This window comes from Devosia lucknowensis (genome assembly GCF_900177655.1).
GTDB classification, from domain to species: domain Bacteria; phylum Pseudomonadota; class Alphaproteobacteria; order Rhizobiales; family Devosiaceae; genus Devosia; species Devosia lucknowensis.
This window is the reverse complement of record NZ_FXWK01000001.1, coordinates 794923-851488: the sequence shown is the minus strand read 5'-3', so window position 1 is coordinate 851488 and position 56566 is coordinate 794923. Positions and strand designations below refer to the sequence as shown.

54 protein-coding genes and 3 tRNA genes (2 of these 57 running past the window's edge) are annotated in these 56566 nt (G+C 62.1%); 13 read left to right on the top strand and 44 right to left on the bottom strand.

Annotated features, from left to right (window positions below; genetic code table 11):
• The 4 genes from CCK88_RS03985 to CCK88_RS03970 form a co-directional block, all read left to right on the top strand.
• Positions 1-103, top strand: the end of a protein-coding gene (locus CCK88_RS03985) for a VOC family protein (RefSeq protein WP_086469226.1). It extends 320 nt beyond the left edge of the window; the window shows 103 of its 423 coding nt (coding positions 321-423); the start codon falls outside the window, past its left edge; its stop codon occupies positions 101-103.
• Positions 104-235: 132 nt separating this feature from the next.
• Positions 236-712, top strand: coding sequence for a YcbK family protein (locus tag CCK88_RS03980; RefSeq protein ID WP_086469225.1), 477 nt, complete (start codon positions 236-238; stop codon positions 710-712).
• Positions 713-805: 93 nt separating this feature from the next.
• Positions 806-880: transfer RNA gene (locus tag CCK88_RS03975), tRNA-Glu, on the top strand.
• 49 nt (positions 881-929) lie between these two features.
• Positions 930-1004: transfer RNA gene (locus CCK88_RS03970), tRNA-Glu, on the top strand.
• Positions 1005-1088: 84 nt separating this feature from the next.
• Here the strand turns inward: CCK88_RS03970 and CCK88_RS03965 are convergent.
• The 3 genes from CCK88_RS03965 to CCK88_RS03955 all read right to left on the bottom strand — a co-directional run bounded on the left by CCK88_RS03965 (position 1089) and on the right by CCK88_RS03955 (position 3903).
• On the bottom strand, positions 1089-2222 hold the full coding sequence (locus CCK88_RS03965; RefSeq protein ID WP_086469224.1) for an MFS transporter: 1134 nt from the start codon (positions 2220-2222) through the stop codon (positions 1089-1091).
• A gap of 101 nt (positions 2223-2323) precedes the next feature.
• Positions 2324-3568 carry a DNA polymerase IV gene (gene dinB / locus CCK88_RS03960; RefSeq protein WP_086469223.1) on the bottom strand — a complete coding sequence of 415 codons (1245 nt, stop codon included), beginning with the start codon at positions 3566-3568 and terminating at the stop codon, positions 2324-2326.
• 140 nt (positions 3569-3708) lie between these two features.
• Positions 3709-3903, bottom strand: a complete 195-nt coding sequence (locus tag CCK88_RS03955) for a hypothetical protein (protein WP_140048878.1) — start codon at positions 3901-3903, stop codon at positions 3709-3711.
• Between the two features lie 96 nt (positions 3904-3999).
• On the opposite strand from CCK88_RS03955, the gene CCK88_RS03950 reads away from it, so the two are divergent.
• Positions 4000-4647, top strand: coding sequence for an alpha/beta hydrolase family protein (locus tag CCK88_RS03950; protein WP_086469221.1), 648 nt, complete (start codon positions 4000-4002; stop codon positions 4645-4647).
• Here CCK88_RS03950 and CCK88_RS18200 read toward each other — a convergent pair.
• From CCK88_RS18200 to CCK88_RS03870, 18 genes are all read right to left on the bottom strand, one after another.
• Complete coding sequence (locus tag CCK88_RS18200) at positions 4644-4868, bottom strand: hypothetical protein (protein WP_140048877.1); 225 nt, start codon at positions 4866-4868, stop codon at positions 4644-4646. The two genes, CCK88_RS03950 and CCK88_RS18200, sit on opposite strands and share 4 nt — an antisense overlap.
• Before the next feature lie 80 nt (positions 4869-4948).
• Entirely contained in the window at positions 4949-5647 is a 699-nt protein-coding gene (locus CCK88_RS03945; RefSeq protein WP_170926343.1) for a Crp/Fnr family transcriptional regulator, read from the bottom strand.
• 52 nt (positions 5648-5699) lie between these two features.
• A complete protein-coding gene (locus CCK88_RS18345) occupies positions 5700-6095 on the bottom strand; it encodes a response regulator (protein ID WP_170926342.1) in 396 nt (131 codons plus the stop codon).
• Positions 6096-6188: 93 nt separating this feature from the next.
• Entirely contained in the window at positions 6189-6911 is a 723-nt protein-coding gene (locus tag CCK88_RS03940; RefSeq protein WP_086469219.1) for a Crp/Fnr family transcriptional regulator, read from the bottom strand.
• 24 nt (positions 6912-6935) lie between these two features.
• Positions 6936-7172 (bottom strand): DUF6894 family protein, encoded by a 237-nt coding sequence (locus tag CCK88_RS03935; RefSeq protein ID WP_140048876.1) that lies wholly within the window; start codon positions 7170-7172, stop codon positions 6936-6938.
• Positions 7173-7259: 87 nt separating this feature from the next.
• On the bottom strand, positions 7260-8087 hold the full coding sequence (locus tag CCK88_RS03930) for an ABC transporter ATP-binding protein (protein ID WP_086469217.1): 828 nt from the start codon (positions 8085-8087) through the stop codon (positions 7260-7262).
• Positions 8088-8103: 16 nt separating this feature from the next.
• The gene (locus tag CCK88_RS03925; RefSeq protein ID WP_086469216.1) at positions 8104-9153 is read right to left on the bottom strand and encodes a FecCD family ABC transporter permease; all 1050 of its coding nucleotides are present in this window, start codon (positions 9151-9153) and stop codon (positions 8104-8106) included.
• On the bottom strand, positions 9150-10133 hold the full coding sequence (locus CCK88_RS03920) for a FecCD family ABC transporter permease (protein ID WP_210189900.1): 984 nt from the start codon (positions 10131-10133) through the stop codon (positions 9150-9152). Before CCK88_RS03920 ends, CCK88_RS03925 begins: the two co-directional genes overlap by 4 nt.
• Before the next feature lie 51 nt (positions 10134-10184).
• Positions 10185-11123: an ABC transporter substrate-binding protein gene (locus CCK88_RS03915; protein WP_086469214.1), complete on the bottom strand. Its 939-nt coding sequence runs from the start codon at positions 11121-11123 to the stop codon at positions 10185-10187.
• A gap of 119 nt (positions 11124-11242) precedes the next feature.
• Positions 11243-12478 carry an SAM-dependent methyltransferase gene (locus tag CCK88_RS03910; RefSeq protein ID WP_086469213.1) on the bottom strand — a complete coding sequence of 412 codons (1236 nt, stop codon included), beginning with the start codon at positions 12476-12478 and terminating at the stop codon, positions 11243-11245.
• A 220-nt stretch (positions 12479-12698) separates the two neighbouring features.
• On the bottom strand, positions 12699-14489 hold the full coding sequence (recJ, locus tag CCK88_RS03905) for a single-stranded-DNA-specific exonuclease RecJ (protein WP_086469212.1): 1791 nt from the start codon (positions 14487-14489) through the stop codon (positions 12699-12701).
• A 95-nt stretch (positions 14490-14584) separates the two neighbouring features.
• A complete protein-coding gene (locus tag CCK88_RS03900; RefSeq protein ID WP_086469211.1) occupies positions 14585-14965 on the bottom strand; it encodes a VOC family protein in 381 nt (126 codons plus the stop codon).
• 45 nt (positions 14966-15010) lie between these two features.
• Positions 15011-15997, bottom strand: coding sequence for a class II fructose-bisphosphatase (gene glpX / locus CCK88_RS03895; protein WP_086469210.1), 987 nt, complete (start codon positions 15995-15997; stop codon positions 15011-15013).
• A gap of 34 nt (positions 15998-16031) precedes the next feature.
• Positions 16032-17372: a homoserine dehydrogenase gene (locus CCK88_RS03890; RefSeq protein WP_244557495.1), complete on the bottom strand. Its 1341-nt coding sequence runs from the start codon at positions 17370-17372 to the stop codon at positions 16032-16034.
• Between the two features lie 255 nt (positions 17373-17627).
• Complete coding sequence (locus CCK88_RS03885) at positions 17628-18605, bottom strand: ABC transporter substrate-binding protein (protein WP_170926341.1); 978 nt, start codon at positions 18603-18605, stop codon at positions 17628-17630.
• Between the two features lie 7 nt (positions 18606-18612).
• Positions 18613-19590 carry an iron-siderophore ABC transporter substrate-binding protein gene (locus tag CCK88_RS03880; RefSeq protein WP_086469207.1) on the bottom strand — a complete coding sequence of 326 codons (978 nt, stop codon included), beginning with the start codon at positions 19588-19590 and terminating at the stop codon, positions 18613-18615.
• A 136-nt stretch (positions 19591-19726) separates the two neighbouring features.
• Positions 19727-20866: a methyltransferase domain-containing protein gene (locus CCK88_RS03875; protein WP_210189899.1), complete on the bottom strand. Its 1140-nt coding sequence runs from the start codon at positions 20864-20866 to the stop codon at positions 19727-19729.
• 52 nt (positions 20867-20918) lie between these two features.
• Positions 20919-22142, bottom strand: coding sequence for an LL-diaminopimelate aminotransferase (locus CCK88_RS03870; protein ID WP_086469206.1), 1224 nt, complete (start codon positions 22140-22142; stop codon positions 20919-20921).
• Positions 22143-22558: 416 nt separating this feature from the next.
• Between CCK88_RS03870 and CCK88_RS03865 the strand changes: the two genes are divergently transcribed.
• Positions 22559-23848, top strand: coding sequence for a glycosyltransferase (locus CCK88_RS03865; protein ID WP_086469205.1), 1290 nt, complete (start codon positions 22559-22561; stop codon positions 23846-23848).
• Here the strand turns inward: CCK88_RS03865 and CCK88_RS03860 are convergent.
• The 3 genes from CCK88_RS03860 to lon all read right to left on the bottom strand — a co-directional run bounded on the left by CCK88_RS03860 (position 23845) and on the right by lon (position 27326).
• Complete coding sequence (locus tag CCK88_RS03860; RefSeq protein ID WP_086469204.1) at positions 23845-24501, bottom strand: SdpI family protein; 657 nt, start codon at positions 24499-24501, stop codon at positions 23845-23847. The two genes, CCK88_RS03865 and CCK88_RS03860, sit on opposite strands and share 4 nt — an antisense overlap.
• Complete coding sequence (locus CCK88_RS03855) at positions 24498-24767, bottom strand: metalloregulator ArsR/SmtB family transcription factor (protein ID WP_210189898.1); 270 nt, start codon at positions 24765-24767, stop codon at positions 24498-24500. The genes CCK88_RS03860 and CCK88_RS03855 overlap by 4 nt, the downstream gene beginning before the upstream one ends.
• A gap of 132 nt (positions 24768-24899) precedes the next feature.
• Complete coding sequence (gene lon / locus CCK88_RS03850) at positions 24900-27326, bottom strand: endopeptidase La (RefSeq protein WP_086469202.1); 2427 nt, start codon at positions 27324-27326, stop codon at positions 24900-24902.
• A gap of 281 nt (positions 27327-27607) precedes the next feature.
• Between lon and rocF the strand changes: the two genes are divergently transcribed.
• Positions 27608-28591, top strand: coding sequence for an arginase (gene rocF, locus CCK88_RS03845; protein WP_086469201.1), 984 nt, complete (start codon positions 27608-27610; stop codon positions 28589-28591).
• Here rocF and CCK88_RS03840 read toward each other — a convergent pair.
• From CCK88_RS03840 to CCK88_RS03820, 5 genes are all read right to left on the bottom strand, one after another.
• Entirely contained in the window at positions 28588-29730 is a 1143-nt protein-coding gene (locus CCK88_RS03840) for a GGDEF domain-containing protein (protein WP_086469200.1), read from the bottom strand. The genes rocF and CCK88_RS03840 overlap by 4 nt on opposite strands.
• 106 nt (positions 29731-29836) lie before the next feature.
• Positions 29837-31114: an ATP-dependent Clp protease ATP-binding subunit ClpX gene (gene clpX / locus CCK88_RS03835; RefSeq protein ID WP_086469199.1), complete on the bottom strand. Its 1278-nt coding sequence runs from the start codon at positions 31112-31114 to the stop codon at positions 29837-29839.
• A 175-nt stretch (positions 31115-31289) separates the two neighbouring features.
• The gene (locus CCK88_RS03830) at positions 31290-31919 is read right to left on the bottom strand and encodes an ATP-dependent Clp protease proteolytic subunit (protein WP_086469198.1); all 630 of its coding nucleotides are present in this window, start codon (positions 31917-31919) and stop codon (positions 31290-31292) included.
• Between the two features lie 237 nt (positions 31920-32156).
• Complete coding sequence (locus CCK88_RS03825; RefSeq protein ID WP_086469197.1) at positions 32157-32483, bottom strand: hypothetical protein; 327 nt, start codon at positions 32481-32483, stop codon at positions 32157-32159.
• A 3-nt stretch (positions 32484-32486) separates the two neighbouring features.
• Positions 32487-32717, bottom strand: a complete 231-nt coding sequence (locus tag CCK88_RS03820) for a hypothetical protein (RefSeq protein WP_086469196.1) — start codon at positions 32715-32717, stop codon at positions 32487-32489.
• 135 nt (positions 32718-32852) lie between these two features.
• Here CCK88_RS03820 and CCK88_RS03815 point away from each other — a divergent pair, with 135 nt between their 5' ends.
• Positions 32853-34109, top strand: coding sequence for a cytochrome P450 (locus CCK88_RS03815; protein ID WP_086469195.1), 1257 nt, complete (start codon positions 32853-32855; stop codon positions 34107-34109).
• Positions 34110-34185: 76 nt separating this feature from the next.
• Here the strand turns inward: CCK88_RS03815 and CCK88_RS03810 are convergent, their stop codons facing one another.
• From CCK88_RS03810 to CCK88_RS03790, 5 genes are all read right to left on the bottom strand, one after another.
• Positions 34186-35553, bottom strand: coding sequence for a dicarboxylate/amino acid:cation symporter (locus CCK88_RS03810; RefSeq protein ID WP_086469194.1), 1368 nt, complete (start codon positions 35551-35553; stop codon positions 34186-34188).
• Between the two features lie 169 nt (positions 35554-35722).
• Positions 35723-36388 carry a hypothetical protein gene (locus CCK88_RS03805; RefSeq protein WP_086469193.1) on the bottom strand — a complete coding sequence of 222 codons (666 nt, stop codon included), beginning with the start codon at positions 36386-36388 and terminating at the stop codon, positions 35723-35725.
• A gap of 171 nt (positions 36389-36559) precedes the next feature.
• On the bottom strand, positions 36560-37042 hold the full coding sequence (gene rpsI / locus CCK88_RS03800; protein ID WP_086469192.1) for a 30S ribosomal protein S9: 483 nt from the start codon (positions 37040-37042) through the stop codon (positions 36560-36562).
• 1 nt (position 37043) lies between these two features.
• Positions 37044-37508 carry a 50S ribosomal protein L13 gene (gene rplM, locus CCK88_RS03795; protein WP_086469191.1) on the bottom strand — a complete coding sequence of 155 codons (465 nt, stop codon included), beginning with the start codon at positions 37506-37508 and terminating at the stop codon, positions 37044-37046.
• A gap of 139 nt (positions 37509-37647) precedes the next feature.
• On the bottom strand, positions 37648-38700 hold the full coding sequence (locus tag CCK88_RS03790; protein ID WP_086469190.1) for a COX15/CtaA family protein: 1053 nt from the start codon (positions 38698-38700) through the stop codon (positions 37648-37650).
• A gap of 87 nt (positions 38701-38787) precedes the next feature.
• Between CCK88_RS03790 and CCK88_RS03785 the strand changes: the two genes are divergently transcribed.
• Positions 38788-39009: a DUF2842 domain-containing protein gene (locus CCK88_RS03785; protein WP_086470797.1), complete on the top strand. Its 222-nt coding sequence runs from the start codon at positions 38788-38790 to the stop codon at positions 39007-39009.
• A gap of 4 nt (positions 39010-39013) precedes the next feature.
• Here CCK88_RS03785 and CCK88_RS03780 read toward each other — a convergent pair whose 3' ends face one another.
• Positions 39014-40054: a polysaccharide deacetylase family protein gene (locus CCK88_RS03780; protein WP_170926340.1), complete on the bottom strand. Its 1041-nt coding sequence runs from the start codon at positions 40052-40054 to the stop codon at positions 39014-39016.
• A gap of 11 nt (positions 40055-40065) precedes the next feature.
• Positions 40066-42459 carry a GumC family protein gene (locus tag CCK88_RS03775; protein ID WP_086469189.1) on the bottom strand — a complete coding sequence of 798 codons (2394 nt, stop codon included), beginning with the start codon at positions 42457-42459 and terminating at the stop codon, positions 40066-40068.
• A 151-nt stretch (positions 42460-42610) separates the two neighbouring features.
• Between CCK88_RS03775 and CCK88_RS03770 the strand changes: the two genes are divergently transcribed.
• From CCK88_RS03770 to CCK88_RS03755, 4 genes are all read left to right on the top strand, one after another.
• Positions 42611-43162: a polysaccharide biosynthesis/export family protein gene (locus tag CCK88_RS03770; RefSeq protein ID WP_170926339.1), complete on the top strand. Its 552-nt coding sequence runs from the start codon at positions 42611-42613 to the stop codon at positions 43160-43162.
• Between the two features lies 1 nt (position 43163).
• Positions 43164-44285 (top strand): glycosyltransferase family 4 protein, encoded by a 1122-nt coding sequence (locus CCK88_RS03765; protein ID WP_170926338.1) that lies wholly within the window; start codon positions 43164-43166, stop codon positions 44283-44285.
• An 89-nt stretch (positions 44286-44374) separates the two neighbouring features.
• Positions 44375-45892 (top strand): undecaprenyl-phosphate glucose phosphotransferase, encoded by a 1518-nt coding sequence (locus tag CCK88_RS03760; protein ID WP_086469186.1) that lies wholly within the window; start codon positions 44375-44377, stop codon positions 45890-45892.
• Positions 45889-47178: an O-antigen ligase family protein gene (locus CCK88_RS03755; RefSeq protein WP_086469185.1), complete on the top strand. Its 1290-nt coding sequence runs from the start codon at positions 45889-45891 to the stop codon at positions 47176-47178. Before CCK88_RS03760 ends, CCK88_RS03755 begins: the two co-directional genes overlap by 4 nt.
• On the opposite strand, the gene CCK88_RS03750 is transcribed toward CCK88_RS03755, so the two are convergent.
• The 8 genes from CCK88_RS03750 to CCK88_RS03715 all read right to left on the bottom strand — a co-directional run.
• Positions 47175-48149, bottom strand: a complete 975-nt coding sequence (locus CCK88_RS03750) for a phosphotransferase enzyme family protein (RefSeq protein WP_086469184.1) — start codon at positions 48147-48149, stop codon at positions 47175-47177. The genes CCK88_RS03755 and CCK88_RS03750 overlap by 4 nt on opposite strands.
• A gap of 44 nt (positions 48150-48193) precedes the next feature.
• A tRNA-Pro gene (locus CCK88_RS03745) sits at positions 48194-48270 on the bottom strand.
• Between the two features lie 183 nt (positions 48271-48453).
• Positions 48454-50055: an alpha-L-fucosidase gene (locus CCK88_RS03740; protein WP_086469183.1), complete on the bottom strand. Its 1602-nt coding sequence runs from the start codon at positions 50053-50055 to the stop codon at positions 48454-48456.
• The gene (locus CCK88_RS03735; protein ID WP_140048875.1) at positions 50052-52463 is read right to left on the bottom strand and encodes a hypothetical protein; all 2412 of its coding nucleotides are present in this window, start codon (positions 52461-52463) and stop codon (positions 50052-50054) included. Before CCK88_RS03735 ends, CCK88_RS03740 begins: the two co-directional genes overlap by 4 nt.
• A gap of 64 nt (positions 52464-52527) precedes the next feature.
• On the bottom strand, positions 52528-53799 hold the full coding sequence (locus tag CCK88_RS18545) for an HAD family hydrolase (RefSeq protein WP_210189897.1): 1272 nt from the start codon (positions 53797-53799) through the stop codon (positions 52528-52530).
• A complete protein-coding gene (locus CCK88_RS03725; protein ID WP_086469181.1) occupies positions 53796-54848 on the bottom strand; it encodes an ABC transporter ATP-binding protein in 1053 nt (350 codons plus the stop codon). The genes CCK88_RS18545 and CCK88_RS03725 overlap by 4 nt, the downstream gene beginning before the upstream one ends.
• Entirely contained in the window at positions 54841-55863 is a 1023-nt protein-coding gene (locus tag CCK88_RS03720; RefSeq protein WP_086470794.1) for an ABC transporter ATP-binding protein, read from the bottom strand. Before CCK88_RS03720 ends, CCK88_RS03725 begins: the two co-directional genes overlap by 8 nt.
• A 19-nt stretch (positions 55864-55882) precedes the next feature.
• On the bottom strand, positions 55883-56566 hold the 3' portion of the coding sequence (locus CCK88_RS03715) for an ABC transporter permease (protein ID WP_086469180.1). The gene runs 447 nt beyond the window's last position; the window shows 684 of its 1131 coding nt (coding positions 448-1131); its start codon lies off the right edge, out of view; it ends in the stop codon at positions 55883-55885.

The following is a 56566-nucleotide window of genomic DNA, read 5'->3' as shown; positions in this document are numbered from 1 at the left end:
CTTCGTACGCTCGCCCGATGGAATTTCGGTGGAGTTGATCCAGGACGGCCACTTGCCGCCGCAGGAGCCCTGGGCCTCGATGCCCAATACCGGCAGCTGGTAAATCCCTGACAGACTTTACGTTTCGCTAACCCTGTTGCTTAGCATGGGGTTAGCGAAACCGATCTAATTTTAGCGACCGAACCCCACAGCCCATTGCCTGTTGCCAAAGCGACACGCCCCGGGAAGGTCGCCAATGCCCCGTCTCCTCCGCACCCTCGCCATTGCCATCGCTTCCGCACTTGTCCTAGCCGGCTGTCTGCCCATGGCCATGTTCGCCAGCGGGGGCGGCGCGGGCTATTCCGGGCTCAAGCAGGACTGGGGGACCTATGTCAGTTCCAACACGGTCAATGCCTTCTGCATCTCGCCCAAACTCAGATTCGTGATCTGGGAATTCGAGGGCAAGTTCGGCAAGAAGGTGGTGATGAACTCGGGCTACCGGAACGCCTTCCACAATTCTTCGGTCGGCGGTGCGGACAATTCGTACCACACCAAGTGCATGGCCGCAGACTTCTACATTCCCGGCGTGCCGAAGCAGGAGCTGATTGCCTTTGCCAAGACCGTCGACGGCGTTGGCGGCCTCGGATGCTATCCTGGCCGCAGCTTCATCCATGTCGATGTGCGCGACCGCCCACGCGGCTATCGCCGCCCGGTGACGTTCGAGGGCTGTTGAAAACTCAGGGGTCAGAAAAAAACCTCATGAGTTCAATGCAAACGGGGTTGCACAATCAAAACTGCCCCTTTATACGACGGCCATCGCGCTGATGCGCCCTTCGTCTATCGGTTAGGACGGCACCCTTTCACGGTGCAGAGAGGGGTTCGATTCCCCTAGGGCGTACCACCTTCCCCCCGCATTTGCGGCGACTTCGGGAAGGAGCAGCGATGACCGTGCGCCCATCGTCTAGCGGTCAGGACGACGCCCTCTCACGGCGTAAACAGGGGTTCGATTCCCCTTGGGCGTACCAATCCACTTTCCCGATAGATTAGAGACATATCCGCTCTTGCAGATGTAGCGCCGTTTCGGTGCGCCATCCCAAGGGCAGGAAGTGTCATGCGGTGCGCCTGAGTCGGCGCGTGGCCAGGAGTGCCGCGAGCAGTACCGGGATGATCGCAAGGTAGGAAAAACGGATCCCGAAATGTTCGGCGATGTATCCGAGAAGTGGCGGCCCGGCAAAGAACACAAAGAACGTCATCTGGCTCAGGGCCGCTACATTGACTGCCGCCGGCCGGTCGGTGCGGCGCGCTGCGGCTGAAATCGCCAGCGGATAGACCGACGAACAGCCGATACCCGCAATGGCAAATCCGGCGAGCGCCATCACCGGCGTCATGGCGGCGACCACGAGCACGAGGCCGATGGCAGCCAGCGACAGCAGCGTCGTCGCGACCGCGCGTGGCCCGAACCGTTCGACAACCGGATCCATTCCCAACCGACCGAGCGCGATCGCCAGCGAGAACAGGGTGACACTGAGGCCCCCGACAAAGGGTTCGACCGCAAAGACGTCGCGCATATAGATGGCTGACCAGTCGACACCTGCTCCTTCCACCCAGAGCGGCGCGGCTCCCAGGAGGCAAAGCGGCAGCATGCCCCAAGTCGGAAAGGCGAAGGGCGGGTGTTCAGCGCCATGCATGTCTGGACGCTTGGGGGCCGTCTGCATGTTCCAGAACACAGCCGTGCCCGACACCACTACGACGAGGAGCGCGAGGGCCATGTGGATCTCAACCGACACTCCGGCCTGGCGCAAGGCGGCGGCGGCCAGCGCCGTGACGAAGAAGCCCAGGCTCCACATGCCGTGAACGCGGCTCATGATGCGCCGACCCATGGCCGCCTCATAGCGGTCGGCCTCAACATTGGCATTGATCTCGAGCGCTCCCGCAAGGATGCCGGCGGCAAACAGCAGCGGCGCGGCCACGATGGCCGAGGGCATCCACGGGACAATGGCGTAAAATGTCGACGCCCCGAAGATGGTGATGATGGTGGTGGCGCGGGCACCGAAGCGTTCCACGGTCCGTCCGAGAAACGTCAGGCCGCACAGGACGCCGCAGGACATGGTGATGAGCAGCAGGCCCACCTGTCCTTCGGTCAGCGCGAACTGGACCTGCAGATCGGGCAGACGCGCGAGTAGCGCACCCATGGAGAGCGCGAAGACGAATTGCAGGAAATAGATGCGCTGATGTTGCTTCATGAGATCCGGCTGGGCACTGATGGCCGATGCATAGCAGGAATTTCGACAGAGCGAGTCAGGAGGGTGGATCGCCGGCAGCCGAGAGGCAGGTGTCGCCCTGTTCAGAATTTTTCCGCCAACTCGCGGAAAGCGTCGGGGACAGATGAGCGCGGCTGGAGCTGGGCGATGGCGTAACCGATCGCTTCCCGGCCGAAGCGGGTTCGGGCCTTGTCCATGGCGCGATCGGCCGACCACCGGGCGATGCCCTGGCGCGTCCCCGGGCGATGCTTTTCGTCGATGAGACCGAGGGGCAGCTCGAGCTGGATATGGGGCTGCGCGCCGATGTGCGAAACCGAAACACCGAGGAGACTGATGACTGTTTCTCGCGGATGCTCCTTCAAGGCCGTCCGGACCAGATCCTCGGCTATTTCCGCCACCATGACCGTCGCAGAAATCGGTGCATCGAGCGTTACCGAACGGGTGATCGAACGCATGTCGGCAAAGCGAATGCGCACGGTGATCGTTCGACCCGCAAGCGACTTGGCGCGCAATCGAGCCGTAACCCGGTCAGCCAGATGCCGCAATGTCGGCTTGAACACCGCTTCGGTGGCGGGCTGGCGACCGAGTGCCGACTGCGCCCCGGCCGATCGGGCGCTATGGCGTGTCTGGACCGAGCGCGTGTCGCGATCCCTGGCGAGATCGGAGAGTTTGTCGCCGACGGCATCGCCCAGAAGGCCGCGCAGAGATTTTCCGGGCGTGGCAGCGAGCTGGCCGATGGTGAGGATGCCCTCGTCCTTGAGCTTACCCTCGGTGACTGGTCCGACACCCCACATGAGACCAACCGGCAGGTCGTGCAGGAATTCCATCTCGGTTCCCGCGGGTACAACGACGAGGCCATCGGGCTTGGCAACCTGCGAGGCGACCTTGGCCAGATGCTTGGTGCGCGCCACACCGACCGAAATGGGAAGCCCAAGCTCGTCGCGGACCCGGCGCCGGATAATCCGCGCGACCTCCTCCGGTGTTCCGAACAGGTGGGTGCAGCCGGCAACGTCGGCGAATGCCTCGTCTATCGAGATGCGCTCCACGACGGGCGTGAAATCACGCATGACGTCGATCGCGGCGTCTCCAAGGCGCTGATACTGGTCGAAATGTCCCCGCACGAAGATCAGATGCGGACAAAGCTCCCGTGCCTTGCGCCCGGACATGCCACCGCGAACACCGAAGGCCTTAGCTTCGTATGATGCCGCCAGCACCACGCCTCCTCCCACGGCCATAGCTTTACCGCGCAGCGACGGATCGAGCAGCTGCTCCACTGAAGCGTAAAAGGAATCGAGGTCCGCATGCAGGATCGTGGCCTGGTCAGGCATCGACGTGCCCTCCGTTATGTTGCCATTTTGTTCTTATCGATCCGATGAGTCAATCTGGGCTGGCAACGTCGCGGGCGAAAACGAAAACGCCCCTCTTCCGGTTCTCCGGGAGCGGGGCGGTGGTGGACAGCTGGATCGTATCAGTGAAGGGTCGTCGGCGGCACGGTCGCGCCGAGGGCACTCACGCAGAAGACTTGACCGTGGGCCCGCTCGACAAGCCCGAGATTGACCAGTTGCTCGCCAAGTTCGGCAGGCAATGCGCATGGACCTTCCTCGCAGAGGAACGCGAGAGCGCTTTTCTGGGCTTGTGTCAGGGTCATCCAGTGCAGATTCATAGCGGCCTCCATCAATGGTTGGGCAAACGCCATTCGTTAACGACTGGTTCCTCACAGAAAAACGGTATTGATTGGACGCACAGACGGAGTGCCGACATGACTAGCCACTTTCTGATCGATGGCCCTGAGGACGCCGATGTGACGCTTTTGTTCGCCCATGGCGCCGGTGCGCCGATGGACTCGGCTGCAATGAATGCGGCTGCCAAAGCGCTCGTCCTCGCGGGTATCAGGATTGCGCGGTTCGAGTTCGGCTACATGGCCGCGCGGCGGAGCGGCCAGCGCAAGCCACCGCCGAAAGCGGAGACGCTGACGCCAGAATACCTTGCCGCCATCGACGACCTGGGAGCGGCGGGCGATCGGCTGTTCATCGGCGGCAAGTCCATGGGCGGCCGCGTGGCCAGCATGGTGGCCGATACGGCATGGACCGATGGCAAGGCGGCCGGGCTCGTGTGCCTGGGGTATCCGTTTCATCCACCGGGGAAGCCGGCGCAGTTGCGCACAGCGCATCTGGAAAAGCTGGAGACCCCTGCCCTCATCGTCCAGGGTACGCGCGACCCATTCGGCACCCGCGAGGAAGTTGGCGGCTATGCGCTCTCGCCAGCGATCAAGCTGTCGTGGCTGGCGGACGGCGACCACGATCTCAGACCGCGAAAGTCCGTTTCCGGCTTTTCCGCAGTGGACCATATGACGACGATGGGACAGGAAGTGGCCGGTTGGATGCGACGGGTCGCGGGAAACCGCTAGGCGCTGGAGCGGGCGTGTTCAGACTTGCTGTAGAGGCGCACCATGTTGGTGTTGTTTGCGTCCTGCCAATAGACCCGGCAGACGAGGTTACGCGGGTGGCCGGCGCGCACGAGCTTCAGGCCCAGAGCCGTTTCCGCCGCCATTTCCGGCGACTTGGCCTCGGCATGCAATTCCGGAGAAATCGTTCCCGAGCGTAAATCGATGATTCTGAATGAGGGCAAAGCACCGTCCTAACTGATGGGCCACCATAGACCGGTGGCGGCGCCGGGCCATTAACGTGGGTTAATGCAACTGTCGTTCCTCAGGGATCGCGCCTGACGGAATTGCCGCTCAGATAATCGGGATCGAAACTGGCGAGCGACATCAGATATTTGAGATCATGTATCTGCACGCGCTTGCCCTGCAGGTCGATACAGCCGCGTTTGCGCAAGGATTGCAGGGTGCGGTTGACGTGCACGGTTGAGAGGCCGAGCGCTGCGCCGAGTTCGGCCTGGGTCATGGGTAGGACCAGGCTGTTGTCCGACGTCACGAGGCCAACCACCGAAAGACGGCACCAGATTTCGCAGATGAGATGCGAGAGGCGCTCGACGGCGGTGCGCAGGCCAAGGCTGATCAGCCGCTCGCGGCCGATGGCGGATTCAGTTGCGGATGCCTTGAGTGTCGCGCGCATGACAGCGGGATACCGTTCGGTAATTTCGGTAAACTGGCGCAGGCGGATGCGGCCGAACTGGCTGGGCGTGGTTGTGACGTAGTGGCTATAGGCATCGCTGCCCGTGAGAAATCCGAAGCCGGTATAGTCGCCGGGAACAACGAGCGTGGTGATCTGCCGCTTGCCGTTGCCGAGCATCTGAGAATGACAAGCCCAGCCGGTGAGCAGGACGAGCACGTCATGCATCGTCTCACCGGTGACTTCCTGATAGGGCGGTACAAGGGCACCACGCTGGATGGAGCGACGGAGAGCCTCTTTTGCCTCTGGGTCCAGCGGTTCGAAATTGGACAACCGGTGCAGAAAACGTTCTACGGGATCCGCACCTGGGGGAGCGCTTGCCACGCTAGTCAATCGGATTGCCCTTCCGTGCATCGACAGCACGGCACAAGGCCGCAGCGATCTGCTCAGGCAGCGCAGGCTTTCCGACCCACTCGATATGAGCGAAGCGATCCGGCCGTTCGGCACGCTGGTATCCAGAGCAGATAACGACACCGATACCCGCGGCCTCGAGCCTGGGCACCACCGCGTAGACTTCCCCGTCGAGGAGTTCGACGTCGAGAATGGCGGCATTCGCCTCGGACAGTTGCATGTCGCTCATCTGCTCGATGCGCGCGACACTGTCCGCCATGCCGACGACATGGGCGCCAAGCGTCTCCAACTGGTGGGCCAAATCGAAGGCCAGCAGCTGTTCATCTTCGCCGATGAGAACACGCAAGTCGGTGAAAGTGGTTGTTGTCACTGATAGAATCCCTGAGTGGAACTCTATGGCGCAGCGCCGCAAGGCCGATTCACATAGGTTAATCAGGCAGAACGATAGTGATTTTTTGCGTGGCTAATCGCGTGAGAGATGCAGGTAGGCGGGGTCGAACTGCCCCAATGCGCGCAGCTTGGGCCAATCGAGGATTTCAGCAACGCCGTTGCTGAAGGCCAGCAAACCCGCAGACCGTAACTCCTGCAGGGTGCGGTTGGCATGGACAATGGACATGCCAAGGGCATCAGCCAGATCATTCTGCGTGGCGCGGAAAGGGAATTCGTTGCCTTCGACCGTGCCAACGGACTTGAGTCGCATGAACATCTCACAGAAGAGATGCGCCATCCGCGCTTCAGCAGAGGCCTGACCGATGAGCATCATCCAGGTGAGGAATTTTGCCGAATCGATAAGCGTATCGCGCCAGAACAGGTCGGTCAGGGTCGGATAGGCGCGCAACATGGCCTGCATGTCGGCGTGCCGGATGAGGCCGATCTCGGACGGCGTCGTGGCGGAAAGCGTATAGTCGACGCGCTTGAGGTGCAGGCTCTGCAGGTCAGGAATGTCGCCCGATGGATGGAAGGACAATATCTGGCGGCTGCCGTCCTGCATGTGCTTATGACGGTGAAGCAGGCCCTGGAGCACGACGCAGCAGTGCCCCATGACCTGCCCTTCCATCACGGCATCTTCGCCACGCTCCAGATGGGCCACGCGCACCGGCAACTGCCGGATGGCCGCCTCCCCTTCCGGCGAAAGGCGGCCGATGGCGTCTAGCTTGGCGATGAGGACGTCAAGTGGCTGCGGCATGCCAAAATCCTACTCCGGCACAATCTAGAACGAACGAGCATGAAAGGTAAGGCACAGTTCGAACAGCTCCGTGCCTACCGCGTCCCTGACGATAATGCAAAATTCTCGGTCCGGTCCGTCGCGCGGGATTTCCTCGGCCGCGATTTCCGAGAGCGTTCGTGCCGCCTCTTCGCGGGCGACAGACGCGTTGGGGAGATCGGTGCCCGTGTTATCAGGCGCAAGGCGCTCACCGTCGCGTACATCGAAGTAAAACAGCGGCATGAGCGCCCCCTTCCCCCGGTGAACCGGAGCGCGGGCCGTAACGTTCCACCGGGTTTGCGATATTTCCGGCTGCGAGCCCGCTTCCACTCAGGCGCGCGAGGATACTGCCATGCGTGCGGCGGTGTGGTGACGGCCGATCGGCACGATCATCGGCGTGTCGGAGACGGGATCGAGCACCACGCGCGAGGCCATGCCGAAGACATCGTGCACCACGTCTTCGGTGATGACTTTGGCCGGACGCCCTTCGGCGACGATGCGACCCGCCTTCATGGCCACGATGTGATCCGCGTAGCGACAGGCCAGGTTGAGATCATGGAGAACGACGACAACCGTGCGCCCGCGATTGCGGACGAGATCGGTCAGGAGGTCGAGCACTTCCACCTGATGGTTGATGTCGAGGAAAGTGGTGGGCTCGTCGAGAAGAAGAAGATCGGTTTCCTGGGCGAGCGCCATGGCAATCCAGACGCGCTGTCGCTGCCCGCCGGAGAGTTCATCCACCGACCTGTCGGCCAGCTCGGCAATATCGGTGGCGGAGAGCGCATCGGCGACGGCAGCGTCGTCCTCGGGTGTCCAGCGACGGAACCAGCCTTGGTGCGGATAGCGGCCGCGGCCGACGAGGTCGGCGACGCTGATGGCATCCGGCGCAATCGGGCTCTGTGGGAGGACGCCCAGGATGGTCGCCACCTCGCGCGTGGGCATCTGATGAATAGGCTTGCCATCAAGATAGACGGCGCCGCGCTTCGGCGTCAGCAATCGCGCAAGACCACGCAGCAGGGTGGACTTGCCACACGCATTGGCTCCGACGATGACGGTCAGCTTGCCGGGCGGCAGGGCGACGTCGAGAGCGGAAACGATCTGCCGCTCACCATAGGCAAGATCGAGTCCGGCGGCCATGAGCTGATGATTGAGCGACATTTCGGTTCTTTCAGGATCAGTTGACGCGGCCCGACCGGCCGGAAGCCACCAGCAGCCAGAGGAGGAAGATTGCGCCGCAGGCTCCCGTGACGACGCCAACAGGCAATTGTATGGCCGGCAGGGCATGTTGCGCAACGAGATCGGAGACCAGCATGACCAGGGCTCCGACCAGTGCGGCGTGGAGAAAACCCCGGCTCGCGCCGTTGAGGAGGCGGCGGGCCAAGGGGCCCGCCACGAAGGCAACAAATCCCACCGGACCGACGGCTGCCGTTGCAAAGGCGGCGAAGCCGACGGCGACCAGCATGAGGCCGAGCCGGGTCACCTCGACCTTCGCACCCAGGGACTTGGCCGTATCGTCACCCAGCTCCATGGCATCGAGGCCACGCAGGAGTGCGATCATCATCGGCAGAAGCACCAGCATGGCCAGGCCGAGGACGATCGAGTCGCCTGGACGGGCAGCATTGAGGCTGCCCACCAGCCAGGCCATGGCCTGTTGCACTTCTGTCAGGCGCGCGCGCGTGAAGAGGTAAGAGATCACCGCCGCGAGCATCGCGGCCATGCCGATCCCGATGAGGACGACGCGAAAGGCCGTGACGCCATTGCGCCAGGCCAGCAGGTATATTGCGATGGCGGTCAGCACCGCGCCGGCAAAGGCCCCGAACGACACAGCCAGTCCGGCCCAGCCCAGGATGATGATGCAGAAGACCGCCGCGGCGCTGGCGCCGTGGGCGATGCCGATAATGTCGGGGCTGGCCAAGGGGTTACGCAAAAGCGTTTGGAAAGTGATTCCGGCCAGGCCGAAGGCTGCACCGGACAGAATGGCCAGGAAGGCGCGGGGCAGACGGACCTGCCATATGATGAAATCGACGCCCCTGTCGGCCAGCCCCGTCATCGGAGACAGGACCGATTGTACGATCTGGGCCGGCGTCAACGGATAGTCACCCAGTGACATGGCGACCGCGAAGGCCAGAACCAGTGCTAGCACCAGGCCGAGTGCGACGGCCCGGCTACGGTCTGCCGCACGGCGACGGACAAGAGCGACGCGAGAGGCTTGCAAGACCGTCATAGCGCCGTCAGCTTCCGGCGCCGGACCAGCGCGATAAAGAAGGGCGCGCCAACGAAGGCGGTGACGATGCCGACCTGAACTTCGCCCGGCGGCGCGATGATACGCCCCAGAACGTCCGAGCCCAGCAGCAGGATCGGCGCCATCAGCATGGAATAGGGAAGGATCCAGCGGTAGCCGGGCCCGGTTATGGCGCGGGCGACATGCGGTATGGTGAGGCCCACAAAGGCAATTGGCCCAGTCGCAGCTGTCGCGCCACCGGCAAGGACCACCGCCGCGAGAGCAGCCAGAGCACGGGAAATGCCGATCCGCTGCCCCAGAGCGCGAGCGACATCGTCGCCCATGGAAAGACCATCAAGCAGGCGCGCGGAAGCCAGCGCCAGGACGGCGCCGAACAGCAGGAAGGGCGAAACCTGGGCTACCGTCTCCATACTGCGACCGGCGAGCGAGCCGACCTGCCAGAAGCGAACCTCATCCAGAGTTCGCGGACTGGTGAGGAGAATGGCGTTGCTGAACGAGAGGAGCATGGCCGTCAGCGCGGCGCCAGCCAGGGCCAGCTTGATGGGTGTTGCGCCTTCGCGACCCACCGAGGCCACGGCATAAACGACCAGCATGGTGAGCCCCGCCCCGAAGAAGGCCAGCCAGACATAGGACGACAGTTGGGAGATGCCGAAAATCGACACACCCAGCACGACGGCAAGGGCGGCGCCGGCATTGATGCCCAAAATGGATGGGTCCGCCAGCGGATTGCGCGTGGCTCCCTGCAGGACAGCTCCGGACAGGCCGAGGGCAGCGCCGACCATGAGTCCAACCACGGTACGCGGCAGGCGCAAATCCCAGATGATGCGATGTTCGGTGGCATTCGGATCGTAGGCGACGAGCGCTTGCCAGACACCCTCAATGGGAATTGCGCGCGCGCCCACCGCCAATGATATCAGGCAAATCGCAGCCAGAGCCGCGACGAGAAAAAGCAACCCGAGCATGAGCCGGGTTGCCTTTGCGGCCTGCATGGTGGAAGCCGCCGTCACGTCGGATCAGGGGGCGACGCTTGCGTCGGCGGCATTGATGGCCGCGGTCAGCTTGGCCAGCTCTGCTGAGTAGGCGTGGTAATTGCGCAGCCAGAAGGCCGGCCAGTCGGTGACCTGACCGGCTTCGGCAGCCTTCATCAGCGTCCAGGTGGGCTGCGCCTTGGCCGTTTCCATAGTGTCGGCGGAGCGATTATCCACAAGGATCAGGTCGGGCTGGTACTTATCGGCCTTTTCCCAGGACAGGGTTTCCCAATAGCCGCGATCGTCGGCGACTTCGGGATCGATCAGCTTCAGGCCCCAGCTGGCGAAATCCATGAGCTCGGACGCGCCCGCGGTGGCGGCCACATAAAGCGCATCCGGACCGGCCCAGACGGCAAGCGCCGTCAGGTCAGGCTTGGCGGCAGTGGCGGCCTTGAAATCGGCCAGCGCCGTCGCAAAGGCAGCCTTGTCTTCCGCGATGGCGGGGTCGGACAGGTTTGCGCCAAGGCTCTGCGCCAGAGCTTCGTAATCTTCGATGAGCGTTAGTATGGACGCCCCCTGCTCCGGACCGGTGATCGGCGCAACGGGGCTCAGCGCGTTGAAGACCTCGGCGCCACCGGACCAAGTGGTTTCGAGCGGCCAGTACTCGGCGACAATCAGATCGGGTTCGAGGGCTGCGGCCTTTTCGATATCCACCTCGCCCCAAGTCTGGCTGATGATCTCGATGCCAGTGAGGTCGAGGCCCTGAAGGGCCTTGGCGTCTGCAATGGCACTATCGGCGTAGATGCCGACGGGGCGAATGCCCAGCGGAATGAGACCAGCGGCGGCATCCTGGCTGGCAATGATGCGCACCGGCGTTTCATCTAGCGTCACCTCGGTGCCGTCGCCGCCGGTATAGGTCCAGGCGAAAGCGGGGAACGCGGTAGCGGCAAGAAGGGCAACTGCGAGAGAGGCGGCGCGAAACATGGCTTGTACCGTCAGGTTTTTGTAATGCCTGATCCCTAGCGGCGCTAAGGTGAGCGGTCAAGTCATGTTATGGGTCTGATGCGTAGTCGGTACCGGAGACCGGTGCCGACTACGCGGGATCAGACGCGACGACGGTATTGATAGATGCCGACGTCGATGGAGCCTTCTGCAAAGCCAGCTTCACAGTAGCTCAGGTAATAGACCCATTTGCGCTTGAAATATTCGTCGTAGCCTAGCGGTGCGATCATCGGCCAGCGTTCCAGGAAGCGTTCGCGCCACAACTTCAAAGTGCGGGCATAGGACAGGCCAAAGGTCTCGACCTGTTCGAGCATCAGGCCATAGCGCTCGCCGAAGTCCTTCATCACCGATTTGGTCAGCAGCATGCCGCCGGGGAAGATGTAGCGCTGGATGAAGTCCGGGCCGGACCGATAGCTGTCGAAATCGGCTTCCTGTATGGTGATGGCCTGGATGGCGGCGGTGCCACCGGGCTTCAGCCTGTCGTGCAGTGTCTGGAAATAGCTGGGCCAGTTATCCTCGCCGACGGCCTCGATCATCTCGATCGAGCCGATGTGGTCAAACTGACCTTCGGTATGCCGGTAGTCCTCAAAGACCAGCGTGGCATATTGGTCCAGTCCCTGACGCGCAAGACGCTCGAGGCCGAACTTGAGCTGTTCGGCCGAGAGAGTGATGCCGCGCAGATTTGCCTTGTAGTCGCGTGCCACGGTCTCGGCGAATCCGCCCCAGCCGCATCCGATCTCGAGGACAGACGAGCCGGGAGTGATCCCAGCCATGTCCGCAACCCTGCGATATTTGGCCAGTTGCGCTTCCTCGAGGCTCTGATCGCCCGAGGTGAACACAGCCGACGAATAGGTCATCGAAGGATCGAGCCACTGGCCATAGAACTCGTTGCCGAGGTCGTAGTGCTCGGCGATGTTCTTCTTGGACCCCTCGAGAGTGTTGCGTCGCGACAGGTGATAGTGGAGATCCCCGGCAGCGCGGTGGAAGAAGCCCCGATTGGCCGAATCGAACATGTCGCGGTTTTGCAGGAAGAAGCGGAACAGCGCGGTAAGGTCGTCGGATTCGATGTCGCCAGCCATGTAGGCGGCGGCAAAGCCCACGGTGCCACGCTGCATGGCTTCGCGGATGACCTTGAAATTGTTGAGGCGCAGCGTCGCGTGCTCGCCAGAATTGCCCTGACCGACCGTCCGGGTCCGGCCATTGGGAAAGATCACTGTCAGGGAGCCATGGCGCGGCTTGCCGACAAGCGACACGCCGACCTGCTCCACGAGCCAGGAGGTCAAATTCGTCCGGACGGAGACACCCGTCTGATTCTCATGCACGGCGGTTTTCGTCATTTGCCGCTGGATCCAACTATCGCAATAAGCGGCGGCACCGCTGGGGGTGCGCGCCAAACGCTGGGCGTCAGAAATATGATGCGAGGAGGCGCCGCCTCCCCTGGACACCACGGATAGTTTAGCGGCCACAAGCGGATATGCAAGCGGCCTAAACCAGCGGGCGACGCCCTTGGGCCCGCATGCATACTACGTGGCCAATCGGCAACTGGATCGCAAGAGGCTAGCGGGTCGGCCGGGCGATGTCGGCGAGCCGGAACTGAACCTGTTCGCGGCCCTGGTAATGATCGATCGAAAGGCCGCCGGCAAAGTGCATCGGCTGATCGGCATCGCGCATCAGGGTATCTCCCAGGGGCGTGCCAGCAGCGCGGAAGGCGATGGCCTTGAGACGGGCGCCATCGTCGGAGGTCAGCGTGAAGCTCACGTGACCGCCCTTTCCCACGACCTGCGGAAACCGCGCGCGATGGGCCGGAAAGGCGAAAGCGGGCGAGGGATTGCCGGCGCCGTATGGACCGGCCTTTTCGAGATTATGGAGCAGGTCGATGCTCGCGCCGCGGGCAGTCAATGCGGCGTCGATCTTCAGCGCCGAGGCGGCGCGGGCTGCCCCGACGCTGGCGCCCAGCTTTTCGGCAAGGAACGCACGGAAGGGGCCGAGGTCTCCCGGCCGCAGCGAAATGCCGGCCGCCATGGCGTGGCCGCCGCCCTTGGGAATAAGGCCCGCTTCCACGGCCTCGATGACGGCGCTGCCGAGATCGACCCCGGGCATGGAGCGGCCGGATCCAGTACCGGTGCCATCGGGATGGAGCGCGATGGCGAAGCTTGGACGCTCAAACCGCTCGCGCAGGCGCGCGGCAACGAGCCCCACCACTCCAGGGTGCCAATTGGCAGAGGCCAGCACCAGGATTGGTGGCCCCTCCCCGCCTCCAATTTCCGCCTCCGCCGTGGCCGCGGCTTCTTCCACCGCTTCAACTTCGATACGCTGACGCTCGCCGTTGAGCTCATCGAGTTGTGCCGCGATGACCATGGCCTGGTGCTCGTCATCAAGCGCGAGCAGGCGCGTGCCGAGAGCAGCGTCACCGATGCGGCCTCCGGCATTGATGCGCGGCCCAATCAGGAAGCCGAGATGGTACGGGTTGAGGGGACCAGATGCGCGGGCAGCCAGCGCCAGGGTTGAAAGGCCGGGGCGTTCACCACGCCGGGCGACTTCCAGGCCGCGCAGAACATAGGCGCGATTGAGTCCGACGAGCGGGACGACATCGCAGACGGTGGCCAGAGCCACGAGGTCGAGCAATTTCAGCAGATCGGGCAGACCGGTATCGCCGCGGTTGCGCAAGGCACGATTGACCGCGACCAGCACCATGAAGGTGACGCCGGCGGCGCAGAGATAGCCGAGGCCGGAAATGTCGTCGGGACGGTTGGGATTGACCAGCGCCGTTGCGGGCGGCAGGTCATGGTCGGAAAGGTGATGGTCGATGACGAGGACATCCACGCCGCGATTGCGCGCGTGGGCGATGGGGCCGTCGCTGGTGGTGCCGCAATCGAGCGTGATGACAAGCGTCGCACCAGCGTCGATGAACTTGTCCATCGCTGCAATGTTTGGACCGTAGCCCTCGAAGATGCGATCGGGGATATGGACCTGCGGCTCGATGCCGAAGTGGCGCAGATATCGCGTCATGAGGGCGCAGGAACAGGCGCCGTCGACGTCATAGTCGCCGAACAGCGCGACCGCCTCGTTGTCGGCGATGGCGCGAGCAAGGCGGTCGGCAAGTTCGTCCATCTGCGCCAAGGTGGATGGATCCGGCATGGACGCGCGGATCGTGGGCTCGAGATAGGTCTCGGCGTCTTCGAGCCCTACGCCCCGGGCTGCGATGATCCGGGCGAGAATGTCGGAAATTCCGGTACGCTGGCTGATGGCCGTGGCCGTTCGGGCCTGCGCGCTATCCAGTCGATCGATCCAGCCGCGCCCGGTGACGGAACTGGTAATGTCGAGAAAAGGGCGCGGCGCATCATGCATGGGTCGGTGTTAAGGGAATTTGGGGAGGCGGGAAAGCCCCCTTGCCCGTCTGGCCCAATCCCTGCCGCACTGTCTTCCCGATGGGGCGGAAGGGATCAGTTCGATCCCTGGGGGCGCGAGCGAACGCTGAGCTTGTTGCCATCGGGATCGCGGAGATAGGCGACGAAGAAGCCGTTCGGGCGCTCCGAGGGCGGGCTTTCGATGGCTGTGCCGCCATTGGCCGTCCCCGCAGCGTGCCAGGCGCGAACGTGTTCGGCACTGTCGGCCAGAATGCCGATCGTCCCGCCATTCGCGACGGTAGCCGGATTTCCATCGATCGGCGTGGTCACCATCAGGCGTCCGCCATTGTGCACATAAACCAAACGGCCGCGCGCATCGATCTCGCCGGCGACACCGCCCAAGGCAACGAAAGTGGCGTCGTAGAATGCCTTGGAACGAGTCAGGTCGTTGCTGCCGATCATGACGTGCGTGAACATAGTTCGTCTCCTTGGGTGGTCCAGTGTAGTGGCCGAATGCAAAGCCTATCTGGCGTGGCGAGCACGGATCCAGCGGGTGGTCTGGCTCCAGGAGCGCATGACGACGGTGGACGTTTCGACCGACCCGCGGCGGAGGCGAACGCCTTCGACCAGTGACCCATCAGTAACGCCGGTGGCGGAGAACAGAACATCGCCGGCGGCCAGTTCGGTCACATCGTAGATGCGGTTGGGATCGGCTATGCCCATTTCCCTGGCGCGCAGACGCTTGTCCGGTGTGTCGAGGATGAGCTTGCCCTGCATGTGTCCGCCGATGCAGCGCAGGGCTGCGGCGGCCAGTACCCCCTCGGGAGCGCCGCCTGAGCCCAGATAGATATCTACGCCGGTATCATCGGTGTTGACGGCATGGATGACGCCCGCGATATCGCCGTCGCTGAGCAGCTTGACCGAAACGCCCGCGGTGCGCAGTTCCTCCAGCAGCCCCCCGTGGCGCGGGCGATCGAGCACGATGGCGGTGATTTCGGAGATGGGAACGCCCTTGGCCTTGGCCAGCGCCCTCACATTCTCGGTGGCAGACCACTCGATGTGGACGGTATCGCGCGGATAGGCGGTGCCAATGGCGATCTTGTGCATGTAGACATTGCGGGCGACATTGAGCAGGCCGCCGCGCTCGGCCATGGCCAGGACCACAAGGCTATCGGGCTGGTTCTTGGCGCAGAGCGTGACGCCCTCAAGCGGATCGACGGCGATATCGACTTCCGGGCCCTGCCCCATGCCGACCGCCTGGCCGACAAAGAGATCGTCGCATTCGAACTCTTCACCTTCGCCGATGATGATGCGGCCTGAAATAGCGACCCGATCGACCTCGGATTTCATGGCCGCGACCGCCGCTTCGTCCGCTGCCTTTTCGTTGCCCTTGCCACGCCATTCGGCGGCGGCAATGGCCGCACGTTCGGTGACGCGGACCATTTCCAAGGTCAGCGTCCGATGAAGGTTGGCCGGGTTCTTGCTGTCTTCGACCTTGCTCAGTTTCATAGGCCACCCCGGGCGACGCGCGGCCCGGAGGCCACTAAAGCTTTTCGATGCGGATCAATTGCGGTTGGCCAACTATGAACCCATCCGCAGCGATCTCTGCAAGCGCTTCGCGCACGGATGATTCCAAAGTCTGTTGAGTAATCATCACGACGGTCCGCGTCGGCGAGCCATCGGGCGCCACTGCCTTGGCACTCAAATCCGAACGCTGGATGACACTGTCGATGGAAATCGACTTTTCCCCCATGCGGGTCGTAATGGCGGCAAGAGCTCCGGGCACGTCCTTGGCGCTGAGACGGATGTAAAAGCCACCCTCGTGCGCCCGGTGCGGCGCCTCACGATAGGGCAAGAGCTCGTCGCTAGGTACGCCCAGTGGCGGCACGCGGGTGCCGCGGGCGATGTCGAGAATGTCCGACAATACCGAGGACGCAGTGGGCGGACCACCTGCCCCCGGGCCGGCCAGCAGCAGCTCGTGAACATGGTCTGTTTCCAGCGCGACGGCGTTCATGACGCCATCGACGCCGGCAATGGCGCTGCCCTTGGGCACAAAGGTGGGGTGCACGCGCTGCTCGATGCCATGCTCGGTGCGTTCGGCAATGCCCAGAAGCTTGATCTTGTATCCCAGGTCATGGGCGACCTGGATGTCGTGCTGGGTGATGCCGGAAATGCCTTCGATACGCATTTTGTCCGGCGCGATTTCGTACCCGAAGCAGAGCGTGGCGAGGATGGAAAGCTTGTGGGCTGTGTCGAAGCCTTCGACGTCGAAGGTCGGATCGGCTTCGGCGTAACCCAGCGCCTGCGCGTCCTTGAGACAATCGGCGAAGGAAATCCCTTCATTGCCCATACGGGTGAGGATGTAGTTGCAGGTGCCGTTCATGATGCCGAAGACCTTGGCGATGCGCGCAGAGCCCAGGCCCTCGCGCAAGGTCTTGATCACGGGAATCCCGCCGGCGACAGCTGCTTCGAAGCCAAGCTGGGCTCCGGATTCCTCGGCCATGCGGGCCAGGGTCACGCCGTGCTTGGCGAGCAAGGCCTTGTTGGCTGTTACCACAGGACGACCGATTTCAAGCGCAGCTTTTACCGCTGCAAAAGCCGGACCATCCTCGCCGCCGATCAGTTCCACGAAAAGATCGATCCCATCCCACTTGGCCAGAGCCACCGGATCGTCGAACCATTCGAGACCGGAAATATCAATGCCGCGATCGCGGGAACGCGAGCGCGCGGCAACGGCCACAACTTCGAGCTGACGGCCAAGTTTCCGGGTTAGTTCGGCACCATCTTTCTGCAGGATGCGGACCAGCGTCGCGCCAACATTGCCGAGCCCGGCAACACCTACGCGCAGGGGCGCTTGGCGGTCAGCGTCACCCAGTTCGGCCATAGCCTTAAGGATGCGCGCCCGCGTCTCGGTGCGCGGCTCGCGGCCATCACGCAGGTCGAAGACAAAGAGCGGATCTCCAGCCACGATGCGCCCGAAGCGGGTGGGTGTCCAACCGCGCGCGGAGATAAATGTTTCAACGGATTGGCGGAAGGATTGGATGTCGCTCATGGTGGCGCCATCTGCATAGGAAAGTGCCTAGAGGTCAATAGGAGAATGGTTTCGGAAGGCGACCTGGGTCACCTTCCGAACAAGGTTTCACTCGGCGCTTGCGGCAGAGGCGGCTCGGCCGATCTCAGGCAGCACCTGCGGGAAGCCCCAGCGAAGCGACATTGGCGTAATGGCACCCGAGACAGACATTGTCAGGTCCTCGCCGAACAGCCTTGTATAGGCGCCCTTGGCGACGAGCGGCGAGGTCTTGATGAGGTCGAGGCCGATAAAGGCATCCGCAGCCTGCTCGTTGTCGAAGAAGCTCAAGAGCATGTCCGCGGGGATTCGGTCGAAGTTCTCGTAGCTCACCAGATAGGAGATGCCGGTCGATACCAGCGCGCTGCCATCGACGGGGGGTGCCGGGACCATCCCGACATCGGCAAAGAGCTGGACGCGCGGGTCACCCTCGATACGAACGGAGACCTGACCATCATTGCGGTTGACGACGTTTGCGAAAACCGTGCCTGCGATGGCGGGCTGTGTGGCGACCTGTTGTGCAAGGAAAGCCTCGGTTTCGGCGATCAGCGTTGCCGCGGCTTCGCTTTCGCCCAATGCCTGCCCCGTCAGTGTCACGACGTCCTGCCAGCGGATCAGCCAGGGCTTGTTTGGATAAGCGACCACAGGGGCAATGGCGGAAAGCAGCTCGTACTCATCGGGAGTTATGCCCGAATAGGGAGCGATAATGACATCAGGATCGAGGGCGGCGATGGCTTCGAGCGGAGCCTCGGGATTGTTCGGCAAAACCGTCGGCATTTCGAGTCCGCCTTCGGTGATGGCAGCCTCAGTCCAGGGCAGAATGCCGTCATCGCCACCGCCATAGGCGAAAAACGGCATGCCCACAGGGGTCACACCCAGATCGAGGACGACATCCTGGGCAGACCAGCCCCAGGTGACGACGCGTACGGGTTTGCTCTCGATCGTGGTGGTGCCCAGAGCATGCTCGATGCTGACAGGGAATGCATCCTCAGCAATTGCGGGCGAGGATGCGGCCAGGGCAGCGAGGGCAAGAAAAGCGATGCACTTCATTTGATACCTACTTTGTGTTCTGAACATTTTCGGCGGCATCGCCAAGGACCTGGAGGTAGCGCGGGAGGCCCCAGCGCAGGGACAGTATGCTCGGCGGCGAAACGGAGGCCACATTTTCGGTGCCGACGAGTGCGGCCAGGCCACCCTTGGCGATGGGCGGATAGTTCTGGGCTTGGGGGGTGGCGAGCCACGCGTCAAGTGCGTCCTGCTCTTCGTAGTAGGTGATGAAGATGTCGGCTTCGAGCTGGTCGAAGAGCTCATAGCTCAACGGGTAGTAGAAGGCGTCATCGCCGGGGGCGAGAGCGCTGACGCTCGGATTCATGACCATGCCGAAATCGGTGAGGAATTTCATGCGCGCGTCGAGGGGCGCGTAGACGGCCATCGACCCATCATAGTCGTTGGCGCTGGCAAAGGTGACGTCCTCAAGCGCGGGGTATTTGGCGAATTCGGCGTCGACCCAGGCTGTGGTGTCCGCGACCAAAGCCTCCGCTTCAGCATCCTTGCCGAGCGCCTTGCCGATAATCAGCGTCAAATCCTGCCAGGACGTGGACCAGGGCGCGCCGATATAAGCGACCGTTGGAGCGATGCCCGAGAGGACTGCGTATTGATCCTCAGTGATGCCTGAATAAGCAGCGATGATGAGATCGGGCTCGAGGGCCGCAATCTGCTCGACCGGCGGTTCGCCCGACGCATCGAGAATGGCTGGCATCTCGGCGCCTGCGGCGTCCAGCGCCTCCTCCACCCACTCGTGCACGCCATTCTCGCCGCCACCATAGGACTGGAACGGCATGCCCACCGGGATGACGCCCAGGGCGATGACCACGTCTTCGTTGCTCCATCCCCAGGTCACAATGCGCTTGGGCTCTGTCGGTATAACGGTTTCGCCATGCGCATGTTCGATCGTTACGGGGAAGCCCTGCGCATGGGCAGCGACGACGGTCACGCAGAGGATGATGGCGCCCACAACGCTCACCAATCGAGTCATATCATTCTCCCAAGGGATTGAACGGTCAGCGCTTCGTTACAGCTCGACGACGGGATCGCAGTATCGGGTGCGCTGCTGAAGGCTCATCCATACGAAAGATGATTATCGATGTCATGTATTATTTGGGCGATGCCTGTCAGCGGCGCTGCAACAGGACCATCGCCTCGTAGTGATCAGTCTGCGGGAACATATCGAAGAGACGGACACGCGCGGGTCTGAAGGCGGGCATGGCGGCGATGTCGGCTGCTAGGGTCGTGGCATTGCAACTTGAATAGATGACCGTTTCCACTCCGGAAGCGTCCAGCATGGCGCAGAGGTTGGCGCCAAGCCCGCGCCGCGGTGGATTGACGATGACGGCATCAAGCCCCTCCAGCGCCTCGAGGGCCGTCGCGTCACCGACCGAGAACGTCACGTCGAGGAGGCCAGCTTCGGCCGCGCTGAGACGAGCCGATTCCACGGCCGCCGCGCTCAGTTCAATACCGTGGACGCGCCGGCCTGGCGCGGCCACGTGCAAGGCGAAACCGCCGACGCCGCAATAAAGGTCCAGCACATTGTGGGCGCCGACTTCCTCGATCCATTCCCGCGCTTGCCGATAGAGCCCCACGGCGATTGGCGTATTGGTCTGGAAGAAGCTGGCCGGCCTCAAATGCAGCACGACGTCGTCGAGGCGCATGGCCAGCGTTTCGCCATAGAGCGGGACCTCCTCATCGCCCTCCAGCACGGCCTTGTGCTCGGGGAGGAGGTTGGCCGTAACCACGGACAGCTGCGGCAGATCGGTAAGCAGGCCGGGCAGATGCTTGCCGATACGGCCGAGCGGCTCGGTGGAGCGCAGTACGAAACGCAGCATCATTGCGCCTTCGGGCGATTCGGTAAGGAGGACGTTCTTGAGTTCGCCTTTGCGAGACGGCACGTCGTAGGGCGTTATGCGGGCTTGACCGATAAACGAGGCAATCGCGGGGAACGCGGCGGTCAATCCTGGGAGCAGGATGCCGCAACCGGTGAGATCGATGCCGTGTCTGGTCGCGTCGAGAATGCCCAGGGTCGGCCGTTCCGTCGTGCCGCCGACCACCATTTTCGCCTTGTTTCGAAATGCCGAGGGCGAACTCGGCATGGGGGGAAGCCAGGTCGCCTCCGGCCACGGCTTCAGCAAGTCACGAAGATGCGACAGTTTTGCGTCGAGCTGCGCCCGGTACGAGGTGCCCATCGCCGTGCAGGAGCGGCACACGCCGCTGTCGAAGTAGCCGCACTGCATGGCGGCGCTCACAACTGCATCCACCCGACTATTCCAGCGTAGCGGTGGAGGCGACGCATCGCCTCCACGCGTGAGATTACTTGGCGGCAGTGCTCAGGGGCACGATATTTCCCTGCCCCGGCTTGGCGCCGAGAAGCTTCTTGACGTTACGGGCCGCCTGACGAATCCGCTGCTCGTTCTCGACGAAGGCCAAGCGAATGTACTGGTCGCCGTACTCGCCAAAGCCGACGCCGGGCGCGACGGCGACGCCAGTTTCCTGCACGAGGAGCTTGGCGAATTCGAGCGAACCGAGATGGGCAAACTGATCCGGGATCGGCGCCCAGGCGAACATCGTTGCCTTGGGCACCGGGATATTCCAGCCCGACCGGCCAAAGCTTTCCACCATGACGTCGCGGCGGTGCTTGTAGACCTTGCGTACTTCCTCGATGACGTCGTCGGACCCGTTGAGAGCAGCGACGGCCGCCACCTGGATCGGCGTGAAGGCACCATAGTCGAGATAGGATTTGACCCGCGCCAAGGCCGCGATCAGGCGCTCGTTGCCAACGGCGAAGCCGACCCGCCAGCCGGGCATGGAATAGGTCTTCGACATGGAGGTGAATTCGACGGTGATATCGATGGCACCGGGCACCTGCAGCACCGACGGAGGCGGCTGGTCTTCGTCGAAATAGATCTCGGAATAGGCGAGATCGGAGAGGATGAAGATGTCGTTGGCCTTACAGTACTTGACCACCTCGGTGTAAAAATCGAGATCGGCGGTGTAGGCGGTCGGATTGGCCGGGTAGTTCAGGACCAGCGCGATCGGCTTGGGGATAGAGTGCCGGACGGCACGATCGAGCGAGCGCATGAAATCTTCGTTCGGATCGGCCGGCATGGAGCGCACGACGCCGCCGGACATGATGAAGCCGAAGGAATGGATCGGATAGGTCGGGTTGGGCACCAGCACCACGTCGCCCGGGGCGGTGATCGCCGATGCCATGTTGGCAAAGCCTTCCTTGGACCCGAGCGTCGCGACGATCTGGGTATCGGGATTGAGTTTCACGCCGAAGCGGCGACCGTAATAGCTGGCCTGGGCCTTGCGCAGGCCCGGAATGCCACGCGAGGTGGAGTAGCGATGGGTGCGCCCATCCTTCACCGTTTCCTGCAGCTTGGCGACGATGTGGTCAGGGGTCGGCATATCCGGGTTGCCCATGCCCAGATCGATAATGTCCACGCCCTCGGCGCGCGCCTTGGCCTTGATCGGATCGATATGGGCGAACACGTAAGGCGGAAGACGGCGGATGCGATGGAAGACTTCGCTCATTTATTCCTCGGATGGCCTTGGGGCCGGTAGCTGACCGCGACGCGCACAGCGCTGCACCTCGACATGAGAGGGCGATTATCGCGGAATTATGGTTTTAGACGGGTTAAGCGGTCCTGACTGGACCTGCGCAAACTGTATTCGGCTCTTCCCGGCCGCCTGGCGGCCCTGCGGGAAGAGCTATCGGGCGTTTGCCGCAGCCGTGATCGCCGCCACCGGATTGCCGGCGAGCCATGCTCCAACCCATGCAACAGTGAACGGAGACGGCATGTCTCTTGCCCTTGTGAAATGTCTTCTGCTACCACACCCCGGCGTGGCCAATACCCTATTATGTTTTCTCACAAAGCTTGTAAATGCTGGATGGCCTTTACATCTAGTGGGTTTGCCGCAGCGGCAGAATAGTCTTGTCGGACAGGTGCATGAGCAAACGCGTTGCGATCGCCACTATCGGTACTGCTGGAGATGTGAGGCCCTACCTGGCCCTCGCTATCGAATTGAAAAAGCAGGGCCATGACGTGGTGTTGGGGACTAATTCCGACTTCGAGGGCCTCGTGACCTCGCACGGAATCGAGTTCCACAACCTGGGTACCAATATCCAGAACTGGCTGCAGGAATCACGTTTCGATTCCGCGATCAGCAAGATGAAGCTGCATCATTTTCCGCAGCTGCTGCGCCGTGGCCAGGAGCTGGTCGAACGTGCCGCGCGCAACGCCTGGATCATGTCGCAGGGTGCCGACGGCATCGTCGTGAACATCAATACGAGCTTCGGTATTGATATCGCTGAAGCGCTGGACATTCCGGTGATCATGACGGCGATGCAGCCGCTCAACCCGACGCGGGAATTCCCGATCTGCGCTTACGAAGTGCCCGATCTGGGGCCCACCTTCAACAAGCTCAGTTACATCGCGATGAATATCCAGCAGGGCTATTACGACCTGCCGCGCGACAGGGTTCGCAAGGAGCTCATGGGCCTGGGGCCACGCAAGCGTGGCGGACTTTTCCGCGACAGCCTCGGGAACAACCTGCCCACTCTCTATAATTTTTCGTCCATCGTTTCGCCGCGTCCGCGCGACTGGCCGCAGACGGCGGTCGTCACCGGCTTCTGGCATCTCGAAGACATTTCCAGCTGGACGCCGCCGGAAGACCTGCAGCGCTTTCTCGATGCCGGACCGGCCCCGGTCTATATCGGCTTCGGCTCCATGCCATTCGGAGCGGAGCGCAACACCCAGCTGCTGCGGGAAGCACTCGAGCAATGGGGCGGCCGTGCCATCGTCTCGCGGGGCTGGGGCGGCATCAATGTCGACGAACTGCCCGACACCGTGTTCGCAGTGTCGGAGGCGCCGCATGACCGACTTTTCCCGCTCTGTGCGGCCGTGGTCCATCATGGCGGCGCGGGGACGACGGCAGCCGGTCTGCGCGCGGGGAAGCCGACCTTCACCCTGCCCCAGGCCTATGATCAGCGCTATTGGGGCCGTCGGGTTCGTGCCCTGGGTTGCGGCCCTGCCCCGGTTCGCCTGCGCAACGTGACGCCGGAAATCCTGTCGAGCGCCCTGCACCAGTTGACCACCAATGCGGCCATGCAGGCCAACGCGGAACGGATCGGCAAGGCGCTGACCGTGGAGGACGGGCTCGGCACCGCCGTCAACTTCATTGAAGCCACGATCGATGCGGCCAAGGCCGGCGCGCGCCGGTATTCTGCGACGATCTAACCTCGCGACCGGCGAGACAGACCATAACTGATGACTACGCTGGCGAGCACTGGGCCGACCACGGCCAGCGCGAGCGTTGAGAAGAGCATCTCCGGCGCAGGATTGGCCAGGGCCACGAGCAGAACCATTGCCCCGGCAAGCATCATCAGGCGGCCGGTCCAGCGATGCGTTACACGCCAGTTACCGGCATCGCGCATGGTCCAGGGCAGGCGCACGCCGGCCACCGCATTGGACTGGGTCTTGGGCAGATAATTACCGACCACCAGCCACATGGCTCCGATAGCAATCGCCAGAAGGCGCGGCATCTCGATGGCGTGACCGAGCCCAAGGGCAATAGTTGCCGCAAGCAAGATAATGGCCAAAAGGGTGATGACGGTGACGACGGCATCGATCACGTGGCGACCGGACTTGTAGTCTTCCGGGGCGAAGCGTCGCGTCAGGAATAGAATAAACATGACCAGGCCAGCCATCAACGCGGGAAGCAGCAAGGCTACGGCAGCGGGCGCAAATGCGTCGGCCTCGCCTGCAAGGTTCCAGTGCACGGGAAGGCTCGTTTCGAGGGGCACTACGGCAAAGCCGACCACCGTGGCGAGCGCCAGGACCACGAGCAGGATGCGATTGAGCGTGGTCGAAGACGCAACAGAACGTGTCATGACTTCTTCTCCGTCAGATTGAGCAGCCCGGCCAGAGCTTCTTCGAGCACGCTGGCGTTCAGATGGTAGATGAGGCTGGTGCCACGGCGTTCGGCGACGACAAGCTCGGCGTCCTTGAGCTTGTTGAAGTGGACCGAAAGGGTGGGCCGGGTAATGTCGAAATGCCCTGCCAGATCTCCGGCGCTGAGCGGTCCGGCTTTGAGCAGGGCCAGGATCTTTCGCCTTACCGGATGCGACAACGCTTCGAAGACTGTGTTTACGCCCACGCCAGACCTCATTTGACGCCCGTCTAATTAGCGTCTCATCTAATTAGAGTCAATGCGAAATAGAGCCATCCATGTGCCGGAAAAAGAAAGGCGGCCCGGAGGCCGCCTTCAGAACTCATAATATTGCAGGGCTCAGTGGGTGACGCTCGCACCAGCGTCATCGGTGGCGTCGACTTTGGCAGCCACTGCGGGCTCAGCGTCGAAGTTCCACTCGATCGCCTCAGGCTTGCGCACCAGAGCGCGCTCGATGACCTGATCCATGCGGGAGACAGGAACGATTTCCATGCCTTCCTTGACGATGTCGGGAATCTCCTGGAGATCGCGAACATTCTCCTCGGGGATCAGCACGGTCTTGATGCCACCGCGGAGCGCGGCCAGCAGCTTCTCCTTGAGGCCGCCGATCGGCAGCACCCTGCCCCGCAGCGTGATCTCGCCCGTCATGGCGACATCGTTGCGGACCGGAATGCCGGTCATGACGGAGACAATCGCGGTCGCGAGTCCGATACCAGCCGAAGGACCATCCTTGGGGGTTGCGCCCTCGGGCAGGTGGACGTGAATGTCACGCGTGTCGAACATGGGCGGCTTGATGCCGTAGTCGATGCTGCGGGACTTCACATAGGCCTGCGCGGCTGTCAGCGATTCCTTCATCACTTCCTTGATGTTGCCGGTGACCGACATGCGGCCCTTGCCCGGCGTCATCACGCCTTCGATGGTCAGCATTTCGCCACCGACCGAGGTCCAGGCTAGGCCTGTGACCAGGCCGACCTGAGCTTCGGCTTCGATCTCGCCATGCTTGAAGATCATCGGCCCAAGATATTCGGCGAGTTTTTCTTCGGTGATCTCGATGGACTTGACCTTGGTGCGAACGATGTCCGTCACTGCCTTGCGCATCAGCTTGGAGATTTCGCGCTTGAGATTACGGACGCCGGCTTCACGGGTGTAGCCGCGAATGACCTTCATCAGCATCTCGTCGGAGAGCACGAACTCGCCATGCGCCACGCCATTTTCCTTGGCGGCCTCGGGGATCAGGTGCTGCTTGGCGATCGCGTGCTTTTCCTCCTCGGTGTAACCCGAGAGACGAATGATCTCCATGCGGTCCATCAGCGGGCCGGGAATGTTGAGCGTGTTCGAGGTGGTCACGAACATCACATCCGAGAGGTCGAAATCGACCTCCAGGTAGTGATCGGCGAACGTGTTGTTCTGCTCGGGATCGAGCACTTCGAGCAGCGCCGACGACGGATCGCCGCGGAAGTCCTGGCCCATCTTGTCGATCTCGTCGAGCAGGAACAGCGGGTTGTTCTTTCCCACCTTCTTGAGCGACTGGATGATCTTGCCGGGCATTGAGCCGATATAGGTGCGGCGGTGACCGCGGATCTCGGCTTCGTCACGGACGCCACCGAGAGCCATGCGCACGAATTCGCGACCCGTTGCCTTGGCGATCGACTTGCCGAGCGAGGTCTTGCCGACACCCGGAGGGCCGACGAGGCAGAGGATCGGACCCTTGAGCGTGCCCGTACGAGCCTGCACGGCCAGGTACTCGAGAATGCGCTCCTTGACCTTCTCTAGACCATAGTGATCGGCATCCAGAACCTTCTCGGCCAGGGCCAGGTCGCGCTTGACCTTGCTCTTCTTGCCCCAGGGCAGCCCGAGAAGCGTATCGAGATAGTTCCGCACGACCGTGGCTTCGGCCGACATCGGGCTCATGCCCTTGAGCTTCTTGATCTCGCCTTCGGCCTTGGCCTTGGCTTCCTTGCTCAGCTTGGTCTTGGCGACGCGATCTTCGAGCTCGGTGATCTCATTGGCACCGTCTTCGCCGTCGCCAAGTTCCTTCTGGATCGCCTTCATCTGCTCGTTGAGATAGTACTCGCGCTGCGTCTTTTCCATCTGGCGCTTGACGCGCGAGCGGATGCGCTTTTCCACCTGCAGGACGCCGATCTCGCCTTCCATGAGGCCGATGACCTTCTGCAACCGCTCGATGACGGAAACGGTGAGCAGCAGGTCTTCCTTCTCGGGGATCTTGATGACGAGGTGGCTGGCGATCGTATCAGCAAGCTTGCTCGCATTCTCGATCTGCCCGACGGCAGCGACGACCTCGGCCGAGATTTTCTTGTTGAGCTTGACGTAGTTCTCGAACTCGGACTGCGCCGAACGGGCGAGCGCCTCAATTTCGGTCGCGTCTTCAGTCGGCTCGGGCAAGATGGATGCTTCGGCCTCGAAGTAGTCCTCGGTCTGTAGATAGTTATCGATGGTGGCGCGGTTCAGCCCTTCCACCAGGACCTTCACCGTGCCGTCGGGAAGCTTCAGCAGCTGCAGAACGGTGGCAATAGTGCCCGTGGGGTAAATCTGATCCGGCGCCGGGTCGTCGTCCTGCGCGTTCTTCTGCGTGACAACGAGGATGTGCTTGTCATCGCGCATGACTTCTTCGAGCGCCTTGACGGATTTTTCGCGGCCCACGAAGAGCGGCACGATCATGCCAGGGAAGACGACGATGTCGCGTAGGGGGAGCACCGGGTAAACCCGGTCCCGGCTTGTTTCGCCGGTGGAGGTAACTTCCGACATCACATTTCCTTTCCGGGGCGCGCCGGAGGGAGGAAGTGGTAGCGCGCCCGTATTGCGACTGCCCAATCCTCAGAAGGCTGGGCGATTCAGGTTAATAAATAGGGTGGACCACCCTGCCCGCAAGTCACGCTTTGCAGAATTGTGACCGTTAGCGTTACTTCGCACAGGAGATATGCAAAGAGGGCGGAAACACCGGTGTGCCTTGGGAGCAATCGCGCAAGTCCCTCTCGGCAGCCGCTTCATTCATCCCTAAAGTCTGGACGACGCATCAGAACACAAGGATGTCAGCCATGACCCAACAAGCCCGCCCCCGCCGTATCGACCTTCTAGGCGTTGCCACGGCTTCAGGCGCGTCCGTGCGCGGTTGTGGCATGGGGCCCGAGGCGCTGCGTGTGGCCGGCCTTGTCGAGGCACTCATGGAGCTCGAGCATGTGGTGGCCGACCATGGGGACCTGCGGCGACCACAGCCGGAACTGTCGCTCGACCCGTCAAGCACCCGCCTTCCCGATGAGCGGAAGGCCGATGTGCTTGACCTTGCTGCCCGTGCCAGCGATGCGGGTCTTGCCATTCTTCAGGACGGGTATTTCCCGCTCTTCATCGGCGGGGATCACTCGATCTCCATGGGCACGATCTCTGCGGTGGCGCGGCATTGCGCACCCAAGGGAAAGCCGGTGCATGTGATCTGGGTCGATGCCCATGCCGACTACAACACGCCGGACACCTCGCCCTCGGGCAATCTCCACGGGATGCCTCTGGCGCTGCTTTGCGGGGAGACTGAATTCGACGAAAGTTTCCGCGGGGCCTGGCTGGGCAGGATCGACCCACATGACGTGACGATCTTCGGGGCTCGGTCGATTGACCGGGAGGAGCGCCGGCTGGTTCAGGCGCGTGGCGTCGACGTGGTGGACATGCGCAAGATCGACCAGCTCGGCGTTGTCGCTGCCCTCCAGAAGGTGATCGACAAGGCGCGCGCGGCCGGTGCGCACCTGCATGTGAGTTTCGACGTCGACTCGATCGATCCAGCCATCGCACCGGGCGGAGGAACACTGGTGCCGGGCGGCCTCACCTATCGAGAGGCGCATCTGGTGATGGAAATGCTGCACGACAGCGGTCTGGTGGGGTCGCTGGACGTGGTGGAGCTCAACCCGTTTCTCGACCACGGCGGCAAGACGGCGACACTGATGGTGGATCTGGTCGCGAGCCTCTTCGGCCGCTCCATCATGGGCGAGGAGGCTGGCCCAGTGGAGTTCATTACGGAAGGCTAGGCCGCCAGGGGTAGGCCAATCACCGCGCAATCGCGCCCGCTTGCCTTGGCCTGATAGAGCGCATTGTCGGCGCGCCGGTAAAGATTGTTGAGGCCGTCGTCCTCGGGACCCGCTTGGGCAACGCCGGCGCTGAAGCGAACTGGTTCGCCGTCGGGCAGGCGAAGAGCCTGAGCGAAGTCGTCGCGAAGACGCTCGATGAAGCCGTGGACAGATTTGGCGTCGACACCGACATAGATCAGGCAGAATTCCTCGCCGCCCATGCGCGCGGCGACCGTGGGTGCGGGCGTTGCGGCGGCGGTGGCAGCACCGAAGGCGGCCAGCACGCGATCTCCCTCTTCGTGGCCCCAGCGATCATTGATGCGTTTGAAGTAATCGAGATCGAGCGCAACGATCGTCAGCGCCGTGCCTTGCCAGCGCGACTGCGTCCAGAGCTTACGCCCCTGCTCGTGGAGGTACCGGCGATTGGCGAGCCCCGTCAGCTCGTCACGGAAGGCCAATGCAGCCAGGCGGGCTTCCGCACGATCCTTGAGGGCCGCGAGCCAGGAGAGAATGATCAGCGTCGTGCCGATATAGCTGCCGAGGAAGGCAGCGGAATTGGCGGGGTCGCCTGACGTCGCATAAAGGCTGAAACTGCCGAAGAACAGCAGTTCGATGGGGCGCGAAATGGCGCTGAAAAACGAGAACGTGTATCCCAGCGCCATGAGCACGGCGGTGCTGCGCCGAACGGCGAGCCGCCCGTAGAGCATGATGAAGGTCGAGGCCGCACCAAGCTGCAATCCAAGCACCACGCAGCTGAGAATGGATGCGTCCGTCGCCGGCATTTGCAGAACGACGATGCCCAGCGCCACGCCGACCGGCGGAACAACGAACCAGGCCGAATGTACCTTTCGGCCGGTCATGACAACCACAGCGGCCCACTGCAACGAAACGGTGCCACTGATGCAGCCTGCGTAGATGGCAACGATATAGAGATTTTCAGTGGCGACAGCGGCGATGATGCTGACCCAGCTCAGGATGGCCATAACCAGGGACCAGCAGAAGATCGCCGTTTCCGGGCGATCCTTGCGCAGGGTCATGATGGGGATGCCGATAGCGAAGACGACGATGCTGACGACGCGCGCCAGCACCAGGGTCGGCATATCCAATTCAAAGGCTGCGTGCACAGCGCCCCCTGCGGCCAAAACCAAACGGCCCCCGGTGATTTAAACCGGAGGCCGTAAACGATTGGTTTTGCTGCGACGATTGTTACGCGGTTGCGGGCGCATCGTCCTTCTTGCGCTCGGAATAGATATAGAGCGGACGAACGTCGCGGCCACGCACCACTTCTTCGCTGATCACCACTTCCTCGACGCCTTCGAGCGACGGGAGATCATACATGGTGTCGAGCAGGATACCTTCAAGGATCGACCGGAGACCGCGGGCGCCCGTCTTGCGCTCGATGGCCTTCTCGGCAATCGCCTTGAGAGCATCTTCGTGGAACGTCAGTTCGACTTCTTCCATCTGGAACAGGCGCTGATACTGGCGAACCAGAGCATTCTTCGGCGCAGTCAGAATTTCGATGAGAGCCGGAATGTCGAGGTCTTCAAGAGTGGCGAGGATCGGCAGACGGCCGATAAATTCGGGGATCAGGCCGAAGCGGACCAAGTCCTCTGGCTCGACATCGGCGAGAATCTGGCCGACGCGACGATCGTTCGGATCCTTGACCGTGGCCGAGAAGCCGATGCCCGAACCTTCGCCGCGGGCCGAAATGATCTTTTCGAGACCGGCAAAGGCGCCGCCGCAGATGAAGAGGATATTGGTGGTGTCCACCTGCAAGAATTCCTGCTGCGGATGCTTGCGGCCACCCTGCGGAGGCACGGAGGCAACGGTGCCTTCCATGATCTTGAGGAGCGCCTGCTGCACGCCTTCGCCCGACACGTCGCGGGTGATCGAGGGGTTGTCCGACTTGCGCGAAATCTTGTCGACTTCGTCGATATAGACGATGCCGCGCTGGGCTTTTTCGACATTGTAGTCGGCGGCCTGGAGCAGCTTGAGAATGATGTTCTCGACGTCCTCACCGACATAGCCGGCTTCGGTCAGCGTGGTCGCATCGGCCATCGTGAAGGGCACATCGAGGATGCGCGCCATGGTCTGGGCCAGCAGCGTCTTGCCCGAGCCAGTGGGCCCGATGAGCATGATGTTGGACTTGGAGAGTTCCACGTCCTGGTTCTTCTGAGCGTGATGCAGCCGCTTGTAGTGATTGTGGACGGCCACGGAGAGGACGCGCTTGGCGCGGAACTGGCCGATGACATAGTCGTCCAGCACCTTGCAGATTTCCGCAGGAGTGGGCACGCCGTCGGAGGACTTGACCATCGAGGTCTTGTTCTCTTCGCGGATGATGTCCATGCACAGCTCGACGCATTCATCACAGATGAACACGGTCGGACCGGCGATCAGCTTGCGTACTTCATGCTGCGACTTGCCGCAGAACGAGCAGTAAAGCGTGTTCTTGGAGGTTTCGCCGTTCGTCGTCTCTTTGGACATCCAGTCACTCCCGGGGATTGAGCATCCCCAAATTCAAGCGTCGCCTGGCAGGCTAGCGCTCAAGGCATAAAGAAAGTCTAAGCCGAAACGACCTTAAAGGCCGTTCCGGCTGGGTGCAATTGCGCACGGATCACAGTCCACGGCGCATCAGCATTGTGCTTAACGCGCGTCACGCTCAGGCGGATGCCTCGGGGACCGCGCGCTTTTCCATGACGGTATCGATCAGGCCAAAGGCCTTGGCTTCTTCCGGCGACAAGAAGCGATCACGCTCAAGAGCGTTCTCGATTTCCTCATAGGTGCGGCCGGTGTGCTTTTCATAAATCTGATTAAGACGGCGCTTCAAACCCTCGACTTCCTTGGCATGAATCAGGATGTCGGTGACCTGACCCTGGAAGCCGCCTGAGGGCTGATGGACCATAACGCGGGAGTTCGGGAGGCTCGAGCGCATGCCGGCTTCACCCGCTGCGAGCAGCAGCGAACCCATGGACGCCGCCTGGCCCATGACCATGGTGGCGACGGCGGGACGGATGAACTGCATGGTGTCGTAAATCGACAGACCAGCCGTCACGACACCGCCAGGCGAATTGATATAGAGCGCGATTTCCTTCTTCGGGTTCTCTGATTCGAGAAACAGAAGCTGCGCAACGATGAGCGAGGCCATGTTGTCCTCGACCACGCCGGTCACGAAAATGATGCGCTCGCGCAGGAGCCGCGAGTAGATGTCGAAGGCGCGTTCGCCGCGGTTCGACTGCTCGACCACCATGGGAACGAGCGTGTTCATATAGATATCGTGCGGATCCCGCATAGTTTGCCCCTTGGCCATGCTCCGGGTCGCGGACCGGGTTGCAGGCTTGGTTGTTTAGGCATGCCCCCGCCCCGAGCGCGCATTCGGAGGAGCAGTCTGGTATGCCGGAAAATCGAATCAGCGCGACTGGCTGATTGCAGGCGACACCGCCTTAATGGGCGGTAAAGGCACAGATAGGCGGCATTGGGGCAAGCTTCAATAGGGTCCCGTCCCTTCCGCCAAAGACGGTGAACGGCCTCAGCGGAAAAGCAGCGAGACGATCATGGCCAGAAACACCAAGGCGGTGACAGCCATGATGGTGCGACTGTAGGCCTGAAGCATCGCGCATTCCCGCAGCGCCTGGCTGCGCTCGGGCTCCGCCAGCCGCAGTGCCTGCTGCCTGGCGCGGTAGGAGACGCCCATTGCCGTCATCTGACCGAGGTTCATCTGCTCCCTGAGGCGTGGATCAGAACGCTGCCGCTCCTCGATTTGCTTGTACTTCCGACCCAGAACCGAATCCCAGCCGATTGCTACTGTCATTGAAACAATGAGAGAAATCAGGAAGACGGCCTGCCAGAGTTCCATGGATCAATCCGAAAAGCTGACCGCGATACCCTTCTTGCGGAAGTAGGCCTGCATGAGCTTGCGGCCCTGGCGGTTCGGCTGTGCGAGCTTGGACGTCTCGAACGTGGCCTCCTTCTGACCTTCGCGAGCCATCGCACCCTTGAGAGCCGCGATATGGCTGTCGAGATCCTCGTTGTCTGCCTTGATCGAGGCATAGATGGCGTCGATGGCCTGGGAATAGGTGATGTCGCTCACGGGGGATGCTCCTCGAAACTGTCAGCCTCTTCCGTAGCGATTTTTTCGGCGGGAGCAAGGCGGGAAGGCGTAGGCAGGTCGCGCGGCGCGTTCTAGATTTGACCGACAAATCAAAAGCTACGCAGACCCCGGACCATGGCCGCAATCATTCAAGTCAAGCCGCTCACCGATGTCCCGCCACATCTCAGCGCCTCTGCGCAACCGCAGGACCCGGCCTTCTACCAGGACCCCTACCCTTTTTATGCGCGCCAGCATGGGAGCCATCCGGCCTTTTTCTGGGAGGACTATGGCCATTGGTGCTTCGCTGATTTCAAGAGCGTGAGCGCACTGTTACGCGACAAGCGCTTCGGTCGGGACATCCTGCATGTGGCGACGCGCGAAGATATCGGATTGCCCGTGCCGAATCCGCATGTGGCGGACTTCGACCTGACTGAGAAGCATTCGCTGCTGAATCTTGAGCCACCTGACCACACCCGCTTGCGGACGCTTGTGAACCGAGCCTTCGTTTCGCGGCAGGTCGAGCAGCTTCGGCCCAGGATCAGGCAACTGGCACATGAGCTTATCGACGGTTTTGAAGAAAAGGATTCCGTTGATCTCATCAAGGCGTTCGCGGCGCCGATCCCCGCTATCGTCATTGCCGAGATGATCGGTCTGCCCGCGGACATGGCGCCGCAACTCCTCAACTGGTCCAACCGCATGGTGACGATGTACATGTACAACGTCACGCGCGAGACCGAGCTGGACGCCAATGCCGCCGCGGCCGATTTCACGGCTTATCTGCGCGATGTCATCGCGGAACGGCGCAAGTCGCCGCGGGAAGATCTTCTCAGCCACATGCTCATGACGGACCGCGATGGCGACGTGCTGAGCGAAGACGAGGTGATATCAACGGCCGTGCTGTTGCTCAATGCAGGGCACGAGGCAACGGTGCACACGACAGGGAACGGGGTGAAATCTATCCTCGAGAGCGCACTGGACCCGAAGACGCTGTTTGCCACGCCGGAGCAGGCGGAGAAAACGGTTGAGGAGTGCCTGCGCTTCGACGCGCCCCTGCACCTGTTTACGCGCTACGCACTTGTCGACACGGAGGTGGACGGAATTCCCCTGCGCAAGGGAGACGTGATCGGGCTCATGCTGGGCGCGGCGAACCGCGACCCGGCGCGCTTCGCCCGCTCGGACCGCTTCGATCCGTTCCGCAGCGATGGCGCCAATGTCAGCTTCGGTGCCGGCATCCATTTTTGCATCGGCGCGCCGCTGGCGCGTATCGAACTGCAGGAATCGATGAAGGTGTTGTTCGACAGACTACCCCAGCTGCGGATCGTCGAGCCACCGCGCTACGGCAATGTCTACCATTTCCACGGCCTCGAAAAGCTGATGGTCAGCTGGCGCTGAGCCGAACATCGCGTCGCAGCACACCACACAAAAAAGGGGCCTCGAATGGCCCCTTTTCCGGAATTTGATGTCTGACTTATTCCGCCGGGACAGCGTCGGCGTCGAGGTCCTCGATCGACTTGCCGTTGTCGTAAACGGCCTGGTTGAGAATGCCCTGTCGCTTGGCGACGATTGTGGGGACCAAAGCCTGACCGGCGACGTTGACCGCGGTGCGACCCATATCGAGGATGGGGTCGATGGCAAGCAGCAAGCCGACACCCTCAAGCGGGAGGCCCAGGGTCGAGAGCGTCAGGGTCAGCATGACGGTGGCGCCGGTGAGACCCGCCGTGGCGGCCGAGCCGATGACGGCGACGAAGGCGATCAGCAGGTAGTGCTCGATGCCGAGACTGATGCCGAAGAACTGGGCCACGAAGATTGCCGAAATCGCCGGGTAGATGGATGCACAGCCGTCCATCTTGGTGGTGGCGCCGAGAGGTACGGCGAAGGCCGCATATTCGCGCGGAACGCCGAGGTTCTTTTCGGTGATGCGTTCGGTGACGGGCAGCGTGCCGATCGACGAGCGCGACACGAAGGCAAGCTGGATGGCCGGCCATGCACTCTGGAAGTAGCGAATGGGGTTGAGACCGTGGCTCTGCAGCAGCGCCGGGTAGACAACGAACAGCACCAGCGCCAGGCCGATATAGATGGCGGCCGCGTACCAGCCGAGCTGGGCCAGGGCATCCCAACCATAGACGGCGACGGCGTTGCCGAGCAGGCCAATGGTGCCGATGGGGGTCAGCCGGATGACCCACCACAGAACCTTGTGGATGATCTTGAGGAAAGAGCGATTGAAAGCCAGGAACGGGTCAGCAGCCGGGCCAACGCGCAGCGCGGCAATACCGATGACGATCGAGACGATCAGGATCTGCAGAACGTTGAAGTTGAGGCTGGTCGTGGCCGAACCATCGGTGACGCGGGTAGATGCCTGCAGGCCGATGAAGTTCGAGGGGATCAGACCCTTGAGGAAATCGAGCCAGGAACCGGTCGAGGACGGGGCGCGGGCAGCTTCCGCCGCAACAGCCGAATTGAGGCCGGGCTGGATGATGAGACCGAGCGCGATGCCGATCACAACAGCGATCAGAGCGGTGATGGCGAACCAGAGCAAGGTCTGCCAGACCAGCTTGGCCGCATTGTTGAGTTCGCGCAAGTTGGCGATCGACGCCACGATGGCCGTGAAGACCAGGACGGGTACCAGGGCGCGGAGCAGCGAGACGAAGGACGAGCCCACGGTCGACAGCGTCTGCGTCAGCCAGTTGGCATTGCCGGCAGCATCGGGACCCATGGTGCGGGCGATGTAGCCCAGCACCAGGCCGATCACCATGGCGACGAGCACCTGGAAACCGAAGTTGAGGTAAAGCGGCTTTGGCGCGCGTGGGCTGGCGCTGGCCGAGACGGTGGTGGGCATGGGAGGAAGCCTTTCAGAGACCCGAGACCGGTGCCCAAATAGTGGGCGCGAAGCCTCGCAATTGGCCAGACACTACGCCTCTCTGTCGGAGAATGCAGCATATGGAATTGCGCCGCCATTCGCGTGGAATGGATTATTCTGCCCCAAAATTGCGACCGCCCGCAAAGACTTACCGCAGACCCCGGGTCAAAAGAGTCATCGATGCCGCAAAGGCAGGAAGACCGAGAAGAGTCGCCACAAGCGTTATGACGCTGACACCGGGCCCCGGATCAATCCAAGCAACAGCGGCAAGGAGAATGGCAGCCGCCGCGGTCGCCAGACCGGTCGATCGATGGACAATGGACCATGCCCGATCAGACGGAACCGGCCAGGGCATGCGCAGGCCTGCATAGGAGTGCCGCTCGGCTTCGAATATAACCACCGCCAAGACAATCAGCGTGGCGGCCAGGGCTCCAGTGGTGATCCGGAACAGGTCGAAATCGGACCCAATGCCAATCATCAGCAGGCCAAGCTGACAGGCAGCCGCTACTGACATGAGCAATGTCAGTGCAGGGTCGAGGATGTGCTGGACTTTGGCAAAGTGGTTTCGGGTGAGAGCACGGCCAAGCAGATAGAACGTCACGACGAGCGCCAATTGCACCAGCGGCGGCGTCAAGAGCGCGACATCTCGAGGCCAGAACCAGTCTACAGCGCTTCCCTGCCAATGCGCTGGAAAAGCGTAGCCTGCCGGCAGATGTGCCAAAGCGACGCCGCCTATAGCGATCGTGACGCAGAAAAGGAGAAGGTGGAAACGCGTGACAAGACTGGGCATGGCAAACTCAATATCGCCCCACATATGGACGCTGGCCGAAGCACTAGCCATAGGCTTCGATAAATTCCGCGGACGTCTTGGCGTTGGCGCCGCCAGGGCGTGGCGAATGCGTTAAGCGACGCACCGGCCCGTACCGTGGCTATAATAGCAAAGGGGCCGGTTTCCCGGCCCCCTGCACAATGGATAATCCGAAGCTTAGCGCTTGGAGAACTGGAAGGAGCGGCGGGCCTTGGCCTTACCGTACTTCTTACGCTCGACAACGCGGCTGTCGCGGGTCAGGAAGCCGCCCTTCTTCAGAACCGGACGCAGGGTCGGTTCGAAGTAAGTCAGCGCCTTGGAGATGCCATGACGAACGGCACCGGCCTGGCCGGACAGACCACCGCCGGCAACGGTGACGTTGACGTCGTACTGATCGAGACGCTCGGAAGCGACGATCGGCTGCTTGACGATCAGCTGCAGAACCGGACGGGCGAAGTACTTGGCGAATTCGCGGCCGTTGACGGTGACAGTGCCCTTGCCCGGCTTGATCCAGACGCGTGCGACGGCGTTCTTGCGCTTGCCGGTGGCATAGGCGCGGCCGAGGCTGTCAAGCTTCTGGGTGTGAACCGGAGCGGTGTTGGCAGCCGGCGCAGCAGCGGAGGTGCCGAGGTCTTCGAGGGAGTTGATGGTTTCGGCCATATTACTTCACCCGGACGTTCTTGGAGTTCATCGCAGCGACGTCGAGCTTGGTCGGGTTCTGCGCTTCGTGGGGGTGCTCGGTACCGGCGTAAACGCGCAGGTTCTTGAGCTGGGCGCGGGTCAGCGGGCCACCCGGCATCATGCGGCGAACGGCGTTTTCGAGGACGCGGTTCGGGAAGCGGCCTTCCAGCAGTTCGCGCGCGGTGCGGTCCTTGATGCCACCGGGATAGCCGGTGTGCCAGTAAAAGCGGTGCTGGTCGAGCTTGCGGCCGGTCAGCTTCACCTTGTCGGCATTGATGACGATGATGTTGTCACCCATGTCCATGTGCGGGGTGAACGTGGGCTTGTGCTTGCCGCGCAGACGCGAAGCAATGATCGAAGCAAGGCGACCCACGACGAGGCCATTGGCGTCGATCAGGATCCACTTCTTTTCGATCTCGCTCGGTTTTGCCGAGTACGTGCTCATATCGAAATCCTCAAAATTCAAGCAGCCGGCCCACGCATGGACCGGCCAGTTCGGCGGCGTCTCTAGGGGAGATTCCACATGCCGTCAACAGAGAATAATTTAGCGTGCAAAATCAGCCAGTTACGGAAGCGGTATTATATTACCGCGCACGGCGCATGTCCGCGATATAGGCAACCGCGAGGCCCGCCAGCATGAAGGCAAGCGCCTGATGGCCAACGGCGAGGCCGATGGGAACGCTGGCCAGGAGCGTTGCGATACCCAGCCCCACCTGGAGAAGGACGATGAAGCCGATGCGCGGCAACCAGCCATGCACCCCGCCAAAGCCCCCGTCCTTGTGGCGTTTCCAGATGAGCCATCCGACATAGGCGACGATAAGATAGGCAATGCCGCGATGGATGAACTGCACGGTCAACGCGTTCTCGAAGAGATTGCGCCAGGCCGGATCCATGACGAAGAGACCATTGGGGATGATGGCGCCATCCATGAGCGGCCAGGTCTGGTAGCCCATGCCGGCATCGAGACCGGCGACGAACGCCCCTGCCCCGATCTGCAGGACGACAGCCAGAAGCAGCAAGGCGCCAGTTGCGAGGTGGAACCCGGTGACGCGTCCCAGAACACGACCCGGGGAAAGCGAGCGCGCCACGTAGATCAGCGCGATGAACAGGAAGCATGCCGCCGTCAGATGCGCGGCCAGGCGATACTGCGATACGGAGGTCAGTTCAGTGAGGCCGGACGACACCATCCACCAGCCCAGCGCACCCTGAAAGCCCCCGAGCACGAAGAGGCCAAAGAGCGGCCATGCCAGATCTCGCGACAGCCGCTTCTGGAAAAGGAAAATCGTGAACGGCACGAGGAAGACCAGACCCAGCGCCCGCGCCAGGAGGCGGTGGAACCACTCCCAGAAGAAAATGTACTTGAAGTCGTCGAGGCCCATCCACGAGTTGAGCACGGAATATTGGGGGATCTGCTTGTACGCCTCGAACTCGGCTTCCCACTCCGCCTGATTGAGCGGCGGGATCACGCCCGACAGGGGCTTCCAGGACGTGATCGACAAGCCGGACTCGGTGAGGCGCGTGATGCCGCCGACCACGACGATCAGCAGCACGAAGGCAGCCAGCGAATAGAGCCAGATGCGGACCGGTCGCAAACGGTCGCTCGCATAGCTCACTTGGCCAGGTGCGGCATCTTGCATGGCGGTCACGGCACTATTCCGGTTTCAGTCAGGATGGCGGAGTGGTAATCCTCCACACCATGACCTGCAACAGCCCAGATGCCGCACATGACCCAGCGTAACCGCAAGTTGATAGGCGCGTTCCTGTTGGTCGGTTCGATCGTTCTGTGGTCGGTGATGGCGACATGGATCTATCTGAAGCTGCCGCAGGGTCTGCCGGGGCTGGTGCTGATCCTGTTCTTTATCGTCGCCGGAATGGGCTGGACGCTGCCGGCCATGCCGCTGATCAAGTGGATGGCCAGACCCGATCCTTCGGCGCCAGGACGCTGACGTCTCAGCCGGTCAGTTTGCCCAACTGTGTGAACAGACCACCGCTCGCGAAAACATCGACATAGCGCGGTTTCTGGAAGTAGCCGTTGAGCGATACGCGCGGGAGCTCTGTCAACCGATCAAGGTGGTGGGGATAAAGCCCGCCGGGCCGCGTGGTCACGGCAGTCCGGAAGCCGAGATCCCTGGCCAGTGCGAACTCCCGGGGGCCGCACGATAGTGGCCCGCCCAGAGGGTAGGAGAAGTGTCGCGGGCGGATGCCGAACTGCGCCTCGATGACGGACACGGATTGCGTCATTTCCTCCGCCGCCTGGGTCTCGGGCAGTTTTGCCAATTCGTAGTGATTGACCGTGTGCGCGCCGATGGTGCAGAGCGGATCGCCAGCGAAGAGCCGCAATTCCTGCCAGCTCATGATCAGATCGCGGCACTGCCTTGCCAGATCGTAGCCATAGGCGCTTGTGAAGTCGGCAAGGAGCGCCAGCCTCTCGGGCTCAGGCAGCTTGCGCATGCGCCAATAGAGGCGATTGAAAGCGTCGACCTTCTGGGCCACCGAACGCGTGTCTACATATTCGGTCTCGCCGTTCTCGCTAAACGCCACAGCGTCCTGGCGCGCAATGATATCCTCGATCGCCTGCCACCAGAGCTGCCCGACACCGTCCACAAAGGCAGTGGGAACATAGAGGGTGAACGGCGCCTCGTGGGCATGGAGGACCGGGAGGGCATGGACGAGGTTGTCGCGATAGGCGTCGTCAAAGGTCAGGACGACGAAGGCCCTGCCCTTTTCGGGGGCGGCAAGACGCTCCAATGCCTCGTCGAGAGAAACGACGTCGATTTCAAGCGCGCGCAGCCGACTAAGACAATAGTCCAAGAAGTCGGTGCGGACCTGCAGGATGGCATTTGGCGAGAAGTCGGCCGGGTCATCAGGCAGGACCCGGTGGAGCGTGAGGATGACCCCGCGCGACTTCGAGAGCATGCGGAACAGTCGCGGCATGTTGGTCAGCCACAGCAGTTCAAATGCAGAGCGGATGGCGGTGTATTTGAGTGACATGGTGTTGCCGCCTAGGCAGCGACCATTTCGGACAAAGCGGTGATCTCGACGCGGTTCAGGCCCGCCTCTACCAGTTCGCGCCATGCCGCTTCCGCGCGACCGATTTCGTCTTCGGCATCAGCCGCAAGGACGATGCGCCCCCCAAGTTCAGCAAAGACATCTAGGCTGGACTGTTGACCGACAGGGCCGGTGAGGACCACCACAACCTCGTAGATGTCGCCAAGGGCTTCGACAAGCGTCTGCGGACGACGCGATTGGCGATCGATCGTGTCGCCCTGCCCCCATGTGACCTCGGCAAATCCCTGATCTGCCGACTTCTGCACCACATCTCCGAAGCTTGCAGCCCCGGTGCTCAGATCGCTGACGCCAGGATTTTCGGTGCGGCGGCCAGAACCCGCGTCGATCAAGGCGACGCTGAGGCCCTTCGATAGCGCATCGCCGACGAGTTCCTCGGCCAGGTCGACGCTCACAGGCTGGCGCGCATAGTCGGCCAGCAACAACAGATGCGTCCGGCCCAGGACCAGATCGGAGACGAGATCGGCGTACCGCACGACGCTGGCACTCGGACGAACCGGCGGAGCAATGACGGGCTCATCGACATCGTATTCGAACGCGCCGCTGGCCTCGACTGCGACGTCTTCGTCGTCGATCTCGATTTCGTCGATCTGGGCGGCAACGCGGTGTTCCCGATCGAGGGCCGGCTCGGCCATCAACTGGCGGATGAATTCGCGTGCCGCGTCCTGGTGCGGCTGTTCAGGAGCGTCCTCGGCTTCCCTGACATAGACGTCGGGCACGACCCGCTGCGGTTCGTCATCGAAGCCATCAAACTCGACGGTTTCGACCATCGGTTCGGAGTCTTCCGCATCGATAAGCACGGAGGGCTCTTCGACGACCGGTGCTACGGCGACCGTTTCCTCGTCGGTCTCCCAGCGCTGTTCAGGTTCGAGCTCAGCTTCGTCGAAAGGCATTTCCTCAAGCTGGTCAGTGCTGGCGGCGTATTGAGGCACAGGCTTGAGGGCACGTCCCGAAAGAAGCTCGCCAAAGGCCACGAGGCCAAGCTGCACGGCAAAAGCCACCAGACCGACGGCGAGCATTATGAACGACGTCTTCGGGCTGGCCGGGGTTACGGAGGGAGCGGCCTCGGAGACAACACGGACATCAGGCAGGGCCGAGTTGGCATCGACGCGCGACGAGGCTTCGTTGAACCGCAACAGGTAGGCCTCGAGCAGATCGCGCTGGGCTTTGGCCTCGCGCTGGAGCCCATCGAGCGTAACGGTGTCGCGGGTCGCCAGCGATGCGCTGGATTTGGCGCGGGCAAGATCCGCCTGCAGCGAAGTTTCGAGATCAGCCTCGATCTGCGCTTCCGCCTCGAGCGCGGCGGCAACGCGATTGCCTTCGATCAGGATTTGGTTGTTGAGTTCGGCGATCTGGGCATTGAGAGCCCGAATGCTTGGATGATTTGCAAGAAGCGTCGCGGACCGCTGTGCCTGCTCACCCTGCAAACGCGCCTTTTCTTCGGAAAGGCGCTGGATGACGACGGAATCACGAACATCGGCCACTCCCTCGATCGGCTGATTTCTCTCGATGAGGCCGCGGATCAGGGTCGCCCGGGACAGCGCCGCATTCTTGCGCTCCTGGGCCTCGGTAATCTGGCCGGAGATTGCGGAAAGCTGCTGATCAAGAAGGCTGGTATTGTTCTGACCGGTGAACAGGTCGTTGTCGACGCGGAAGTTGGCAACGGCGGATTCGGCCTCCTGGACTGAAATGCGAAGGCGATTGATCTCTTCGTTGAGCCAGCCGGACGCGTCGGCCGTGTCGGAAATGGAGAGCTGTGCGCGGCGCGCGACATGCGCGGCGGCGACAGCATTGGCAATACGCGCCGATAGTTCGGGATCGGTCGTGCGGACCATGACGGAAATGATGCGCGAGTCGCGCTCCTGCGCGACGGTCAGCCGGTCGTAGAGCGCATTGAGCACCGTTTCATCGATACTGTTGGGCGTCGACGTGCTGCGCCCTGCCAGTTGCATGAGCATGCCGATAGGAGACACCCCTGCCCCAGCCCCGTTGAATTCGGATACCGACCGGAGGTCGAGGCGGTCGATCACACCGAGAAGTGTATCGCGCGATTTGAGGAGCTCGATCTGGCTGGACACCACGCCGACCTCACTAGCCGAGGGCGACGGAGCTTGCTCATTGGAAGCACGCACATAAGGGTTGGAGCGCGGTTCGACCAGGATGGATGCCGAGGACTCGTACAGCCTGGGCTGGAACATCAGCACGACGAAGGTCGCGACAAGCAGCGCCAGAGTGACAAGCACGATGCGCGGCAACTTGCGGACAATTGCCGAAAACAGAGCCCCGACATCGATGCGTGCGTCTGCTGATGCTGGCGACTCATATGTCATGGCGTATCCTCTTATTGACCAAGAACTACGCCGCTCGTGGTCAACATAGAGTTAACCCGCACTTGCACTTTGCAACACAAACAACGCCGCATAAGCAAAATGTTAACCATGCATGGAGAGACTGCGGCCGTCTCAAACGCGCGGGAAATTCATGCGCTGGCTGCCTTTGATCGCCGTCCTGACATCGCTGGCCCTTGCCGGATGCACCACCACGCGCCCGGCGACTTACATGGTCGACACCAAGGGGCCCTATCAGCTGGACACCGGGGACGTGGTCCGGGTGACCGTCTATGGCGACGCCGAACTGAGCAAGACGTATCGCATCGACGATAACGGGGCCGTCGCTTTCCCGCTGGTTGGGCCTGTCGCGGTGCGCGGATCCACCACCGAAGATGCCGCCCGCCGCCTGTCCCGGGCATTGGCCAATGGCTATATGCGCAATCCAGATGTCGCAGTGGAAATAGACCAGTACCGACCGTTCTTCATTCAGGGCGAGATCAAGACTGCCGGGCAATTCCCCTACGTCTACGGCATGACCGTGCGCGCCGCGATCAGCACAGCAGGCGGTTTCTCGGAGACCGCTGACCGGGATCGCGCCGTAGTCTATCGCCGGCAGGGCAATGAAATGGTCAAGGCGGCCGTGGACCTGGACTTCCCCATTTTCCCAGGCGACACGATCGTGGTGCAGGAGCGCTGGTTCTAGGGTGGCGAAGCAGAGTTTGCGGATCCTGCAGGTCCTGCGCGCGCCCGTCGGCGGCCTCTTTCGCCATGTCGCAGACCTGACGCGCGCCCTGTCCGCCAAAGGCCACAGCGTCGGGATCGTGGTCGACAGCCTTGCAAACGATGCACAAACCGAAGGATTGCTGCTGGGGCTCGAAGCATATGCCGCACTCGGTATCCATCGCTTCCCTATGCCGCGCCTCTTTGGAAGGAGCGATCTCTCGACACCGTTTGCCGTCAGCGCCCTGGCGCGACGGCTCGACGTCGACATCATGCACGGCCATGGCGCAAAGGGCGGCTTTTACGCCCGGCTGGCCGCCTACGGCCGCAATCGAGCCGAGGTGTACTACACCCCCCATGGCGGCGTGCTGCACTTTCCGGCCGACAAAGCTTCAGGCAAACTATTCCATCGCATAGAACGAACGCTGATGGCCAAGACCTCGGCCATCATCTTCGAAAGCCACTTCGCGGAGAAAACCTACTCCGCGCTGATCGGAGCCCCCACCTGCCCTGGCAAGGTCATTCACAACGGCCTCCGTCCGGATGAGTTCATGCCAGTCGAGCATCGCAGCGACGCCGCGGACTTCGTATTCGTTGGCGAACTGCGTGCACTCAAAGGCATATTTCAGCTTGTCGAGGCGCTTGCAGACACACGGCATCCCGACGGCAGACCTCCGAACCTCGTCATGGCGGGTGATGGACCCGATCGCGCTGAGCTCGAGGCGCGAATAGCGGAACTGGGACTTGGCGCTCGCGTGAACCTGGTTGGGTCCAAACCCGCGCGAGAGGTGTTCGCGTTGGGGCGGTATGCGGTCGTGCCGTCGCTCGCGGAATCCCTGCCTTATGTGGTGCTGGAAGCCGCAGCGGCCCAACTACCACTCATCTCGACGCGTGTTGGCGGCATCCCGGAAATTTTCGGCCCGACCTCAGACAGCCTTATCCCACCGGGCGATGCTGGTGCGCTGGCCGCTACCATGAACCGGATGCTCGCCGATCCTGACTCCGCCGAAACCGAAATGCGTCAGCGACTCGCCCATATCGAGGCGCAGTTTTCACTCGCGCGGATGGCAGACGCGATCGAGCAACTCTATCGCGGCGCGCAGTAGAAAAGCCTCAGCGTCGAACAAACGATTTCACCGAGTATAAAGGTCTCTCGTGGACACTGCCGCGCAAACAACAAGCGGCGGCCGCATTCATGTATCGCGTAGACCCCAAGAAGGCCATCGAGGAACACGCATCCCGTTCGGATGCTCCGGGCACGATCGCATTGTCGGCGAAAGCCGAGGAAATCATCGCCGCCCCGGTGGACCCGACGCTGTCGAGCGCCGTCATTGCGGGCGTCGCGCAGATCGTTGAAGCGGTGCTTCTCGCGCTCCTGGGCTACGGCATCCATGCCGCTTATGTCGAGCCGGGCCAGGATGGCTTCTATATTCCGATGATCCTTGGCAGCGTTCTCGTCGCCAATATCGCCTTCAATGCGGTCCGATCGCATCGCGTCAGCGCTTACCGCACCACGTTCTCGCAGATGGGTCGGGTGCTGGGCGCCTGGGTAGCGGTCATGCTGGTGCTGATGGTCGGCATATTCTTTTTCAAGGCGGGGGACCTGGTGTCGCGCGTCTGGCTGCTGACGTGGTTTGTTTCCGGCGCCGCCCTGCTGATCGCTTATCGCCTGCTGCTTCGGACGCTGGTGCAGCGCTGGACGGCTCAGGGGCGCCTCAAGCGTCGCACCGTGATCGTCGGTGGCGGCGCCGACGCGGAAATGCTGATCGAGCAGATCCAGGCAGGGTCGGACCAGGATATCAACCTGCTCGGACTGTTCGACGACCGCGACGGCGAACGCTCGCCCGACGTGGTCTCCGGATTCCACAAGCTGGGCCGGGTTTCGGAGCTGATCGAGTTCGCCCGTCGCACCCCGGTGGACCTGGTGATCGTCTCCATGCCGCTGTCGGCCGAAAAACGCGTGCTCGACATGCTGACCCAGCTTTGGGTGCTGCCCGTCGACATTCGCCTATCGGCCCATATGAGCAAGCTGCGCTTCACCGAGAAGGCCTATTCTTATGTCGGCGACCTGCCGGTGCTCGATATGGCCGACCGGCCGATTTCGGACTGGAACCTCGTGTTCAAGTGGGTGTTCGACAAGGTCGTGGCGCTTACAGCCCTTGTCCTTTTGTCGCCGATCATGCTGATCACGGCCATCGCCATCAAGCTCGACAGCAAGGGTCCGGTGTTCTTCGTTCAGAACCGGCACGGCTTCAACAACGAGCTGATCCGCATTTACAAGTTCCGCTCGATGCGCACCGACAACCTCGATTTCGGCGCTGCCAAGCTCGTGACCAAGGGTGACCCGCGCGTGACCAAGGTGGGCAGGTTCATCCGCCGTACCTCGATCGACGAATTGCCGCAGCTGTTCAACGTGCTCAAGGGCGAACTGTCGATCGTCGGTCCCCGTCCGCATGCGCTACAGGCGAAGGCTGAGAACCAGCTCTATTATGAAGCTGTGGAAGGCTATTTCGCCCGTCATCGCGTGAAACCCGGAATTACCGGCTGGGCACAGGTCAATGGCTGGCGCGGTGAGACCGACACGATCGACAAGATCATGCATCGCGTAAACCACGACCTCTACTACATCGAGCACTGGTCGATCCTTCTGGACTTCTACATCCTCGTCATGACGCCGGTGTCCCTGGTCGCCAAGAACGAGAATGCCTATTGAGCACCATCGGTACATTTGCCGGGTCCGGCGCCGAGGCCGGCTCGGCGATGTCCGGCAGAGCCTATTTCAGGGCACGATCCGCGCGGCTTCTCGACTGGGCGGTGGCGTTCTGGGTGTTCACCGGCTTTGTGGTGTTCGTCGAGCCTTCGCCGTACGAGCTGAGCTTCCTGATGGTGCTGCCGGTTGCCGTGGCGGCAGGTCTCAATCTCTACCGATCGACGCTGGGACTGCTCGGCATCATCCTGGCCTTCACGCCCTTCGCACTGATCGCCGTGTTCCAGGTGCGCTACAACACGATCACGCAGGCGCTGATCTTCACCCTCGTCACCATCTTTCTGATGCTGACCTCCTACATCTCCGCCAACTACGTTGCTGAAAAGACCGTGAGCCGCATGCGGTTGATCATGACGGCCTATACGGCCGCGGCCGTGATCGCAGCCCTGCTCGGCACGTTCGCTTACCTCGGCGTCATGCCGGCCGCCGACCTCTTCCTCCGCTATGGTCGAGCCAAGGCGACGTTCAATGACCCGAACGTCTACGGACCTTTCCTGATCTTGCCGGCGATGTATGCGTTGCAGCGCGTACTGCTGGGCGCCCAGCTCAAGACGATGCTGATGTCGGGAGGTATCTACCTTGTGCTTTTCATCGGCGTGTTCGTCAGCTTTTCGCGTGCCGCCTGGGGCCATTTCGCGGCATCCTCGCTGATCGTCCTGATGCTGGTATTCCTGCTCGAGGCCAGCGCGCGAGAGAAGGTCCGCATCATTCTCCTGTCCCTGGCAGGCTTCATGCTGCTGCTGGTCGCCCTCGCCGGCCTGCTTTCGATCCCGGCCGTTGCAGATCTCTTCGCCACCCGCTTCGCGTCACAAAACTATGACAGCGGCGAAACCGGACGCTTCGGACGCCAGGGCTATGCATTCGAATTGGCGCTGGCCAATCCTCTGGGCCTGGGTCCGGGCGAGTTCAACAACCTGCGGATCACCGAGCTCCCCCACAACGTTTATGTGACCGTCCTCCATTCCTATGGCTGGGGCGGCGGATTCGTCTTCTATGTGCTGATCCTGGCGACGCTCTGGAAGGGGCTGGAGGCGGCTGTTCGCCCCTCTCCCTATCGTCTGCTCGCGATCCCCCTGCTCGCCACCTTCTCGATGGTCATGGTCGAATCGATCATCATCGACAGCGACCACTGGCGTCACATCTTCCTGCTGATCGGCCTGATCTGGGGTCTGTCCAGTGCCATGGCTCGTGACCCAAGACGTGGTGTTCCGCGAAGCGAGGCGCTGATCTAGCGCCACATCGCGCCGGCCATGTAGCGCTCGGCAAGGTCGGCCGTACCTTCGGCGAAGCCCGGCATGTGGGTCTGCGCCAGCGCGGTCTCGGCGTGCGAGCCGATCCAGGCAAGCAAGGCGGTGCGACGCAGCAGCACCATAGAATCGAGTTCAGCGATGTCTTCGGGCGCCAGCGGCCGCACAGTCTGGTACGTCTTGAGCCAGGCGTCACGGAGTGCCGGCACGGAGGGGTGAGTCTCGTGAAATGAGATGGCGGCAGCAAAGTCGTAGGCGAACCAGCAGATGCCGCAATCGTCGAAGTCGATCAGGCTGACCTGATCACCGTCCACCAGCAGATTACCAAGACGCATATCGGCATGGATGAGACCGTAGCGAGCGGATGCGGTGCCGTAGGCTTCCAGACGACGACGCAGCTTGTCGTGAGCGCGGTTGAGGGTCAGTCGTATGGCGTCGTTGACGCCCGGCGCGACCCTCCAGTCGCCCCAGAGCCCATCCATGTCGAGGATGGCCGGTGCGGACCATGCCTGACGCTCGAAACCGGCTGGACGTGGCCATGCGATGGAGTGTTGGTGGAGCTTGGCGGCGTAGACGCCGAGGGTGCCGAACAAATCGACGAGGTCGCTATCCGGGTTTGGCTCGCTACCTTGGATGAAGTGGAAGAGCACGGCGTAACAGGTGTCACCCGACGGCGTCTTGAAACTCTGCAGCATGCGACCGTTGCGACCGGCAACCGGCTCCGGAATGGGCAGATCCGTCTGTCGATGCAGCGCCTCGAGCCAGGCGAGCTCGCTCTCGATGTTTGCCACGCTCTGATAGCCGGGCCGGTGGACGCGCATCGTGAACGCCTCGCCGCCGGGGACGGAAAGCAGAATGGTGTGATTTTCCGAGTGGTTGAGGAGCGACATCGTCGCGCCGTCGAGATCGGGCCAGAGTTGGAGGACGGATTCCAGGTCGCGCAATTGCAGCGGCATGGGAGGCTCCCGCACAGGTTGGCCTATCAAGATATTAGGTGGAATGGTCGGAGCGGCCGGATTTGAACCGACGACCCTTTGTCCCCCAGACAAATGCGCTACCAGGCTGCGCTACGCCCCGACTGGTGCGGAGACATAGAGAATGGGGGAATTTGGTGCAACCCCGAATTTGCAGGTCCATGTGAACAAAGCGAGATTTTTTAACTCGATGTGATCGGCAGGGGCGTCGTGAAGCAGATCGCGGACCAGGGTCATTCGGCCTCCGCATCGCAGGACCGACGAACAGCAGGAATATGACCGCAGGCTAGACGAGACCCGGCCCGCTGATCCGCAGGACGACCCCGAAATCGTGGCCAGCGGCCTCGGGTATCTCAAGATGCAAACCGGTATCGTCCCGATCAAACGTTACAGGAGCATCGGATCCCAGGACCTCAACATGCTCCACCTGCCCCGCACCAGTTGCCGACGATTGGGCAAGGGATGATAGCGTCATCGCACCTGAGGTAGCGCCGAGCGTGGCGGCATAGAGCACATTGCCCTTGGTGGTGAAACGGATGTCGTCACCCGTGAAGGGACGGACGGAGGATTCGCCGAAGAGGCCCTCTGGCAGGGTCGTTGGGCCTTCACCCGAGACACGCCAGGGACGCGAGCCGAAGATGGCCTCGCCGTGCAAGGCGTTCCATTCGCCGATCTGCTCGACAATGCGGCGTTCTTCGTTGTCGATCGTGCCATCGCCCCGGATCGGCACGCTCAACAATAGATTGCCGTTCTTGGAAACGACGTCGCAGAGCCGGTGAATGACTGAGGCGGCCGTCTTGTAGCGCTTGTTCTCGAAGATTTCGCGCCTGTAGTGCCAGTCGCCGATGCAGGTGTCGGTCTGCCAGGGATGCTGGACGATTTCCGAGCGAAATCCCCGCTCTACGTCTTCGACAAGGGCGCCGGCGTGCCCTCTGGGAAGGAGCTTGGTGTTGAGCACGACGTCCATGCGCCCGGCATTCCACGCAAGGGAGGCGTTGTAATAGTGGGCGGCCATGTCGAGACCGGCCTGCCCCAGAGGCAGGTCATGGTTATCGAAATAGAGGAGGTCCGGCTTGTAGCTGTCGACCAGGTCCTGGCAGCGGCGATACCAGCTTTCAACGAAGGCTGGATTGGCCGCTGGTGGCGCCTCGTCCCAAACACCGTCGTGCTCCTCGTGCCAGCGTTCCGCAACCCTGGCGTCGGTGAGGCCTTCGGGCAGCGGCATGTTGGTCCCGCCGTACAGGTCTTGAGGGTCGAGACCTTCCCAGAAGGTACCGATGCCGTCTGACTTGGTCAGCTTCCACGCGTCATAGCGTTCGCCAGCGCGCTCACCTTCAGGGTCGTATCCGTAGGCGGTTTGCCACCAATGCCAGACGTGTGCACCATGATTGGATACGCCGAACTTGAGTCCGCGGGCGCGGGCTTTTTCGGCCCACGTGCCGACGATGTCGCGCATCGGTCCCATGCGGGTCGAATTCCAGCCATGAAATCGCGAGGCGTAGTTGTCGAAATTGTCGTGGTGATTGGCCATGGCCACGAAGTATTTTGCGCCCGCCTGGACATAGAGATCGAGCAGGTCGTCAGGGTTCCAGTTCTCGGCCTTCCAGTCGCCGATGACGTCGATGAAGCCGCTGTCGGCTGGATGGCCGTACTTCTTGCGGTGGAAGTCAGACTGCCAGTGACCCTGCATGTACATGTGCCGCGCGTACCAGTCTCCGGCTTCGGGCTGGCATTGAGGTCCCCAATGGGCCCAAATGCCGAACTTGGCGTCCCTGAACCATTCTGGTGGACGATACTGGCTCTTGAGCGATTCCCAGCTCGGCTCGAAGGGTCCCGGGGCGATGGGTTCGCTGCGGTAATGGGGCGTGGCGGTTCGTCTGGTGCTCATCGTGCTGAGCTCACGACAACAGCGGGTTCGGCGCCTAGTCTGGAACGGCTACTGTGCTCCTCCGGCGCTTTTGTCCAGTTGAGCGATAGCTCCTGCCCACTCGGTCCGGCCAGGACCAGACGCGTCCCGTCATCCCCAAGATCAAGCCGCGTGGAGGCCACCTGGGAAGCGAACTGGTCGAAGTTTAATCCCTCGCCAGTGATCACCGCCCATCCCTGTTTTTCGCCGTTCTGGCGGTATTCGATACCGGCGCCAGGGCCTGTCGTAACGGGGATCAAAGGCGATGTCGCCTTGTAGGCCGCGAAAGCGCTGCCGGCCTTGAGGATCAGCGTATCGCCGTGAAGGTGATGTTCGATGCCGCTTTGAGCGGCGTAGATGTGCGTAAAATCGAGACGGGCTTCGGCGTCGAGCCGGTAGAGAACGAGGGCAGTTCCGCCCTCCTGAAGGACCCGCGGGAGATTGCCGTTGCCTGCCCAAAAGGATGGGCGCTGATTGCCCCAGGGGTCGTCTTCGCCCGGATGGTTGATCCAGCTGCGGGCCATGGGGTGGCTGGCAAAGCGCAGGTCGATGACGTGCTGCTGGTGTCCGTAACCGCCGGCGCGGGCGCCGCTATTGGTAGAAAGCTGAATGTTTTCAGTCTTGTGCAACGACAACAGCGCCGCGGGGCCATAGCCCTGGCGATAGTGGGCCGAGATGGTTTCACCCGTGGCGGGCTGCGCATATGGGCCCAAATTTGCCGGAGGCTCATAACGGCCGGCAGCAAAGAGCGGCAGCGAGGCAACGCCGCTGTTGAGCCAGCCCTTCCCAAAAGCGACGGCTGCAAAGGGAGCGAGCTCGGTCAGGGGGCCGGCGCGCAGTTCCTTGTCGTAGGCGCGCCCCATCGAGCCCGCGGGGACGGCATTGAGCGTGTGCAGCGACAGCATCGTGAAGATGCGATCACAGAGGCCTTTCGCGCGGGAAGCGATCGGCTCTGGCGCCAGCTCTGCAAGGGCGAGGAGGCCAATGAAATCAACTGGGTAGTACGCCGATGAATTCCATTCGGCGAGGCCATCTTTTTCGACGGCATCGAGCCAGAGGCCAAGGCGTGCAGTGGCGATTTCCGCTTGTTCCCGACCGGTGCGTCCGGATGCGGAGAAATGTGCCTCGGGCCAGGCGAGACCGGCGAGAAGTTGCGAGACGTGGAAGCAAAGCGCGTGGTTTTCGCTCCAAAACCACATGACATCATTGCCCGGCTCATCCACCCAATAGCGGAACCCCTGAAGGACAGCCTCGATTCTCGCCCGCAAATCCTGAGGAAAATCAGCGGCATGCCGGTGATAGGCCCAGAGGAGTGGCACCGAAACGAAGTCGGCGCAGTCGTGCCGCTCCTCGATAGACTTGAGCGTAGCTTCGACGATTGGCCGGATGCGCGGATCACCGCCCTGCCCGGTTTCCAGAAGCGCAACGACTGTCCCCATGCGGTTTTCGCCGTGGCGAGCGGCATGTTCGAGGGCAAAACGCTTCCGTGCGGCAAGGTCGCCGGGAAGTTGCTGCGGCTCGAGATTGCGGAGAATGGCGCAGCCGATGACCCGCTCGACGCGCGATTTACCGATGCTGAAGACCAGCGGCACGTTGTAGTAGCCATCCCCTAACTCGTTGCCGGAACAGACGAAAACCTCCGCTGCGCCTGCCGGCAAGACCACGGTGCGCTTCAGTGCACTGGCATGTGTGTGCGAGGTGCTGGCGAAGGTAATTTCGATCTCGACGTCCATTGCGGAATGCGTATCGAAGAGGAGGACGACGTCATCATTGGCCGTGACTACCTCGCCGCGGCAGCGGGCCTGCGCCGCGAGGGCCTTGAGAGCGCCGGCCTGTTCACCGATTTCGGCGCCAGGCAGGAAAATGTCGAGTTCCGTGTCATCGACAAGGCTGAGTTCGAAGAACCAGTTGGTATCGCGCTCGGCCATTTCTTCTGTAAGAACAATGACTTCGCTGCCCGCAGAGCTGATCGGCAGATGTACGATGGTGTCCTGGGACTGGTTGCGCGTGAAGGGCTCGAAACGGGCGGCGAGTTCGCCGTCGACCCAGATGTGGACGCCGCCGCAGGTGGTGAGGCGGAAGGAGCAGTAGCGATCCTCGCCGGCCGCAATCGTCGTTTTGCACCAACGACTTAGTCGCGTCGGACGATAGCGGAACTGGGTGAATTCGACACGACGATTGCTCCCCGGCAGGTTGAGACTTTCCACCTCCCAGTCCGTTTCGAGTGAAACGGTGCGCGTGGCGACGTCGCGCCAGGTTGCGATGCGGCATGGAAGATCGCCAACATCTACGAAGCCATTGATATAATGATAGTTTTGTGGGTCGCGCGCCGATGCGGGGGTGCCGGGGAAATAGGTCGCGGTGGTGGGTGAAAGTTCCCATGCGGTCACGCTGTCACCGCGGGAGATGGTTAGCAAGGGCGCTGACATGGCGGGCCTATTTGTTAGCATTCGGTTAGCGCTGGAAGGGACGGCAACGGTATTTGGTTAGCATTTCGAGCACGTCTAGAAGCGCAGGCAGTTCCGAGGGGCTGTCGATGCGATAATCGGGCACTTCGGACGGATTGGCTGGCTCGTGCGTCCGGAGGGTCGACCAGGCCATGAAGATGGACGTCATCCCCAGCGCATTGGCGCCACAGATGTCGCGGGAGAGATTGTTGCCGACCATGACGGTGCGCCAGGCGTCGTCGCGGGTGAGACCGGCAGCGGCGAGCGCGGCGTCGAACATGCGGACATCCGGTTTATGGACGCCGACATCCTCGGAGATGATGTGAGCGTCGAAATGGTCCCATAGACCATGATGGGTCAGCATATTGACGAAGGTCTGGCGCGGTCCATCGGCGACGAGGATCAGCTTGTGGCCGGCGGCCTTCAAGCTATCCATCATCTCCTTGGCGCCGGGGATGAGATCGGCGCGGATGACCACCTCGCTGCCGGGCAGTTTTTCTTCGGTGCGCTCGTCGATGAGCGTATCGCCGCAATCGAGAAAAATGGCGGCGAAGTGCGGCTGGTCGGTTTCGAGACGGGTCATGATGTCAGTGATGCGCTGCGGGATAATGGCTTCGAGATCCGGCCAAGGGAGAAGCGGCACCTCGGTTGATGAGGCACGGTAAGAATGACCAGGCTCGAAGGCGTCGGTGGTCATCTTGAGGCGGGCAAGGCGATGGTCTCTGGGCCTGGCGGTGTAGGCGCCGCGCTTGGCGAACGGATTGCCAAGATGCACGCCTTCGATGCCGGCCAGTGGACCGCAAAGGACGGCAAGTTTCTGCCGGTCGGCCTCGGTCATGTGAGCAGGACTTGCCCAATGGGCGTGTTTGCCGGCTTCGACATAGAGGACCGGATGCCCGGACAAGCCGGGCAATGACGATGGGCGGCGGAAAACCTGCGGGGAAGAAAATTCGGGCAGCCCTTCGCCGATATCCATGACCTTGCAACCACCATGGGAAGAGGCTTCCACCCGGAGAATTTCACCCATGGCACCGACATGCACCCAGACATGTTCGAGGTCGTAGAGATGGCCGATGTCCCAGTCGTAATAGATCGCGTACTCGATCGTCAGGGCGCCAAGGGGTTCGATGGCGAACTTGCTGGATGGTGACAGTCCCGCTATGCGGAAGATCGTGTATCCCAGGGCGTGTGGAAGATACGGCTCGTTGGTATCGAACATAAGGTGCGGCGCATAAAGCGCCGCAAGATCGGCATCGGCGTGCTGCAGGACTTCGGTCACGCCACCGCCCCGACGAGGGCCAGGTCTTCGGCAAAGTGGCAGCGGACCTGGCGGCCGCCAGCGACGGTGCGGAGGGCGGGGACTTCGGTACTGCACCTGGCCTGGGCATAGGGGCAGCGGGGATGGAAGCTGCAGCCTGAGGGCGGATTGGCTGCATTGGCGATTTCGCCCTTGAGCGGCACGCGCTTTCTGGTGCGGTTGCCGCGCGGATCGGGCTGGGGAACCGCCGCCATCAAGGCTTCGGTATAGGGATGGAGCGGCTTTGAGAACAGCTGCTCGGTCGGCGCGACCTCCATCAAGCGGCCGAGATACATGACGCCGACGCGATCGGCGATGTGTTCGACCATGCCGAGATCATGGGTGATGAAGAGATAGGTGAGACCGAACTGCTCCTGCAGGTCCTGCAGAAGATTGATGTTCTGGGCGGCCACCGACACGTCGAGTGCCGAGACCGCTTCGTCGGCGGCAATGAAGCTGGGGTTGAGCGCAAGGGCACGGGCGATGCCGATGCGCTGGCGCTGGCCGCCGGAAAAGGCATGCGGGTAGCGATTGATGAATTCGGGACGGAGGCCGACGACCTTCAAAAGCTCCGCGACGCGATCCTTGATCTCGCTTGGTGAGCCGACGCCATGAATGACCATCGGTTCGCCGACCAATTCGAGGAGGGTCATGCGCGGATTGAGAGAGGAATAAGGATCCTGAAAGATCATCTGCATCTCGGCGCGCAACGGCCGCATTTCGCGATCGCTGAGCTTTGAGAGATCGACGATCTCGTTATTTGCACGGCGGAAGAGGATCTGCCCGTCGGTCAGGTCGTAGGCGCGCAGCATGAGGCGGGCGACGGTGGACTTGCCGGAGCCGCTTTCGCCCACGAGGCCGAGCGTTTCGCCCTTCTTGATATCGAGCGAGACATCGTCGATCGCCTTGACGTCGCCGACATGTTTCTTGAGCCAGCCGGCCTGGATGGGAAAATACTTCTTGAGACCCCGGACGGAGAAGAGAACGTCATCGGGGAGGCTCGAATGGTCGAGGATCGGAAGCTCAGACATGGGCGGCCTCCGCGGCAACAAACTGTTCGGCAAAGTGGCAGCGCGACATTTGCGAGCCGAAGACTTTTTCGGGTGGCAGTTGCGTATCGCAGACGCCGGCAACGGCGTGGGTGCAGCGCGGATTGAAAGCGCAGCCGGGCGGCACGCTGAATGGGTCGGGCACCATTCCGGGAATGGTCGGCAGGCGCCTACCCTGATCGACGCCGAGGCGTGGAATGGAGCGCAAGAGCGCTTGGGTATAGGGGTGCTTGGCGGCATAGAAGATGTCGTCGACGGTGGCCGTCTCGACGATCTTGCCCAGATACATCACCGAGACGCGGTCGGCGATATCGGCGACGACGCCGAAATTGTGGGTGATGAAAATGATCGCCATGCCCATTTCGGACTGCAGTTCCTTGAGCAGTTCAAGGATCTGCGCCTCGGTGGTCACATCGAGCGCGGTCGTTGGTTCATCGGCGATAAGCAGGCTGGGATTACAGGAAATGGCGAGCGCGATCATGGCGCGCTGCCGCATGCCGCCCGAAAGCTGGTGCGGGAAGGCATCGACCAACTGGTTGGGCCGCGGCATCTGCACCTTGGCCAGAAGCTCGATGGCACGCTCGCGCGCCGCCTTGCGGTTGAGGCCCATATGGAGCTGAACCGTGCGCATGATCTGCGCGCCTATCGTGTGGACCGGCGACAGCGCCGTCATGGGCTCCTGAAAGATCATGCCGATATGCTGACCGCGAACCTGGCGCATGGCGCGGCTATTGCGGCCGAGCGCTGAGAGTTCATAGGTCTCGCCGTTGCGTGGGCGGAAGGTGATGCGGCCTTCAGGCGCTGCGGCGCGCTTGGGCAGGAGGCGCATGATGGCGCGGGCGGTGATCGACTTGCCCGAACCGGATTCCCCGACGATGCCAAGAACCTCGCCCTTGTTGACGTGATAGGAGACGCCATTGACGGCTTTGACGAGGCCTTCGCGCAGTGGGAAGTGCACGTGGACATTGTCGAGTTCGAGCAGACGTTCTGGGGGCATGTTTTGATTGGTCATGGTCTTATTGCCCATAGGGGTCGGCCGCATCGCGCAGACCATCGCCGAGGAAGTTGAAGGCGAGGACGGTGAGGACGACGGCGCCGCCTGGCGCAAGGAGCCAGGGCGCGAGGGAAATCGATCGCAGGTTTTGTGCGTCTTGCAGCAGCACACCCCAGGAAACGACCGGTGGGCGAAGGCCAAGGCCAAGGAAGCTCAGGGCAGTTTCGCCCAGGATCATTTCCGGCACGGCAAGGGTGAGCGCCGCAATGATGTAGGACGTCATCGAGGGCAGCATATGCTTGGTGATGATGCGATATTCGCTGGCGCCGGAGAGACGGGCGGCAAGCACATAATCTTCATTGCGGAGCGCCAGGAACTGGCCGCGCACGACGCGGGCGAGATAGGTCCAGCCGATCAGCGCCAGAATGAAGGTTATGAGCACATAAACAAGCAGCGGATCCCAGACGACGGGGAGCGCAGCGGCAAGGCCCATCCAGAGCGGAATTGTCGGGATGGAGCGGATGAGCTCCATGAGGCGCTGAATGCTGCCATCGATCCAGCCGCCAAAGTAGCCCGAGATCGAGCCCAGCGTCAGGCCGAGGACGAAGGCAAAGGCAACGCCGACGAGACCGGCGGAGAGCGAGACGCGGGCGCCATGGATGAGGCGCGAGAAGACGTCGCGCCCGAGATCGTCAGTGCCCAGGAG

Excerpts from the sequence above, each read along its gene's own strand:
- CCK88_RS03870 (WP_086469206.1), bottom strand. The coding sequence starts at position 22,142 with ATGAGCGAAGTCTTCCATCGCATCCGCCGTCTTCCGCCTTACGTGTTC.
- CCK88_RS03775 (WP_086469189.1), bottom strand. The coding sequence starts at position 42,459 with ATGACATATGAGTCGCCAGCATCAGCAGACGCACGCATCGATGTCGGG.
- CCK88_RS03885 (WP_170926341.1), bottom strand. The coding sequence starts at position 18,605 with ATGAAGTGCATCGCTTTTCTTGCCCTCGCTGCCCTGGCCGCATCCTCG.
- CCK88_RS03790 (WP_086469190.1), bottom strand. The coding sequence starts at position 38,700 with ATGCAAGATGCCGCACCTGGCCAAGTGAGCTATGCGAGCGACCGTTTG.
- dinB (WP_086469223.1), bottom strand. The coding sequence starts at position 3,568 with ATGCCTGACCAGGCCACGATCCTGCATGCGGACCTCGATTCCTTTTAC.
- CCK88_RS03725 (WP_086469181.1), bottom strand. The coding sequence starts at position 54,848 with ATGTCTGAGCTTCCGATCCTCGACCATTCGAGCCTCCCCGATGACGTT.
- CCK88_RS03880 (WP_086469207.1), bottom strand. The coding sequence starts at position 19,590 with ATGACTCGATTGGTGAGCGTTGTGGGCGCCATCATCCTCTGCGTGACC.
- CCK88_RS03980 (WP_086469225.1), top strand. The coding sequence starts at position 236 with ATGCCCCGTCTCCTCCGCACCCTCGCCATTGCCATCGCTTCCGCACTT.
- CCK88_RS03890 (WP_244557495.1), bottom strand. The coding sequence starts at position 17,372 with ATGGCCGAACTGGGTGACGCTGACCGCCAAGCGCCCCTGCGCGTAGGT.
- glpX (WP_086469210.1), bottom strand. The coding sequence starts at position 15,997 with ATGAAACTGAGCAAGGTCGAAGACAGCAAGAACCCGGCCAACCTTCAT.
- CCK88_RS03935 (WP_140048876.1), bottom strand. The coding sequence starts at position 7,172 with ATGCCGCTGTTTTACTTCGATGTACGCGACGGTGAGCGCCTTGCGCCT.
- rplM (WP_086469191.1), bottom strand. The coding sequence starts at position 37,508 with ATGAGCACGTACTCGGCAAAACCGAGCGAGATCGAAAAGAAGTGGATC.
- CCK88_RS03915 (WP_086469214.1), bottom strand. The coding sequence starts at position 11,123 with ATGTTTCGCGCCGCCTCTCTCGCAGTTGCCCTTCTTGCCGCTACCGCG.
- CCK88_RS03865 (WP_086469205.1), top strand. The coding sequence starts at position 22,559 with ATGAGCAAACGCGTTGCGATCGCCACTATCGGTACTGCTGGAGATGTG.
- clpX (WP_086469199.1), bottom strand. The coding sequence starts at position 31,114 with ATGTCCAAAGAGACGACGAACGGCGAAACCTCCAAGAACACGCTTTAC.
- CCK88_RS03785 (WP_086470797.1), top strand. The coding sequence starts at position 38,788 with ATGACCCAGCGTAACCGCAAGTTGATAGGCGCGTTCCTGTTGGTCGGT.
- lon (WP_086469202.1), bottom strand. The coding sequence starts at position 27,326 with ATGTCGGAAGTTACCTCCACCGGCGAAACAAGCCGGGACCGGGTTTAC.
- CCK88_RS03920 (WP_210189900.1), bottom strand. The coding sequence starts at position 10,133 with ATGCTCGGGTTGCTTTTTCTCGTCGCGGCTCTGGCTGCGATTTGCCTG.
- CCK88_RS03965 (WP_086469224.1), bottom strand. The coding sequence starts at position 2,222 with ATGAAGCAACATCAGCGCATCTATTTCCTGCAATTCGTCTTCGCGCTC.
- CCK88_RS03780 (WP_170926340.1), bottom strand. The coding sequence starts at position 40,054 with ATGTCACTCAAATACACCGCCATCCGCTCTGCATTTGAACTGCTGTGG.
- CCK88_RS03720 (WP_086470794.1), bottom strand. The coding sequence starts at position 55,863 with ATGCCCCCAGAACGTCTGCTCGAACTCGACAATGTCCACGTGCACTTC.
- CCK88_RS03760 (WP_086469186.1), top strand. The coding sequence starts at position 44,375 with ATGTATCGCGTAGACCCCAAGAAGGCCATCGAGGAACACGCATCCCGT.
- CCK88_RS03900 (WP_086469211.1), bottom strand. The coding sequence starts at position 14,965 with ATGTTCACGCACGTCATGATCGGCAGCAACGACCTGACTCGTTCCAAG.
- CCK88_RS03840 (WP_086469200.1), bottom strand. The coding sequence starts at position 29,730 with ATGCCGACCCTGGTGCTGGCGCGCGTCGTCAGCATCGTCGTCTTCGCT.
- CCK88_RS03950 (WP_086469221.1), top strand. The coding sequence starts at position 4,000 with ATGACTAGCCACTTTCTGATCGATGGCCCTGAGGACGCCGATGTGACG.
- CCK88_RS03750 (WP_086469184.1), bottom strand. The coding sequence starts at position 48,149 with ATGCCGCTGCAATTGCGCGACCTGGAATCCGTCCTCCAACTCTGGCCC.
- CCK88_RS03930 (WP_086469217.1), bottom strand. The coding sequence starts at position 8,087 with ATGTCGCTCAATCATCAGCTCATGGCCGCCGGACTCGATCTTGCCTAT.
- rpsI (WP_086469192.1), bottom strand. The coding sequence starts at position 37,042 with ATGGCCGAAACCATCAACTCCCTCGAAGACCTCGGCACCTCCGCTGCT.
- CCK88_RS03925 (WP_086469216.1), bottom strand. The coding sequence starts at position 9,153 with ATGACGGTCTTGCAAGCCTCTCGCGTCGCTCTTGTCCGTCGCCGTGCG.
- rocF (WP_086469201.1), top strand. The coding sequence starts at position 27,608 with ATGTCAGCCATGACCCAACAAGCCCGCCCCCGCCGTATCGACCTTCTA.
- CCK88_RS03805 (WP_086469193.1), bottom strand. The coding sequence starts at position 36,388 with ATGTGGGGCGATATTGAGTTTGCCATGCCCAGTCTTGTCACGCGTTTC.
- CCK88_RS03940 (WP_086469219.1), bottom strand. The coding sequence starts at position 6,911 with ATGCCGCAGCCACTTGACGTCCTCATCGCCAAGCTAGACGCCATCGGC.
- CCK88_RS03910 (WP_086469213.1), bottom strand. The coding sequence starts at position 12,478 with ATGACGAAAACCGCCGTGCATGAGAATCAGACGGGTGTCTCCGTCCGG.
- CCK88_RS03830 (WP_086469198.1), bottom strand. The coding sequence starts at position 31,919 with ATGCGGGATCCGCACGATATCTATATGAACACGCTCGTTCCCATGGTG.
- CCK88_RS03860 (WP_086469204.1), bottom strand. The coding sequence starts at position 24,501 with ATGACACGTTCTGTTGCGTCTTCGACCACGCTCAATCGCATCCTGCTC.
- CCK88_RS03955 (WP_140048878.1), bottom strand. The coding sequence starts at position 3,903 with ATGAATCTGCACTGGATGACCCTGACACAAGCCCAGAAAAGCGCTCTC.
- CCK88_RS03810 (WP_086469194.1), bottom strand. The coding sequence starts at position 35,553 with ATGCCCACCACCGTCTCGGCCAGCGCCAGCCCACGCGCGCCAAAGCCG.
- CCK88_RS03740 (WP_086469183.1), bottom strand. The coding sequence starts at position 50,055 with ATGAGCACCAGACGAACCGCCACGCCCCATTACCGCAGCGAACCCATC.
- CCK88_RS03770 (WP_170926339.1), top strand. The coding sequence starts at position 42,611 with ATGCGCTGGCTGCCTTTGATCGCCGTCCTGACATCGCTGGCCCTTGCC.
- CCK88_RS03815 (WP_086469195.1), top strand. The coding sequence starts at position 32,853 with ATGGCCGCAATCATTCAAGTCAAGCCGCTCACCGATGTCCCGCCACAT.
- recJ (WP_086469212.1), bottom strand. The coding sequence starts at position 14,489 with ATGCATGATGCGCCGCGCCCTTTTCTCGACATTACCAGTTCCGTCACC.
- CCK88_RS03825 (WP_086469197.1), bottom strand. The coding sequence starts at position 32,483 with ATGGAACTCTGGCAGGCCGTCTTCCTGATTTCTCTCATTGTTTCAATG.